Below are 57,671 nucleotides of genomic sequence, written 5' to 3'. Positions count from 1 at the left end.
ATCAAACGTTTCAACTTGCTGCTACTTTTTAAAATGATATGGAAGGGTGGCGACCACAATATCCCGCTTCCATAACAGACGGAATCTTAATAAAAAGGCAGATTGGTTATGCAAGATCGTGTGCCATCTTTTTTTCGGGATAAATTGAGGTACGAGCACCATCACTTTATATTGATGCGCATTTGCTTTTGCCTCAACCGTTTCAAGAAATTTATCAAGCGGATGAATAAGACTTCGATAAGACGAATGCAGCATCACAAGCCGCACACCACTGTTCAGTTTTTCCCAATCTGCTTCAATTTTCTTATCTTTTTCTTTATCAAAGGATACATGAACTGCTATGACTTGCTCTGATAAGGATTTTGCATATTGAACAGATTGCTCAACGACACGTGTTACACCGGCAATTGGCACAATGACCACATTCCCTTTAATCTCAACAGGCTCTGCTTCATTCATTAAACGCAGTTGTTCTCCGACAGACAGGTAATGCTTTTTAATGGAATGAAAGATGAATAGCACAATTGGCATGAAAACAAATACTGGCCATACAAGATGAAACTTGGTCAAAATGAGAATCATGAGAACCGTGAAGGAAATCAGTGCTCCGACTATATTAATAGGCATTTTCGTTTTCCAGCCCTGCGGTTTTTCACGAATCCATTTCACACACATACCTGTCTGTGACAAGGTAAATGGAATAAATACACCGACAGCATATAGCGGTATAAGGTGTTCCGTTTTCCCATCAAACAACCAAATGAGCAGCATGGAAGCTACACCTAAGAAGATAATGCCATTAGAGTAACCGAGACGATCCCCTCTTACTGTAAACATGCGCGGCATATATTTATCCTTTGCTAAGTTGACCGCCAATAAAGGAAAGGCGGAAAAGCCGGTGTTTGCCGCTAATATCAAAATTAAAGCTGTAACAGCCTGAATGACATAATAGAAAAATGTACGTCCAAATGTATCTGATGCAATTTGTGATACAACCGTTTCTTCTGGCTTTGGTGAGATGCCAAAACCAAACGCAAGTAATGTCACGCCAACAAATAATACAGCTAGTAATCCACCCATCATCAATAATGTTCTCGCTGCATTTTGTGCAGCTGGTTTTTTAAAGGATGGAATGGTATTTGAAATGGCTTCTACCCCAGTCAGTGCAGAACAGCCAGACGAAAATGCTTTTAATAAAAGAAATAATGTAATGCCAGGTACGTGTGTACCTATTGCAGTATGCTCAGGTGCTGGAGGAACGCCTCCTGTTAATAATTTAAAGCCGCCGACTCCAATTAATATAAGGAGTGATATGACAAACAAGTATACGGGATAAGCCAAAATAGATGCTGATTCTGTCAATCCACGAAGGTTGAGCACCATAATCAAGATGACCAATACAATTGAAATCAGCACATGATATGGATATAGTGCCGGAAAAGCTGATGTGATAGCATCGGTACCCGCTGATATGCTCACTGCTACCGTCAAAATATAATCTACAAGCAATGATCCCCCAGCGATCAGTCCTGGCTTTTCACCTAAGTTTCGACTAGAGACGACATAGGCCCCCCCGCCTTCTGGATAAGCATAAATAATCTGGCGGTAAGATAGAATTAACGCCATTAACAGAATTAATACACAACCTGCAATCGGGAGTGAGTACCAAAATGCTGCTGCACTAACGACTGAAAGAACAATCAAGATTTGTTCTGTACCGTATGCAACGGATGACAATGCGTCTGATGACAATAATGCCAACGCTTTGATTTTTGATAGTTTTTGTTCTCCTGCTGCCTGTGATTTTAATGGTTTCCCAATTAAAATACGCTTCATCAAACTGTACATGTGATGCCCGCTCCTTTAGTGTCAAACGATTTAAGTTACAAAAGATGGATCGCCAAAAAGACACAGAGGCAATAGAATGCCCCTGCGTCTATTGTTTAGATCACAGGTTGGTCTTTGCTCTCTTTAACGCTTACGAGGTTAGCTGACGGATTCGGGCGCATGAGACTTTGCCCTACCTAAAAAGGATTCACCCCACGTGGTGTCCTGCACCACTAATGGTTCCCCCGCTCATCGAAATGATTCAGCGATTGGTCTTTTATAAAAGAGATCATACTCCCGTTTGACACCAAAGTAAAGACATTTTTTCAAGGTCTTTTGATCGTTTATCTATCAGTCTTTTTGCGGTTTTTTCGTACGAAATAAATAATCATTCCGACCACAAAAATAATCAGCACAGCGATACATGCAAAATAAATCCAAGAATCACCGACGCCTTGCTTTTCACCTTTTTTGAGATCATTTGTTGTGCTGCTGACCGTTTGATGATTAGAGAACATGTCTTTGTTTTTGCTCTCGATGGCAACCGTTGCCGTTTCCGTATTTGTTTGCAGGAAATGAAGCACTTCATGTGAAAGATCAGCGTCAGATGCATTCATTCCTGAAAAGACGGTCATTGTTTGCTCTTTGTTCCATACAGATGGCTGCGTCCATACAATACGAGCAGTCGTTTCGTTGATCATGCCAAAGGAGGATACATCATACTGATCCTTTGTCACAGGAACGATGAGATCGTCTGCCTTTTCTTTTAAAAGAGAGAACGTTTGAATGCCACCGATGAAAATAAGAGAGTGATTTTTCAATTGATCATTTGTCACATTTGATGCTTTGATCAATTGATATTGAGCAGCTTCCGGCTGACTAAATGATTCTGTCAGCATCGCCATTTGATTGATCGTTTCTTGCTTGATTTGATTTGGCATGATGATCAATGTTTTTCCTTGCTGCGTTTTTGATGTGAAAGGAAGCGGCCATGCAGCTAAATCCGGTGTATCACTAGCTGTCCCTTCTGGTATTTGAAGAGAGCTATTCTTATCAATGTAAATCCAGCTTTCTTCATCCGTATGTCTGCAGGACTCCATGTTTTTAAAGCCTGTAGTGACAAATTGCAAATCAATATATTCATTCTTTTGGAGCACTTGTGAATCTACTGGAATTGACACATGATAGAATCCATTCTCATCTTTGTTTCCTAGTTTTGTTAACGGTACATCGTGTGGTTCATTATTAACCATGACTGTTAAGCGTTCCGCTTTGTTCGCTGTATCAGTTTTTTTAAATGATAGATTTAACTTTGCAGCAGATTTTTGATTAGCGATCAATGCTTTCGGATAATAGTAATGATCCGATGCCGTCTTTTTGGTTCCAACCGTTACATCATCACCACCAAAATCTTTTAAACGAATTTGATGAGATGGTTTTGATGCTTTAGCAGTAACCTTTTGAAGCAGCAAATCTGTCCCAGTGAGCTGATCGGTCAGTTCTGGTTGAGTCAGGACATTGATTTTTTCCGCAATTGTCTTTGGCTGTTCAGCAGTGACAAATAAAATGGGCTGTTCTTTTTTCTTCCCAGTCAGTGTTCTCACTGCTAACGTGAGCTGGTTGCTTGCTGTTTTCATTTTCGCAGCTTGCTCGATCGATTTCACTCGTCCCTCCCAGTTTCCTTTCGCTCCAACAGCAATCGTTGGATGCGCGATTTGCTTGAGGTCCTTTTCTTGGACGATTTTGAGGTCTGCTTGGCGGTCTTTGTTTTTCAACGTACGGTATACTTTCATAGCCGCTTCTAATTCAGCTGCTTCTGGTGAATTTGGAATCACAATATCTGTTTGTTCTTTCTGATCACCTGTTTGAATGAAAGGTGAAGGGAAGCTGTCTAACGTCACGTCTGTCGTTTGAGTTCCTTTGAAATCCAGCTCACTTTCAGGATATACTTTCAGCCAGTTGGCAGGTGTCTCTTGGTTGATACACACACCTTCTTTTAACACGCCATAAAATGCGAGCTGAATCCGATGAGAACCTTTTTTCAATTGCGATTTGTTCAATTTGATTTGAATCGATTTCTTTTGGTTTTTTCCTGTTACGGGAATGGTCTTTTCAATCTCTCCATCAATCATGACTGTGAACGATGATGGCGAAATGAGTAATGGTGATGCCTCTATATTCAATGTAAGGGTGCTAGACTCTACTTTTTCTTTCTCTATTTGATAGGAAAATTCAGTGCGGTCTTCTTGTCCATACAAGGTCACTACATCTTCTGATAATGCTTGCGTTTCTGTTTGACTTCCTTTTGATGAGCGAATCCAGTCATCTTTCACTTGTACTCGATTTGATTGCGCCAGTGCTTGCCCCGCCATGAAAAAAGGCTGAATGGCAAGGGATATCACCAATATAAAAATCATCCATTTTACCGATTTCAATTTGTCACCCGCTTTTCTTTTGTTGTTGATCGTAACGCTCGGTTTTGTACCATTTTACTTCTTGTTTGAATAAACGGCTCTTTGTCTCTACAAATAAAGAGTACACGACTAGCGCAATCCATACTTGAGAATAAGTGAAGTACATGAGCGCCACAATGAGTATATTTTGTTTGGTGAGCTCTGTTTTCTCAATGCTTAATGTAATCATCACTTCTGTTAGAAAGAGGAAGAAGGCCAATCCCCACAGGATCAGTGCAACAGCTCCTACAGATAAGTGAAGGTCAACAAATAGGTTCACGATAAAGATCCCATTTGAGAGCAGAACACCGAAGAAAAATAAGAAATACGTAAAGAAGAAATAAAACAAATCGAAAATCATTCGTTTTCGTTTCAGCTTCATAAACTGCTTTAAAAATTTGAGTACAACATATTGATTGCCTCGTGCCCAGCGTGTTCTTTGCCGCCACCAGACTTTCCACGTCTCAGGCTCTTGTTCCCATGTGATCGCTGCCGGGAAAAATCGAATGACATAGCCAAGGTTATAGACACGAATCGTCAATTCGGTGTCCTCAGCCAGCGCATGAACATCCCAGCCGCCAAGTTCTTCTAAAATATGCCGGCGGATGGCGAAGTTGGTGCCTGGTATTGTCGCAATGCTAAACCACTTCCATCTTCCGCCCTGCGCCATCCATTGGAAGCAGATGGTCTCAATATTAATAAATTTGGTCAGGAGATTTTTGGCTGCATTGATGACCCTGAATTTCCCGACAACAGCGCCTGCCTTTGGGTCGTTCAATAAACCAAGAACCAAGTGATAGACGGCCTTTTGTTCAGGCATGTTATCTGCATCGTATACGCAGATGACTTCTCCTGTTGAAGCCTTTAAGCCTTCATTTAGTGCAGTGGATTTTCCCTTTCCTGTAAATGGCGGCTTTGTTTCAATCATATGGACATGATCATATTGCTCACTGAATGACCGCACGATGTCCCCTGTGCCATCGGAGGAATTGTCATTAATCACAATGATTTCAAGGAGATGTTTAGGGTAGGACAGCTGGACCATTGCTTTTAGCGTTTGCCGGATGACAACTTCTTCATTATGAGCAGGAATCAGAATGCTGACAGTCGGCAGCTCCTTCCCTTGTTTCGTCCATTCAGGCAGCACTTTTTCGTAGGTTAGGTAGTGCTGAAAGCCGCCCTGCATGAGAAACATGTGGTATAGGAGCATGATCCAAATCAATATTAATGAAAGATAAAATAAGACATCAGCCACCTAATTTTCTCTCCTTAAAAATTCGTTTTTTCATTGTCAGTCTTAAATACAATGTGTAAAAAGCAAATGCCGCAATAAACAGCATCACCACGACTGTGAGAATTCGCAGCATATTTTCCATGCCGCTTCGTTTGACTGTTTTGGTTTCTGCTCTATTGGATTGTTCTACTTGAATATGTCCATTCCCTGATGTTTTGATCTGCACATGTGATGTTTGGACCGTCTGTTTTGTTTTCTTTAAATCCAGCCATTCACTAGAAGGAATTGCATCCATCTGCGTCATCAGATTTTGCAGTCCATCTATTCCTGATTCCACATCATAGGACAGCCCGATTGCGGCTGATTGGAGATGCTGGATGGATTGAATCTTTTGCTCTGTTAAAATATTTGAACCTTCTTGGTCAGATGCTGGTTCTACTGATTGCTGAGGATATAAGGTCATGCCGTGAAGCATGGCGGGTTTCGTCACCAGCGGCGGAGCACCGGCTGTTTTCCACGTATGATCCGACAGCTGTACCTGTCCAAACAGACTGGACATATGCCTTGATATCACTTCGTAGCCTTGTTGGGATACGGCATCATGCGGCACCTCGAATGCCAGTGGATATAGACCTTGCTGCGCAAGAAGCTCAATGCCCTTTGTGATTTTTTCTTCTGTATAGATGATTTCTTGCTGCTGATTCGATCTCGTGTAAGCATCGAAGTCCTTTTCATTCGAAAAATGGCTTTCACTTTGCTTCTTCTCAGCTTTTTTTGGGTCATTTGATGTAATGGACTGATCATTCTTTGCATCCCAGAACTCAAAGTCCTGACCAGAATCCTCCGTTCGGTACGTACGGCTAAATCCATGAAGAATGATGCTGGCTCCATTGCTTTGCAATTGTTTTAACACTTTTATGAGCTGCGGGCGGTCACTCAGTGTCACTTCATCACCTGTTGTTCGATCCACCCATACAGGGGTTACCGCTATCAGAAACGGAATATGCCGAGTGGATACGTATTGTCCAAGCTCAAGCAGCTTCTTCTCGTCAGAGACAGGACTGATGTTCCCAAACCTTAAGTACTTTGTGGTCAGCTGATGAGAAGAAGACAGGCGTTTTTCCAGCACTTCTGCAAGCAGCTCGTTCTGCTGCACGACATTTAAGATACCAATATAGTCGGCCCCTTCCTTTGTTTGAATCACAAATGGAAGGTCAGCTTCATGCTTCTTCAATAAAAATTCACTTTGCAAGTCTGCCCCTTGAACCGTTAACGCACTGATACTTTTCTCTAGCTGACGGTAAGTTTGATCATCTGTATATTTGATTTGACTTGTATGATCTTGTTTGTGGAAAGTAAGCTTGGAGAATGGGCGAAGCTGTTCCGCATTGTATCCAATGGCTATTACCTTCTGTGCTTCATTCATCATACGAATGGTCTGTTTCGGTAAGGTTCTCTTTATTTCTCCTAGGTAGATGACTTGCTGAAATTCACTGATCTTCTTTTCAGCCAAATGCTCATCAGATACAATCGTCGTCTTTGTTGAAAAATGTCCGGCGAGTAGATCCAGCATATGCACTGCTGGAGTCGCTTCCCCCGATTCTGTCGAATAAACGATCAGGGTATCTGACTTGGCAAGTGCGTCGGCTGAAGCCATGTATTTAAAAGAAAGAATCAAAAAAAGAGCAAGCAGCAAACAGCATTTCATCAAAGAATTAAAGTTCATTCATCATCATCTCTTTTTCTAGTTCTTCTAAAAATTGCTCTGGCGTACGATAATCCGAACTGCTTGTTAAATGACAGACATGAAAAGTCAGGGTGACTTCACGACCGTTTAACAGCACATGCTTTTGCAATTTATCTTTTAGCTTCTCAAGGACGACAGAGACATTCTCTTCTGGTGTGTGAGTAAGCAGCAAGCCTATTCGTTCTTCGGATAATCGAAATTTCTTATCCGTTTCTCTGACACTTTCGCGAATCTTAATACTTAATTGCTGAAATAGGTGCTGCATTTCTTTTTCTCCATATAACGATTTGAATTCCGCTGCATAATGGATATGAAGAAGGATAAAAACGAATGGCTGTTTGTAACGTTCTGCCCGTTTCATTTCCTCGGATAATTCCAGCTTCATCCGATCTGCATTGTCAAATCCAGTTGTCGAGTCAATCGCCACAAATTGTTTCATCGCCTGCTTTTGTTGTTCAATGGTGTGACGCATCGTCTTGATCCGCTCATGCAAGCTTCCTGCTGAAATCGCGAAAAAGAGAAGGGCTACGCCCCAAACCACCACATCCTGCAATGTTCGATTGGAAAAGAAAGGATTTGTGTGACCAAGCTCTGTAAAGAACATAGCACTTCCTATAAAGAACAACATCAGCAAGGTAAAAATTAATGCTGGTAAGATGCCAAATAAAATCCCGCATCCTAACACGACAAAAGTCAGTGTGATCATCAAAAAGCTCTCTGCATCATGCAAGCCAAGGTAGCCCATAAACAAAATAAGACCTGCAAACGTGAGGAGCAGAGAATAATATAAACGATACGTATTACTGAATAACCGATTCATTAAAAAGCTCCCTTTCTGCAATGAGAGGCAATAAGTTGTCAAATGAGTGTGTGTCTTTTTCGTTCATGTATCCTCCATAATAATCCTTGAGAGGATCTTGAATTTGTAATTCTTTCATGCGGTCATAAACCTCTTTTGCGAATTCCGGTTCGTTTCGTTTAAGAGCATACAAGATGACCAGTGCATATACAGAAGGCGATTCATACGTCACTGATGGCTGCAATGTGCTCAGTTTATATCTACCGTACAGTTTTCCTTCTTTTTTAAAAGTCGTTTTCAGCCATTTCATGATCGCGGACGTACTCACCTTTGCACGATCGGCATGTAGAGCCGTATAGAGTTGATCAATCATATTGATTTCTCGATCAAATGAATAGGCTTTTTTCTTTATATCATAGGATTTAGGAAAGAATCCTTTTTTTCTCGGTGCTTGTTTTAGAATGGTCAATTGGTTACTCGTCATTTGTTTCGTGAATATTTTGAGGGATTCCAATTCTTTGATTGCTTTTGGGTCTAAATATGAGAGTGTGATTGTGTGTGAAGTTCGGTTTGTTGACGCATCATAATAATCGGACAAGATGCCTCTATACATATTCTTGTCTTTTAACGCTTGTGCGATTTCTTTTGCTGTGGTTTGATACGCTGCATTCTTCCATAAACGATCTGCCTTTTGAAGTGCCGCCACTACCCGTAAGTCATCAACTAGAGCATTGGCTTTACTTTTTTGATCAGATTCGATTTGCCAGCTGAGAAGGTGATCATCTAGTAAAAATTCATCTTGCAGGACACCAAATTGTTGGTCAAAAGAATTTTGATCTTTTTTTCGAACAAGATAATCCATCCAAAGTCCAAGCGACTCAGATAAGTAGATGTGCTGCTCTGCTAATGAAGTGCGAATCATGCCTTGATCTGTCATGAGGTGATGAGTGATAAAATATTCTCCAGGCAATACAGGCTGTGGAGATACTGGATCAGCTGATTCCTTCTGCTGTTCCCAGGTACATCCGCCTAATAAAAAAACAATGAGTAAAACAATAGCCGTGCGATGTATGGCTGTAACCATTCGTGTCCCCTTTCAACTCCCGTTCTCTTAGCATCCAACGATTTATTATAGAGTGTTTTTGTTAAAATTTAAATAAATATTTTATACCAAATTACGAGTCTTTTTGCATACATATTCCCATTTTCAGAAAAACCATATGCCGATATACTTGATTGCACAGAAAAACCCATGCATTTCAGCATGGGTTTATATACTACTATTGATCTAATTTTAATTTCTTTAATTGCTCAGCCAGTGCGTTATTGATTGGTTCTTCCACTTTCTTTTGTTTCTTCATATATTTAGACACATCGTGCTTACTTGCTTTCTTTTGATTGGATTGTGATTTGCGTTTTTCGAAAACAGACAGTTTTTCTCTATGGCCGCACACACAAGCAAAGATTTTGCCATCACCTTCTCCGCGCAGCTCGAGCTTTTTATGACAGTTCGGGCAGCGTGCGTTTGTTTTCTTCGCTACATTTTTACGGTGGCCGCATTCTCGGTCTTGGCACACGAGCATTGTGCCATGTTTTCCGTTCACTTTCAGCATAAGTTTTCCGCAGTCAGGACAATGGGTGCCAGTGACATTGTCATGCTTAAAGGTTTGGTTCGTTTGTTTGATTTCAGATACGGCTTGTTTTGCATAGGACTTCATTTCACTCATGAATTGAGAAGCCTTCAGCTGTCCTTTTGCGATTTTAGAAAGCTTTTGTTCCCATTCCGCTGTTAACGCAGGTGACTTTAAGTCTTCAGGCACTAAGGAAAGCAGCTGTTTCCCTTTAGATGTGATGAAAATGTCTTTGCCCTTTTTCTCGATTAAGAAGCTGTTGAACAGTTTTTCAATGATATCGGCTCTTGTGGCCACTGTTCCTAGTCCGCCTGTTTCACCGAGGGTTTTCACTAAGTCCTTTTCCTGATTCTGCATAAATGCCGCTGGGTTCTCCATAGCAGATAGCAGAGTTGCTTCATTAAAACGGGCAGGAGGTTTCGTTTCTCCATTTGTTTCTTTCAGCTGGCGTACTTCAAGTGACTGCCCTTCTGAAAGCAGCGGCAGATGCTGATCTGCTTCGGCTGATTCCTCGTCTTCATAGGAATCATCATACACGGCTTTCCAGCCGGCTGATTGTACGGTTTTTCCTTTTGCCGTGAACGTTTCACTGCCTATCTTGGCAATCACCGTTGTTTCCTCGTATTCAAAAGGATTCATCAGTACAGCAAGGAATCGTTTGGCAATAAGATCATATAATTTACGCTCTTTATCACTTAGTGCACCAGGATACAGCTCTTCCTCGGTTGGAATGATCGCATGGTGATCTGACACTTTTGCATCGTTGACGAAGCCTTTGTGCGCTTTCACGCCTGATTGTAAAATGCGGTTCACATGCTGTGCGTACGGTCTGACGTTCATTCCTTTTAAACGATCTTTTAATGTAGGAACGATATCCGCTGAAATAAATCTTGAATCTGTACGCGGATATGTCACAAGCTTATGCTGCTCATACAATCGCTGAAGCGTAGACAAGGTTTCTTTTGCTGAGAAGCCGTAGCGTTTATGTGCATCACGCTGCAATTCAGTCAGGTCATACAGCCCTGGAGCAAAAGCTTTTTTCGCTGTTTTTTTCAATGCATCGATCACTGCTGGTTTTCCTTTGCAGCCTGCCAAACGCTCTTTTATGACATTCTCTTGGAATGTGCGGTTTTGCTTTGTTTTGGCATCCTGCCATGTCAACGTAAGCCCATCTACTTGTGCAGTCATTCCATAGAACGGCTTCGGCTGAAATTGCTGAATGTCTTCTTCTCGTTTGGCGATCATGGCAATCGTTGGTGTTTGTACCCGTCCGCAGGAAAGCTGTGCATTGAACTTGGTCGTCAGCGCTCTTGTTGCGTTGATCCCTACAATCCAGTCTGCCTCTGCACGTGCAACAGCCGAGCGATACAGATTATCATATTCTCTGCCATCTTTTAATCGTTTGAAGCCTTCTTGGATGGCTTTGTCCGTAACAGATGAGATCCATAGTCGTTTCAGTGGCTTTTTCACATGCGCTTTTTCAAGAATCCATCTTGCGACTAGCTCCCCTTCACGTCCAGCATCTGTTGCGATGACAATGTCTTTTACATCTTTTCTTGCAAGCTGCGCTTTCACTGCTTGAAATTGTTTGCCTGTCTTTTTCATGACGACAAGCTTGAGCGGCTCTGGAATGATCGGCAAATCCTCTAAACGCCAGGATTGAAATTCTTTTCCGTAGCCTTCTGGATCAGCCAGTGTGACCAAATGGCCAAGAGCCCACGTCACAATGTATTGATCTCCTTCTAAAAAACCATTTCCTTTTTTATGACACTTCAGTACACGTGCTAAGTCACGTCCTACTGAAGGTTTCTCTGCTAATACAACTGTTTTTGACACTAGATTTCACATCTCTTTCTTCTATCCATCCTTTTATTATAGCAGACGTGGAGATGCGGTTCTAATGACGGATTATTTCTTCAAGCGCTTGATGATTTCGTTGGTGATTTCTTGTGTTTGATAGGCTCCGCCGATGTCTGCTGTTAAAAAGCCGTCTGCTGTGACTGACTCGATGATTTCGAGGAGGTGTGTGCCCAGTTCTTCTTCTCCGAAATGATCAAGCATGAGTTTAGCCGTCCAAATTTGACCGATTGGGTTGGCAATCCCTTTTCCTGCAATGTCTGGGGCTGATCCGTGTACAGGCTCAAACATAGACGGATATTTGCCATTCACATTGATGTTGGCGGCAGGCGCCACGCCAATACTTCCCATAATGGCAGCTCCAAGATCAGTTAAAATATCACCAAATAAATTACTGGCGACAATCACATCAAATTTCTCAGGTCTTGTCACAAAGAAGGCTGAGAGTGCATCAATGTGCTGTGAGTCTGCTGTCACCTCTGGATAATCCTTTGCTACGTCTTGAAACACTTCATCCCAAAATGGCATTGTATGAACGATTCCATTCGATTTGGTTGCACTTGTCACATGCTTTCTTCTCTTTTTTGCTAATTGAAAGGCAAAACGCATGGCTCGCTCTGTCCCTTTTCTGGAGAAAACAGCATTTTGAATGGCAAGCTGATCTTCTCCTTGATAGATACGGCCCCCAATTTCACTATATTCACCTTCACCGTTTTCTCTTACAACAAGAAGATCGAAATCCTTTGGCTGAGCAAGCGGTGAGCGAATTCCGCTCAGCTGTTTTGCAGGTCTAACGTTGATCACCTGCTCAAATTCACGTCTAATTTTAATGAGCAATCCCCAAAGTGATACATGATCCGGCACTAAATTGGCATCTCCGACGGCCCCTAAGAAAATGCTGTCAAAGGCTTTTAGTTGTTCCAATCCATCCTTTGGCATCATTTCGCCATGCTCTAAATAATATTCACAGCTCCACGGAAAATCCTGAAAGGTGAAAGATAGACCGCCATGCACCTCTGATATCGCTTTCAAAACTCGGATTGCTTCAGGCACAACTTCCTTTCCAACTCCGTCTCCTGGTATCGCTGCAATTGAAACATGCTTCATTGATTTTTCCCCCTTTGTCATCGGTCGACCGTCGACCGTTTAATTTGAGTTTACTAAAGAGTGCCTGTTCTTACAATGGACAAAAGACGCTTTTTGATCAAAGCGCCTTTTTATCCTGCACCAGTATCGGGGACTTCTGTTTCTTTCTTCCCGCACCTTTTTTATCTGAAAGCAGCAAACCTCCTAAGGTCAGTACCGTTCCTAGTGCCGACATGAAGGTCAGACTCTCGTGAAGAACGATCATTGAAATGATCATCGTGATAATGGGCACTCCATAAATATACACACTTGATTTCACCACACCGATCGTCTTCACGGAAAAGCTCCATGTCAGAAAACAAATAGCTGATGCAAAGACGCCTAAAAACAGCAAGTGGAAGGCAAACGATGGATTCGTGAACCGCTCCCAGTCTAAACGAATCTTAAAATGCCAGATCAGCGGAATCATCCATAGCAGCCCGTAAAAGAAGACACGTCTTGTCACCTGAATAATATGGTAGCCATATTGATTGATCATTTTCGATAAAATGGAATAAAATGCCCAGACGATGGTAGCCATAAATGCTAAAGCATCACCGAGCGGATTCAATTGGAACGTCGTCATCCCATTAAAGCTAATCAGTACAATTCCTATCATCGCGATGAAAAAGCCTATAAAAAAGCGGCTGTGCAGCGGCTCATCTTTTAATAAAAAATAAGACAATAGAAAAGAGAAAAATGGGACAACGGAGCTGATGACACCTGCATTCGAAGCGAACGTATAGGTAAGTGCAACATTTTCCAAAAAATAGTATAAGACCACACCGCATAACCCTGCGAGCGCAAACATCCCTTCATGCTTTCTACGCTGTACCTTCATGGTGACTGGATAAATGATCATCAGGGTAAGGTACCCAAGGAAAAAACGAAAAAATAAAATCTCTGTTGGAGAAAAAGCCGTTAATAATATTTTGGTTGATATAAAGGTAGATCCCCATAAAAAAATGGTGAACATGGCTGCTAGATGACCAAGAAGCTGTTTATTTTTCATTTTGCTGTTACCTGCTTTTCAAAAATTTGCTGATACTGCCCTGGCGTAAGCCCAATAAATTCCGAAAAGAAATGAGTCAAATGACTTTGATCAGAAAATCCAGCGGCAGCAGCTACATCTATTGGCTTCATTCCTTGGGCGAGAAGCTCCTTCGCATAGTTCACCCTGATTGTCTGTAAATAACGATACGGCGTAATTCCTCTGAACTTTGTAAAAGCACGCAGCAATGAATATTTGTTCATGGACACGAGCTCACCTAAGTCATCTAACGATATATTTTCCGTGAGATGTGTTTCAATATATTGCTGTACGTCTTGGACTTTTTGTTCATTGGCATTGGCATTGGCTGCTGATGCTTTTTCCTCTGGTATATCAGAATAGGTTTCGATCAACTGCTTCATCAAAAAGTAAAAGGCTTCCTGTTTATTCAAAGCAGGAGCTTCTTCTGTGATCATTTGATGAAGATCATATAATTGCTTTGCTAGTTCACTTTGTGAAACCACAGGGGCTTTAAAATGCGGCTTGTGCTGAAAGATCTTCTCCAGCAACTCTGGTTCAATATTTAAGCTGCGATAATCTAGCGGCTTGTGATCAAATTGTTCACATCCGTGATTATCGTACGGATTGAAAAGAAGGATATCTCCTTTTCCAATGATGTATTCTTGATTTTGGCAGAACATACGTCTTTGACCGCCTTCAATAAATCCAATCACATAGTATGTATGAAAATGTTTTGGGAACTTTTTGATGATGGCATGAAAGCGATACGCCTCTATTTGCAAGTCCTGGTCAAAATGGACTGTTCGTTCCTCTAATGTTCTCATGTCGATCCCCTCTTTTCACTGAACTCATCATTAGTGTAGCACACCCTTTTTCTCTTGGATTGTACGATATTGACTTTTCGATGCAGGCTTGCCTAGAGGGAAAAACTTGGATAACATGAGACAAAAGATGATGTACAAAAGAGGGAATGATGGGATGAATTCATTCGAGATGGAAAGACCAACACCGTATCACATGCAATTTTATGAACAGCTGAAGCAAATGATTTTTGATGGCCAGTTTCAGCCAGGAGAGCGCATCAATGAAACACAGCTTGCCAAGCAATTTGGCGTAAGCCGTTCACCTGTAAGAGAGGCGATGAGGCTGTTAGAAAAAGACGAGCTTTTAATCGCGGATCATCGATCAGGCTATTCAGTCTATACGTTAACAGAAAAAGATGTCGAGGAGCTCTATCAAATTCGGGTGGCCTTAGAAACACTTGCTGTTGAGCTTGCCTGTAAGGAAGCCACGCAAAGAGAAATGGATGAAATTGAGCAGGTTCTCACGGAGGCGGACGAAGCGATCAAGCAGGAGCTGCCATCTAAAGAGATCGTCCAGTTACATGAATCCTTTCATCAAAAAATCATTTTGGCGAGTCACAATGACCGTTTATCCAAACAATTGAATCACGTGAATGCACTCATTCACTATTGCCGCATTTTCCATTTTAGCGGCGGGGCTCGTGCTGAAACCATTCAAAGAGAGCATGCAGCGATCTATTCTGAAATAAAAAAGCGCCGCTCCACAGAAGCGGTTCAAGCAATGACTGAGCATTTATTACATGATGTGATGCACTTAAAGCAAGTACTCTCTGAAACAAACAAACAGTAAAGGACTTTTCCCATTTTTTAAGCAATCCATGAACATATTTTGAATTTTTCGTAGATTTCAGCATGTCCAGACGATCTTTCGTTTATATTAGAAGATGAGAAACTAGCTTTTATACAGGAGGATTTGTATATGCATACAAGTATTAGCCGTCTGCGACAGGCGGGTTTTATTGAGGGTATGTCTCTTTTAACCCTTCTTTTAATTGCCATGCCTCTAAAATATTTTGCGGATATTCCGATGGCAGTCACCATTGTAGGCTCTCTTCACGGCGCATTGTTTGTCATCTATATGCTCATTTTGGCATATGTGACATTTAAAGTTCGCTGGCATTTGAAATGGTCCATCGCCGGTTTTTTTGCGGCATTCATTCCTTTCGGCAATTTCGCCTACGATAAGGTGCTCCGCCAATATGATACAAAAGCTTAATAGAAAAAGCGTTCCTAAAAGGAACGCTTCAGATTGTTGACAAAGGGCTAAAATGATTTTGATTTTAGCCCTTTGTCTTCTTTTCAGCGTGATAGAAAACCTTTGCAGTCTAGGAAGGACGGCTACCTTTGCGGAGCAAATTTGACATTCGTGAGCACCGAAGCGCAGACCTGACAACGAATGCGAGGGTTTGTCTACACGCTGAAGCGTTCCTAAAAGGAACGCTTTTTTATATTGATGCATATTTCACAATGGCTGCTTGACGCGTCATATCGTGATATGCCACCCATAATTCATCACCAGGCAAGACACTGGTGATTGGATCGATTGGCTGTTTCACTTCATACATCATGCCATTTCTCTCAACTTGAATGATTGCTAACGGCAGATTGCCGATGACGCCAGCAAATTCGACATTGGTCACTTTTGCACTTCCTTGTTTCTCTTGCATAAGGCTCATTTCTCTATCCAGCTCTTCTTTCTTTGTCTGGATCGTGATTTGAGTGCCCACTGCGACCTGCATATGATCAGGGATAAACTGGCTGACCGTTTTGGTAATGGACTGATCTCCGTTTGACACTGTCACATCCAGCTGAATAGGCTTTTGTTCATGGATGGCAATTGGATATTGCTTCACACGTTGGATGGTTCCAGTTAACGTTATATCTTTCCCCGATCGATTCCGAACTTCATAGCCATAGGCAGCCATTTTCAGCTGGCCATTGATGTCGACGAGATCGGCTTTTTCTCCTGTTCTAAATTCAAAACCAGCGGCTTGAATCATCGGAATGATATACGTTTTCTGATCTAATTCAAATGTGAGTGATAAGACGGTGCCCCGTCCTACGGTTCCATATGATTCTATATTTCTTAAAACAGCGCCTTTGATGAACTTTGGCTCACTTGGCTGCGAGACGTCACCCTCTTTTAAAAGCATTGCCTTTTGCTTCTTCGGATCATAGTGAATGGCAATAGGCTGGCCTGGCTGTGGTATCTGGGTGTAGGATACAACCGTTTTAACCGTCTTTTCTATACTTTGCCCCTCATATTCAAATTGAAGCCGCATGCTGACAACTGGCTGTTCGTTGATATAGGTGCCCGTTTCTTTCACGGACACAATATAGGCTTGTAATGTGACACTGTCCTTTATCTTGTTTCTTCTCACCAGTCTCAAAATCGGCGGCAGGAAGATCGCTAGCACAAATAATAACAGTGGGATCAAGATCCATATCGCCCAGTTGAGAATGAGCGGTCCGCCCTTCATTACATATTGCATAAAGGTATCAACAGACGTTTGGTGGGCTGGACTGGCGTTTTCAATTGAGATGACCTTTTGCAAAGGAAATTCCTTTAGCTCTTTGCTTTTCGTCTCAAATGCACCCGTTAATTGATTGTCAAATGAATAATAGAGCCAATCGCTCTTCACATTTTTATTGAAAGAGAGCCCTTCTCTTTGTAAAGATTCATATGAAAGCGACTGCAAAAGCTTGCTGGCAGACGTCGCCTTATTCGTGCGATGGTTATAAATATAACCAGTCAGTTTGCCTTTTGCTTCGTCCTTTGCTGTAGAGCCTGCAATCAACACTTCTTCCTCATTAAGCTGGTACACATACGTTTGGTAAATTGGTTTTGGTGTTGGAACGACTTCTCCAAGTCTTCCTTCTGCATTCACTTTCCTTGCCCTTTTTGGATATTCCGATTCCACGGCGACAGCAAAGTTTTGTGATGATCCGATCGTTTTTTGCAGCCTCTGCTCAACTGTATCTTCCACAAGGCTGAACGGTTCAGCGTTTTTGGAGACATAAACCCCAAGCTGATGCTTCTCGTTTGAGATTCCGCTGACATACGCCTTCTGGTCATTTTTCAAAGTTACTTCAAATATAGGAATTGGCGTCTGTCCTCTAAAGGAATTCATGACAACATCCATGGAGACGGGTCTTGCTGGCAGCTTTAGCTCGTTCAGATTATGCATATGAAACTGACCGTTCTTTAGCTCACCGATGACTGCAGCGGCACCGTCCATTTCTCCTGTAAATACAAGTCGTCCATTCCATTGGTATGTATTCGTTTTTAAAAATGAGGGAATCTGCAGGTTATTTTGAACGAGCTCTTTCTTTTCTCCGCTTGGTGTTAATTTCTCAATCAACAGCTGCCCGTCTTTATTCTTTAAAGCAAGCAAGAGATTGTTTCCTTGAATGGATGGCAGCATTTCATTAAACGAATCACTTTCTGTGGTCCATTCACTCATTCTTTTCCCTGATTGAGGATCAACCATTGCAAAATGGAGCTGCTGGTCTTTTGATACAGCACTCACCACTCGTTTGCCTTCATCAAATGTGAACATTCCTTTGACGTTATTCTCTGTTACTTTCCCATCTGACAAATCATCTTGATAATGATTCCACACCAAGACACTGAGAATGATTGCTGGAATAAAGAAGACAATATATCTGAGGAAGAAGACTGGTATTCTTTTCACTTGATCGCTTCCTTTCATGAGGTTCCTTTAACTTATACGTCAGTACAGCGAAAATGTTTCACGCTAGAAGAATACCATCAAAGCCTTTGAAATCCATATTTTACAAACTTTGTTGTTTACGATAAAATCCAATCAGATTCAAAAAAGGAGTTCTCTCATTGGATAAGCTATCATCAATCATTCTAGCGGCGTGGCTGCGTGTCCCTCGCTGGCTCAAGCAATGGGTACTCGTATCCATTTCCATTTTCTTTTTTTATATGTGTTTTGTAAAGGGGCTGACTAGCTGGCACACCTTGCCGCCTAGCACTTTGCTCTCATGTGTGATTGGTTCTTTCATCATTTGGCTGATGTGGCTTAAGGGTCAAAAAAATAAGTGAAAAGAGGAAAAAGATGAAAAAATTAATTCTATATTTTGCGATCTCTTTTGTTCTGCAATTCGTTTGGTTTGGTCTTGTGCACCCAAATAGAGGCGTGACACTGCTGGATATGTTCATGTTTTCTATTTTGTTTGCAGTGATGTTCTTTTTTATTGAACGGATTTGGCGGTATCAGAAGAAAGGACAAAGGAAATGATCATGAAGCCCGCTTTATTCACTCTGATCATCTGTGCATTCATTGGTCTGCTACTAGGGTCGAACCCTTTTGGAGCGGACGCGATGCGATTGGTTTCTATCTCCATCTTCCCTTTTCTTGGGCTCATTGGTTTTGGGGTCCTCTTGTTTAACCAAATGAAAAAGGCTGCCAAATAGATGGCAGCCTGTTACTTACTCTTTTCATGCAAATAAATAATCAATGTTTAATCTCCGTTACGGAGTGTATGAATTAAGATTCGATCATATCAGTGTGTCATATGTGTTCCGAGTGAACCTACGTTTGAAAGTAAACGCCATGGAAGTTCTGGATAACAAGACAACGAAAGCCCTACCTCTCATTCGTCCTTACGGCTCCGAAGCCGTGCCAGTGTGAATTGTAAATCAAAACGTCTTTTTTCCATTCTTCCGCTTATATAGGGGGGCGGGTGCAGAAGGAAAAGAATAAGTTTGTTCGCTTTGACAGCGTCTCGTTCTTATCAAGTAGAAGCTCTATTGCTTCTCATTGTGTCATAGAAAAAAGAAAGTTTACTTTCTTTATTTATTTGCTTATTTCAACACTTAATATCAAACTATAACACATTCCCCCTGATTACGCAAGTGTTAAAGTGATAATTCTGCTGGTGTACGGCTTCCTTCATTCATATAACGAATGGAGGTTGGATCAATTTTCAGAATCACTAGATTCGGGTCATCTTTTCCTTTAAACCATTTCTCCATCTCATCAGACCAAAGGCGGTCGATCAGTTCCGGATCATCGGTTAATGTTGCGGTACCTGCAATTTCTGCATAAGTATCACCAAATCCTTCGCCTGAATATCCAATGAGAATATGAACATTTGGATTTTTTTCAATTTCATCTGCTTTATGTGTTTCTTTACTCGTTGGTGTATATAACGTCAGATCTTCATGGAAAAACGTCATGTAGCGAGTATGCGGCTTATCCTGTTCAACAGTCGCCAATGTTCCGACCTTTTGTTCATCTAATAGGTTTAATACCTTCTGTTTTAATTCTTCTTGAGACATATCATTTCACTCCTTCAAAATTTCATCCGTATTCTTAGGTTTCCACGACGGCCCATTCATTAAACAAAGAAATGTGTTTTTCATAAAAAGAGACCTTCTGGCTGATGCTATAGAAAACAGGTTCAATGAAGGGAGAAGTTGAACATGCATCATGAAACGATGTTCCATTTGAGTTCACTTGTCATTGCGGCAGTTGTTGTGGGCATTATCGTATGGTCTGTCACATCTGTGCAGAAGAATCGCAAGAAATACTAAAAACACCGCCCAATCAAAGCTGGGCGGTGCCGCGTAGATCATGTATTCATAAAGGAACCGCCATTGACGTGAAGTGTCTGTCCTGTCATATAAGACGATTCGTCAGAAGCCAGCAGCACAAAGCAGCCGACATGCTCTACAGGCTGTCCTGGTCTTCCCATCGGGGTTTCTGCCCCGAAGCTTTCCACACTGTCTTCATCAAATGTAGATGGAATGAGCGGTGTCCAAATTGGACCTGGCGCTACACCGTTTACCCGAATCCCATCTTTCACAAGTGATTGTGCCATAGAACGCGTAAAGCCGTTAATGGCTCCTTTTGTCGCCGTATAATCAATCAGCACTGGGTTACCTCGATATGGGTTAATTGATGTTGTGTTAATAATGGAGCTTCCCGGTTTTAAATAATCCAGTGCCTTTTTCGTAAAATAGAAATAGGAATAGAAGTTTGTTCTAAAGGTTTGGTGAAGCTGTTCACTTGAAATATCTTGAATACGTTCTTGCGGATGCTGTTCAGCCGCATTATTTACTAAAATATCTAATTGTCCAAAGGCTTCAACTGTTTTTTCTACTGCTTTCTCGCAAAAGGCTTCGTCACCGACATCTCCTGCAATCGTTAAGCATTTGACGCCTTCCTGTTCTACACGTTTTTGCGTATCTTCTGCATCCTCATGTTCATTTAAATACACAATGGCGACATGTGCTCCTTCTTTTGCATAGGCAACAGATACTGCCCGTCCGATTCCACTATCTCCGCCTGTAATCAGTGCCACTTTTCCTTTTAGCTTGCCAGAACCTTGATATGATTCATCCTCAAAGATCGGCGCTGGATTCATTTCTCTTTCACTGCCTGGCTGCTGATCCTGCGTTTGGCGCGGAATGCCATTTGTTAAATATTCACGTAAATCCATGTGTAAGCTCCTCCTTGATTTGTTGATGTATCCTTTCATTACCACCTCATTTTTCCACTCAAACATCATGAAGCTGTACAGATGTGTTCCCGAAAATCAACATGTTTGAATAGGAGAAAAATCGGTTACATGATCATCAAAAAGGAGCGTTCTCACATGCTGTCTACCATTTCAAAAACTTTTAGCAGACCAAAAGGCTGGCTCGGAAGCATCGCTGGATTCATTATGGCAAATGAAAATAAATCATTGAATCAGTGGGCCATCCGCCACTTAGATCTGACAGATGGTGAAAACATTTTGGAGATTGGCTATGGACCCGGTTACAGCATCAAACATATGCTCAAGCATTATCAAGATCTTCACATTGATGGGCTGGATGCTTCTTCAACCATGCAGGAGCAAGCACAGTCCCGCGTCAGCAAACGAGCAAAAGACAAACAGGTCCGATTGTATGTCGGAAAAATCGAGAAAACACGCCTTCCCGGAGAGCAGTATGACAAAGTGCTGTCTGTTAACAATTTTACAATTTGGGATGATCCAAAGACGGGCTTACTCAATCTTTACCACACCTTGAAACCAGGCGGAACACTCGTTATTGTCATGCAGCCAAGAGAAAAAGGAGCTGACGCCAACCGGACAAAAGAGATGGGTGAAAGCATATTAAATGACATGCAGTTTGCAGGGTTTGACCCATTTTCTATTGAGTATGAAGAAATTCGTCCTACCCTTGCTGTCTGTGTCACAGCAAAAAAGCCGAGAAGCGACTAAGCTCTCGGCCTTTTTCTTACCACTTTGCCTCTTTGACAAATTGATAGAAAAGCTGATGTAATTTCTGTTCAATGTGTTCCTTTGTCCCTTGTCCATAAAGCGCCATGCTTTCTTCACTTTCAATGATGGATGAACTGATCAGACTAAACATTTCTGACCCTTCCTTGCCAAGCTCTTGCGGCGCCAGCATTATGAGCATTCGTGACATCTGTTGCTGCCCGCCATCCATGCTTTTAACCTCGTATGCTTGATCAAGATCATAAATATGAAAGATTGGTTCCTTGATGAATGCATGCTTTAAATGATAAAGAGCAAATTCAGTACCAGGTATGCCTAAGCCGCCTTGCTGTTCACGTTCCAAAAGGCCGCTCGCCACATCATCTGCATGTATGATAAGCCCTTCCTCTTCAAGCTGACGAAGCAGCTGACTGATGGTTTCATCATGCTTCGGCATCGTCTTTCTTTTTTCAATGGTAAAACGGGACAGGATGCTGCGAATCACAAACATATAATTCGTCACCTGCTCTGCAACCGTCATCATATTAACGGTTTCTTGCACTAATTCTTTGGGAGATTCTTTTGTTCTTTTTTTCTCGATGATATAAGGAATCTTCCGTTTAATATGAGCCTTCACACGCATGGCATCATCCTCGTTTAGGAGGGGGCTGACCATAATGTAATCGATATGCTCATATGGTATCGGAACGGTCGAAACAATCATGTCATAGCTCGATGCATCGATTTCCTTTAGCTCCATCAAAGAGGATAGATCGAATTTGGCGATCTCCGGCAATTCTTTTTTCAACCGGGAGGCGAGCATTTTTGAGGAACCGATTCCGCTTGAGCAAACAACCAGCGCATGAATTTTTATTTCTTCTTTTTTGATTTCAAGCACTGAACCAAAGTGAAGCACAAGAAAGGCGATTTCATCCTCTGGAAATTCAATCTCAGGAAAGAAGCGATCGACTCCTTCTTCAATCGCCATAAACAGCAAAAAGTAGTCTTTTTTAATTTGTTGTGTGAGCGGATTATAGATTCTCATCTTTTCCTTTAGACGGTTCATGGCAGGTTCGAGATGAGATACGAGTCCCTCATACAATGAATCATTTTCATTGAGATGATAGCCGGTTTTATTTGAAATAAAATCAATGAGCTTTTTCGTTCTCAGCGCGATATCCAGCTCGATTTCATCAATACGGTATTCTGCCCCAAAGCTGCGATTTGCACTGCGAAGGTGGATGGTCATATATCCGACCTCCGCTTCAGGGATCTCCACATTAAACATGCGTTCAAGCGCTCTTGCCATTCGGAGTGATGATTCAAACTCCTTCGTCCGCTTTAATTCCAGCAGCTCTTCCTCTTCCATTCGAATGGTTTCCCCAAGCTGAATACGTTCGATGGCATAGGTCAAGTGAACAACAAGTGCAATATAGGCACTATCAGATAAGGAGAGTGACAGCCGATCCTTCAAATGAAAGAGCAGTCTTTCTACCTTAAGCAGCTGTCCTCTGCTGACAACGCCAAACACCTTTTCCGTCGCTTTCGTTCGATGTTTGATATTCATTTCAATCGTTTCTAAAAACAATTGAATGTCGAGCCGGTCGACAATGAGATTGCCGACAATTTTCCGTTTTGCTTCCTCCGGCCCTTTTAATTCAATGCCGTACCCGCGCTTGCGGATAAGCTGCAAACCGTATGGAGCAATCCACTCCGTCAGTTCATCTAAATCATAGCTAATCGTCGCATTTGTTACCTGCAAGTCAGCTGCGAGGGTGTATAATTTCACCGGTTCCTTCGCTTCAAGCAGCGCACATAGGATTAAGAGCTTTCGTTCGTCCGAGCTGTATTCAATTTGATCCTCACTTGACATATGAGCAAGAAGCCGCTGTTTATCCTCCTGTTCGCCAACTGCCTTTAAGCCTTTTCCCGGCTGTTTATCTAATGAAAGATGATAATCTTTCAAAATTGGTTTAATAGATTTTAGTTCTCTATGGATCGTTCTTGTACTCACCTGAACAGAATCGGCTATCTCACGAATGGTGACATAACGATTTTGCTGAATGATGTATTTAATGACTTTCTGTTCTCGTGCCGTTATGTACATGAAATGCCTCCTTCTGTATAAATAGGTCTATTATCACACCTTAATATAAAACGCTTTCAACGAGCGATGCAATCTTAAGTTGATCTGAATTTGGCACAGCGGCTGTGACAAAATATAAACAAGGGATCATTAGACACTCCTCCAAAATGACGGTCCATAATCCTTTTGATGAAATTGAACCTTTTGTTCATGGAAAGGCAGTGAACCCCCAGCTTTTAAAGAATAAGTCGGATTGTACACTGGAGAGCCAAAGCAATAATCGATTGTGCCTTCTTCCGGACGGAACATGACGGTTCGCATCGTTCCAAACAGCTCTTCATAATTGTGCACAGTTAGACCATCAGGATATTCTGTCTGAAACAGCTTCACAAGAGAATCATTTGATCGTTGTTCTTTTAAAGCCTCCATTAACATATCGTATCTGACAATAGAATGATGTTTGGTCATCCCTTTTGCTGTTTGATCAGCTACCGGATGATTCGTTGCGGCAATATAACCTGTCTCCGGTCTTCTCACCCTTTTTTGACCATCGATGATTTCAATCACAGCCGCCTCTCCTTTTCGATCCGCAAGCATGATATGAACATTTGAGGCAACGGGCATTTCCTGGATTGAGCGAATGGCTTCCTCGACCGTTTGACAGGATTCCAGAACAGAGCGAATCACATGATACACCTGCAAACCGGCGACTGCTGGAGGCTTTAAACCGGGTTCATTGCCAACCGGCGGACCGCAAGCGGAGAAAGTCACAGCAAGACCATGCTCATTCATTCCATCAGATCTGCCAAACAACAGCAGCGACGAACCTGTATGACATGCCGATTCTTTTACATGTGTCGTCACAAGACGCATATCATCAAAAATCGGGGAGAAATCATAGTTACGAAGCATGACCGTTTGTTGACCGGCTGCCATATTCCCCTGCCTCACACAATGGGAACAGCCTGGCTGAAGATGCGATGAATAGAAAAAGGGCAAATAACGCTCATCTAATTGCATTTCATCACAAAACCCAGCAATCTCTTCATCTAATTGAGGAAGAAAAGGACGGATCAGCTGCTTCGTTTCCTTCACAGCCTGTTGTGTTACCGGTTCTGTTCGAATATATTGTGTCTGCAGCAGCGGGTTCTCCTTCAGCCAGAGAGCCTGCTGTTTTCCTACTTCATAAGCCGTTCCTGTCATCTTTTGAAAAAACGCATTGATCTCCTCCATGCCTGCACACCTCTTTCGCCTTCGTTTCTTTTATCATATCGAAACCGTCATTTATTGAAAAGGATGAAAAAAACTGCAATCCCACCGGATTACAGCTGTTTACAATATTGTTGATACAATGCTTCTGCCATTGCATCATACCCCTTAGGATTCGGGTGAAATTGATCAATCGATAAGTAAGCTCTTTCATGTCCTTCAAACGCGCGATACACATCCACAACTTCTACATGCGGATTCGCAGCAAGCAAACGAAGTTGTTGATTATATTGCTGAAGCCACCGCCCGGCTATTGGTATTTGTGGAAAAGGATTATATAAATTCATGAGATATACGTAATAGGGCTCATGCTGCCCTCTTTTGATCTGAGCAATTTCTTGAATCATCTTGCTGAAATTCGCCTGGCAATGCATGACCGCTTGCAGCAATTTCTTTTCATCTTCACCTTCTTCATACTGCTGAACAGCTTGAACAAGGTCATTCCCACAGCCTGTGATGGTGATGATGTCAGCAGCTGCAATGGCACGTCTCACCTCAGACCGTTTGAAGAGCTGTAAAATCTGATCGGTCGTTAACCCTGACTTTGCAAATACAGACAGCTCGACCGGTGCATGCGTCTTTTTTTCAAGCAGCCATCGAAACCGCTGAGTAAATCCTCCGCCAAATAAACGTGCCCCCACCCCAACTGTTAAGGAATCTCCAATCGCAACATAGGATCGTCCCACTCTTATCCCTCACTCTCTCCTGCCTTCTCTTATATATACGAATTTGGAGAACAGATGCTTGTAGCAGATGACTTAGGGGCATCCATCTTTTTTTGAGCTGGAGCGCCTTTACAAACTCTTTACTTGCGGTATTGAACGATTTTTTGTTCAATAAGAGTAGGTTTTTTGCGCTGAAATCTGCGTGTTTATGCGTTCCAGAAAAATTTACAAACTTTTTATCTTGATTTCGAGACTTTATATCTTGACTTCAAACTACAATGTGATTACAATGAAAATATCAGTTTTTATGTAACTGTGCTTGTTACATCTTTTTCATAGCATTCCAATATGATTAAAGATGCCACATATTCAGCGTACCTTTGGGATACGCTAAAAAAATAACCGAAACAGAAAGGATTGAATGAACATGGCAAAAGTTTTATACATCACTGCACATCCGCATGATGAAACAGTTTCTTACAGTATGGCTACTGCTAAGGCATTTATCGAATCTTATAAGGAAGCAAACCCAAGTGACGAGGTTGTACATATCGATTTGTACAAAGAAAACATTCCTCACATTGATGCAGATGTATTTGCTGGCTGGGGCAAACTTCAATCTGGTGCTGGCTTCGATACACTTTCAGCTGAAGAGCAAGCAAAAGTTGCTCGCCTAAACGAATTAAGTGATCAATTCGTTTCTGCTGACAAATATGTATTTGTTTCACCACTTTGGAACTTCTCATTCCCACCAGTTCTTAAAGCATACATCGACTCTGTTGCTGTAGCTGGTAAAACATTCAAATACACTGAGCAAGGTCCTGTTGGTTTATTAACAGACAAAAAAGCTCTTCACATCCAAGCACGTGGTGGATACTACACTGAAGGTCCTGCTGCTGAACTTGAAGCAGGTCACCGTTACCTTGGTACAATTGCGAACTTCTTCGGAATTCCTTCTTTCGAAGGTCTTATCGTTGAAGGTCACAATGCTGAGCCTGCGAAAGCAGAGCAAATTAAAGCAGATGCAATCGAACGTGCAAAAGCTTTAGGAAAAACTTTCTAATAACTGCACGCAAAAAAGCCAATGATCTTGACGGTCATTGGCTTTTTATTTGTTCGGACGAAAAGCCTAATTCTCTCGAAATATCACTGGCGGCTTTTTTCACCTGTTGAATTAAGTAAGGCAGGCGTTCTTTTTGATAGCCCGCTTCAAATCCTGCAATGCTAATACCTGCTGCCACTTCCCCCAGATGATTGAAAATAGGAGCTCCAATCGCTGCTGTATAGTTTTCAAGCTCAGAATAGCTTAGCGTATATCCCCGCACATTTGATTCTTCGAGCATGTTTCTTAGAACCTCTTTATCTGTAATAGTCCCAATTCCGATCTTCCCCAGCTCAATTGAGTCAATATAGGCAAGTCTTTCACTCTCTGGCAAAAAGGAAAGAATACTTCTCGCACAGGCACCCGCATATAGGGGGGAACGTCTACCGACGGCGGTGTAGAGACGAACAGGCTGCGTACCTTCTATCTTTTCCACGTAAATGGCTTCGTCACCCTCGCGAACAATGAGCTGTACAGCTTCTCCCACTTCATCCCGTAAGCTTTCCATAAATGGTCTCGCAATCCTCCGAATATCAAGGCGGTCCGCCACAAGCTGACCGTATTCAAGGAACATTAAGCCTAATCGATAAGCACCTGTTTCTTGCTTTTCTAACAGTCCCATATCGGCTAATGAGCTCGCCATGCGATGGACAGATGTTTTCGGCATACCAGATAGCTCGATCATTTCATTTAATGTTAATTGATCGTGAGCGATAAACAGCCGCAAAATCTCCATTGATTTCACAACCGTTTTATTTGTGTTTTGCATCTTCTTCACCTTTTCTAAACGAGAATGCTTCCAGCTTGATTCTTGCGGTAAGCTCCCTCAGTTCTGCTTCTTGTTTAAATAACGCCTGCTCTGCATCCCGATGATCTATTTGTTCAAAATACAGCTTTGCTCCAGGCATCGCCTGTGCAATAAGCGGCAAATCTACAGTCGCTACTTCTCCAATACGCGGGTATCCGCCTGTCGTTTGCCGATCTGCCAGCAGAATAATCGGCTGGCCATCGGGTGGGATTTGAATAGATCCAAAGGCGACCGCTTCTGAGATCAATTCCAGCTTTTCTTTTAAATGAACCGGCTCCCCCTTCAGCCGGCAGCCCATACGATCTGATTGAGGTGTGACCTGATAAGGCTGCTCAAAAAATGCGGTTTGAGATGTTTCTTGAAAATGAGAAAAATGCCTCCCTGCCAGCACACGAATCACTGGCGATTTCCGCAGCGGCAAAAAATAATCGTGACTCACTGTCCAATCTGGTGCGCCGTATCCCGCCTGATTCACTTTATTTTTTAGCCTATCAAACAAACGATCCGCTACGATAGACGGCTCTCCAATGGGCAGAACGTCGCCTTTTTCAAGAGGACGCCCATTCAGTCCACCGATCCCTGCTCTTACATAGGTGCTTTTGCTCTGCATAACTGGCTCTACATCAAATCCACCTGCCACAGCAAGATAAACGCGGCAGCCTCTCTTACAAAGACCAAAGGTGATCGTGCTTCCTGATCGGACAAAGAGCGGCTTCCATAAAGGTGCCCGCTCTCCGTCAATATCAATCTCTACATCAGCACCAGTGACTGCAATGAGCTGATCCTTCTCACATGTGAGCACAGGACCCGGCCCCATCAACGTGACTTCCAGTACGGCTTCGTTTTCTTGGTTGCCAGTGAGAATGTTGGCGATTCTAAGTGAAAGCGGGTCCATGCCGCCGCTCGTTAAGACGCCATACTTTTGATAGCCTTGCCGCCCTTTATCTTGAATGGTTGTGTACATCCCTGGCTTGATGACATGAATACTCAACGTTCTGCCTCCTTCATGCTGAAAAATTCCTTTTCAGACATTTGGACAAATCTGACCTCGTCCCCTGCTTTCAATAGACTCGGAATTTCCTCGTCTGGGCGAAAAAGCGGCAGCGGGGTTTGTCCAATGAGCTGCCAGCCCCCGGGTGTGGAAATTGGATAAACGCCTGTCTGCTTTCCTGCAATACCAACAGAGCCTTTTGGAATGGACATCCTTGGTGTTTCTCTGCGTGGTGCCGCGATCTTTTCAGACAGCCCGCCTAAAAACGGAAACCCGGGGGCAAATCCAATCATATAGACAAGATACGTCCCGGCAGTGTGAATACGTACGACTTCCTCTGGCGTTAAACCATTGATACGAGCAACCTCTTCTAAATCAGGGCCCAGCGCTCCTCCGTAACAGACTGGAATGTCCACAATGCGGCGCTTTACCTGAACTCCCTCCTGCCATTTGTCTTCAAGAAGTTGTTCAATATAGCCTTTGACCCATTCGTACGGAGACAGATCTTGTGTTTGAAGCTGGGCCGATTGATGAACGGTATAAGGCTCGTAAAAAACAGTCACGTTTGTAAAGGCTTGAACCGCTTCTACATAACCTTCAAATGGGTGCTGTTCAATACATGTAAACAGCTGCTCAACACGTGCATGAATCTCTTCATGTATGTCAGCTCCAGCTTGGATGACGATCGCTGCATCTCCCAGCGGGTGGTAGGTGATGGAATCTTTTATTGTTGAAAAAGCCACTTGAGGACACCTCTCTTTCTACAGTACACCGAGCTTTTGATCTCTTCGATCTGTGATGAACATATGCCCAGGTGCATGAGTGATCGCAATGTCGGGTTTTGTATGCATGACAATGGCTTGCGGCGTCACACCACATGCCCAAAACACCGGGTCTTCTCCTTCTTTGATCACAGATGGTTCTCCAAAGTCAGGCTGGTTCACATCGGAAATACCAATCACCGCTGGGTCCCCTATATGGATCGGGCCGCCATGGACTGATGGAAATCGAGATGTCACTTGAACACTTCTTGTGACCTGATGCGCCGGAATGGGTCTCATGCTGACCACCATTGGGCCATGAAAGACTCCTGCTTTTTCACAAGCTATATTCGTTTGATACATGGGTACGTTATGACCGTCTTCAATATGGCGGACAGGGATGTCATTCAGCATAAGCGCGTGCTCAAACGTAAAACTGCATCCAATGAGAAAGGCAACCATATCATCCTCCCAATAAGCAGAGATATCTGTAACCTCTTCTTCAAGAATCCCTTTTCGGTAAATACGGTACTTAGGAAAGTCCGTACGAATATCCGCTTGAGGCGCCGACCGTCTTGGCACTGGATCACCCGGGTCCAGTACATCAAGCAAGGGACATGCAGCCGGATTCCGCTGACAAAATAAAAGAAAATCAAAGGCAAGTTCCTTTTTGACAATCATTAAATTGGCTTGAGCAAACCCCTCAGCAAAGCCAGCCGTTGGTCCTGTGATCTTTTTTTCGCGAATCAATTCTCTAATTTGTGAAGGTTCATATGTTTGGTAAGTATTCATCTGAATCAGCTCCATAGTTTCGGGATTTCATTGATGATGGTATAACCGCCCATTATCGCCATGATGACCACAACAAATGCACCTGACACCGTCAAAAAGAAAGGATGGCGATAATTTCCGACAATGTCTTTCTTATAAGCCGCAACAAGTAATGTGCCAAGAGCGAGCGGCAAAATCAATGCATTGATCGCTCCAACTAATATCAAGATGTTCACAGGTCTTCCGATCGTGATAAAACAAAGGGTTGAAAGAGCAATAAAACCAATGATAATGCCACGCTGGTTTTGCTCAATTTTTGGCGAGAAGGTTTTGAAGAAAGAAACAGATGTGTATGCTGCTCCAATGACGGATGTAATCGCCGCAGCCCACATAATAATCCCGAACATTTTATATCCGATATTTCCTGAAGCTAATTGAAAAACAGAGGCAGGCGGGTTGGATGGATCTATCTGCAAGCCTTTTGAAACAACTCCTAATGTGGCAAGAAAGAGTGCTACACGCATGACAGAAGTAATTAAGACACCGAAAATAGAGCTTTTCGTCACTTGCGGCAGTGCTTCCTTCCCCTTAATACCTGCATCCAGCAAGCGATGCCCACCAGCAAAGACGATATAGCCGCCTACTGTTCCGCCCACAAGTGTCACAATGGATAAAATATCAATCTTCTCTGGGACAAATGTTCTCACCGCCGCTTCTCCAATTGGCGGCGCTGTTGAAATCGCCACATACAGCATCAGGCCAATCATCACAAAGCCTGCTGCCTGTGTGAAACGGTCCATCGCTTTCCCAGCCTCTTTAATTACAAAGATGAGAATGGCAATCACAGCACTGATCCCTGCGCCAATTCGCGGATCGACACCGAAGATCACTTGAAAACCAAGACCAGCCCCAGCGATATTTCCGATGTTAAAGGCAAGTCCCCCAATGACAATCAAAAAGGCGAGCACATACCCGAGACCCGGGAGCACCATATTTGCAATATCCTGACCTCGTTTTTCTGACACGGCAATGATGCGCCATACATTTGTTTGTGCAAAAATATCTAATAAAATTGAGATCAAAATGACAAATCCAAAGCTAGCCGCAAGTTGCTGTGTGAAGACGGTCGTTTGTGTTAAAAATCCCGGTCCAATCGCGGACGTCGCCATTAAAAAGGCAGCGCCCATCAGCATAGACCGATTCCCCTTTGGTGCCTTCACGTGTTTGACTTTCTCTGTTTTCATGCTGTTTCCCCCTTTGATGACGATTTTTATTGAAAGGCCTTGAGATGAATGCCGGCTTCTTTTAGCTTCGCTGTAATGGTTTTTGCAAATTGAAGCGCATGGCTGCCGTCTCCGTGAATGCAGACCGTATCTGCTTTGAGCTCGATATCTTCCCCTTGAACTGTACGAACCTTGCCTTCTCGCACCATACGAACAACCTGCTGGACGGCACGTTCATCCTCTTCAATGAGTGCATGTGGTTCGCGGCGCGATGTCAGCGTCCCGTCTGTTTGATACGTCCGATCAGAAAAAACTTCATGAGCCACTTGCAGACCTATCCGTTCACCTGCTAACGCAAGTTCACTCCCTGACAGACCAAATAACACAAGGTTTGGATCCACATCATACACAGCCTTCGCAATTGATTCAGATAATTCAGTATTTTTAGCCGCCATGTTGTAGAGGGCGCCGTGTGGTTTGACATGCTGCATTGTGCCGCCCTCGGCCTTGAGAAAGGCTGATAGAGCACCAATTTGATAGATGACAAGATCATAAGCTTCCTCTGCGGAGATAGCCATTGGACGTCTGCCAAAGCCGGCCAAATCTTGCAAACCAGGATGTGCACCAATTTTGACCCCTTTACCCAGTGCCATTCTGACTGTCTTTCTCATAACCGTTGGATCTCCTGCATGAAAACCGCAAGCAATGTTGGCTGAGGTGACATATTCTAAGATTTGTTCGTCTGCACCGATTGTGTATTGACCAAAGCTTTCTCCCAAATCACAGTTGATATCCACTTGATACATAGAATCCCTCCCTATTGTTCCGAAATACGGAATATAAAGTCCGAATATTCGAATTTATACTGATTATACCAACTTTGCATAGACTGCACATGAAATTGGCAGAAAACATAACAATAGAACTAGAGAAAACAAAAAAAAGCGAGAGGCAAAGTCCTCTCACTTTTTCTTGTATGAAATGCATTCTATTTAGACAGCACCCAATGTTGGATAGCTTTTGCAACGCCATGTTCTGTATTAGGAGCTGTAATCCAATCAGCGGCCTCTTTCACCACTTCCTGCGCATTTCCCATGGCAATGCCTAATCCGGCCTCTTGAATCATCGCCATATCATTGAGACTGTCGCCAAGTGACATGACGTTGTCCATCGTACAGCCAATGCGTTCTGCTACTTTTGCAAGAGCTGCCGCTTTGTTAATGCCGGCTGCATTGACTTCGATATTCGTTGGACTTGAGTTTGTGATTTCTAGATGCTTATTTGTTTTCAATGTATTGAGGACTTCCTCACGAACGTCATCATCATGAATATCAAAGCCAAATTTGAGCCATTCATGGTCATGAATTCGTTCTGGGAATTCACCTCTCCACACCTTATCCACAGTCGAAGCCCAGTAATCGGTTTCGTACCTATTTTTTAAATCCCACATCATTTGGACGTGATCAGGATGCAGCAGATCTCGTTCGATCAGCTGGAAGTTTGAATCCCAGATCTCACTTCCGTTTGCTGTCACAAGGTAAGAAGATAACTTGAGCGGCTCAACCAGCTCTCGGCATGTCATCAATGTCCGCCCTGTGCTAATGACCACATGGACCCCTTTTGCTTCAGCTTCTTTAATCGCTTGTTTATTTTCCTCTGGAATGATGTGCTCACTGTTTAACAGCGTGCCATCCATATCAATGGCAATCAATCGGATGTCTTTCTTTTGAGCTTGTGTTGACAAATTGAGTACCCCACTTTGTATCGATTTTTGAAACTATCTTTATTTTAATATAAAGATGAAGCTGGCACAAAGGGACGAGTTTGATCCCATAGAAAAAAGACCTTGTGACAGGTCTTTTCACAGGTGCTTAGCGTTCACACGCAATGCCGTCTTTATCGCGGTCAAGCCGCATATTTTTTTGATAAAGTGCTTTTGATACATAAGGCTTGTACTTTGTTTTTCCGCCTTTGTTTTTCGTGTTTTTGCTTTTTGCTACGCCGCCTTTATATACTTTGTTCAGCGCTTTGCAGTTTTTGTAAGACTTGACCGTTTTTGCATCTGCTGTGTGGGTGTCGACTTGTGTAAAGCTAAGTAAAAGACCTAAAGACAAGACAGCTACCATGATTTTTTTCAACATGTAAAATCCCCCTATTTTTTCTAATTTTACATTTTTATCATATGTCACCACTTTTTGTTTTTCAAGACTATTGAGCTAATTATTTTGATTTTTTTGGTATGAAATACACCTTATATCCTATATGGTACAATGAGTGGGAAACCTTTCCGTTTTTGACACGTATATGAAGAGAGGAGTTTTTCACATGAAAATGAAATATACCATTCTATATGTAAACGATGTTGAGGCAAGTATTCATTTCTATCAACATGTTCTTGGTTTCCCAATAAAATTGAGGGTTGAATCTTATGTTGAGTTTGACACTGGAGACGTGACGTTATCGATTAATTCACGCCAGGATGTCAAAGAGGCACTCGGATTGCCTGTCCCAGAAGCAAATCAAGCGTCTCAAACGTTTGAGATTGGCTTTGTTGTGGATGATGTGGATCAAACAATTGCTTCAATGAAAGATAAAGGGGTTCCGATCATCAAGGAACCTGCAAAAAAACCATGGGGTCAAACAGTCGCTTATGTGTCTGATCCTGATGGTCATTTCATTGAAATATGTGATGCGATCTCCTAATTGTTTTTGAAGGGAGTGAACCAAAATGAGAAAAAAACATGTTTTTTTCGTCGGTGTTTGCTCAATGATTGTGATTTGCAGCGCCGCTATCCTGTTGCAGCACCTTGAATGGATTGGGTTTATCAGTGGCGGAATCTCTATTATTGGGGTCGTGATGTCTGGGGTGCTAATGGGTGCTTGGACAAGTGGAGAAGAGACACGAGCAGCCTATCATTCTGAAACAAAAGAACACCGCTTGTGGCGCCTTGATACGGCTTTTCTTTTGATCATTTTTGCACTTCCGCACATGGCTGCGTCGGTCTTTTATGTTTTGATGTAAACACTTGTTAAAAGGAGTTAGTCGTATGGCTGTTTTTATTTTATTCATTGTATTTGGCTTCCCCATTATCTCTGTGCTGATTGGTATTTTCGGTACGCTCCTTTTGAAGAATGTTTGGATGCCTACTTTGATTGTGCTGTTAGCGAGCATGATCTTCATGTTCACCTATATTGGCGGGAATGAATCTTTTCTCATTTGGGTTATTGTCTATACCGTCTTTACATTCTTTGCTGGATGGATTACAAAGCGGCTCAAGTAAAAAAGAACAGCATCGCTGTTCTTTTTTTAAATCATATATCCGCACACCATAGTTCAATTTCAATTTTTAGCTCAGGCCATCCTAAAGCTGATACATACGCAACCGTCATTGATGGGTAAGCTGTTTTGAAAATCGTATCCCACTGAGGATATAGATGATCCCAGTCTATTTCTTCTGTTGCCCATATATTGACCTTGATCACATGTTCTTCATTCAATCCCTCTGATTCAAGGATTTTTTTGATATTTTCAAACGTATTCGTTACTTGGTCGTTTAAGCTTGATGGGATCTGCCCATCTATATCTGTCCCTACCTGACCCGATGTAACAAATAATCCCGCACCCTTTGGCACCCTTGTAATATGACTGTAGTTACCAACAGGTTTCGGCATACTTTCTGGGTTTTTTCTCGTTATTTTTTCCATGTTATGTCCCTCACTCACGTTTATTTTTCTGCTAGTTTCTTCGTTTTGTAGACAGACTTCACCAATTTCTATCTACCTTCAAAGAAAACAGCAGTGGAGTATCCATAGCCACAAGGTAAGAACATCAATATCTTCTTTTTCATGACTGAAACACTCCTTTTGTTTGCGTGAGCAAGGTTTTGATTAACTTCATAGTACCACATAGTCAAAATGAATTATAGACGATAACGCGCAATGTCCTGATTCAATCGCATGCTAAGTTCATTGAGTCTTTCTGCTGCTTTTGCCACATTAGAGATGGCTGTCACTTGTTCGTCTGTGGATGCAGTGATTTCTTCGATCGCCGCTGCATTTTCTTGAGAAACATGTGCTGCGCCGTGCATGGCTTTTGTGATAAGGTCGTTTTGCTCCAGCAGTGTATTCAGCTCTTTTGCCATCGCGTTTGTTTCAACGATGGTTTGTGAAATCAATGTAGAGATGGCATTGAATTCGTGTTCTGTTGCATGCACCGCTTCATCCAGCTCGGCAAAACGATCCATTGTGTTAGACATGATACCAGCTGTTGTTGTCGTTTCTTCTTTAATGCCTTGGATCATTTGCTGAATTTGAACAGCTGATTGTTTTGTCTGCTCAGCTAAATTCCGCACTTCACTCGCCACAACTGAGAAGCCTTTGCCGTGCTCTCCTGCACGTGCTGCTTCAATGCTGGCATTCAGTGCCAGTAAATTGGTCTCATTTGAAATGCTTTCAATCGTATCTGTGATTTGAGAAATATCCTGTACTTTTGTACTTAACTGCTCGATTCCTGCTCTAATGCCTTGAGACGCCTGAATCGATTGTTCATTCGATTGTTTTAATTGCTGTACGATTTGCTGACCCTGCTGTGATGATTGACTTGATTGGTCAGAAATCCGTTTAATTTGATCACTCTGTTCTTTCACATTCTCAATAGATTGATTAAACTGGGTCATTTGTTGATTGGCTACTTCAAGATCGGATGCTTGATGAAGTGTTCCAGTCGAAATGTCTCCGATGGCTCGTCCAATTTCTTCACTGCTGGCTGAGGTTTCTTCAGATATCGCCGATAAATCTGTCGCTGATTCAACAAGCTGACTGCTCGTTTCCTGTAAACCGCTCACCAGTGTTCTGAGCTCTCCTGACATATGGTTAAAGCCTTTTGCCAGCTGTCCGATTTCATCCGTTGTTTCCTTTAAGCTCGTGCGTTCAATATTCCCCGCCGCAATTTCCTTTGAAGCAGCAGTGACTTGCTTGAGCAGTCTGACTTTTCCTCGGGCAGCTAAATAAAAGACGCCTAAACTCAGAAGGGCGACACCCGCTGTAATGAGAATAATATAGAGCTTCATCTGCTCTAATTCTTTATAAAATTCGTCCTGGAAGACAGCGATGCCTACACTCCAATTCCACGGTGTAAACTGGCTCATATAGGCAAGCTTTTCCTTTTCTTCGCCGGTTGCATCGTCCTTATCCATATAGGTCACATAGTGTGCATCCTCATCTTTTGCATTGGCGCCGGCGACCATTTTTTGACGATTGGTCGTGTTATCTGGAATGACGCCGATGTCGTTGACCGGATGGACCTGGGTTGAGTAGTCAGTGCCATATGCGATCAGATAGCCTTTATTTTTATAGATAAAATCTGATTTTTGAGATTGGTATCCCTTCCCGTTGTCATTTTTGGGTCCGCTCAAGTAAAGGCGGGCCTGTTCTTGCGCCTGCTCAAGCGTCAGTTCTTTTTTCTCCACACGGTCATTCAACTGTTCAAGTGTGGCCATCGCTCCGCTGACGATGTGCTTTAAATCTGCTTTCCCTGCATCAATTAATACATGTTTCGCTAACAAATATCCCGTAGTTCCAACAAGTCCGCCCGTTAAAATCGTGATCACGATAATGGCAGACATTAATTGAAAAAAGACACTTCTTGACGCAAACGCTTTCTTTTTCATAAACAAATTCCCCCTTACTTTATATATCGTCAAGCAGGGGAAAGTATTAAAAAAAGTCATAGAAGAAAATCCCTTTCGCACGTTGGAAAGGGATGTTCAATTATCGAGTTGCTTCTTTAAGAATGGCTTGATAAAGATCGTCTGTTGGCGAGAGTCCACATACCTCTTCCAGCACACCTTCAATGCCTTTTTCTTTTCGTAATGCCTGCAGACGAACAGCTTCTTCATCATTAGTAAAGTCGTAAGCCAAAGCTGCCACGATGCCTTTAATTAAATAATGTGGCTGTTTGATCTTTTTCGCTGGACCGATTAAACGGTCATCTGCTCCGAGCTTTCTAAGTGGAGAGCGTGCGACACGCGTGACTTCATCAGAGATAAAGGCATTTTCAAATCGTTTAATGATTTTTTGAATATACACATCATGTTCTTCTTTTTGAAAGCCATATGTGTCGATTAAATAACTGCCTGTTTCGTGAAGTGCACCTTCGACCACTTGACGAATCTCTTGTGTATCGACAGCTTCTTTAATCGTTTGCACACCTTTCTCGTACCCGACATAAGCAGCTAGTGCATGTCCTGTGTTGACAGTAAAGAGCTTACGCTCAATAAATGGCGTCAAATCTTGTACAAAGGTCGCTCCGTCAATTTGAGGAACGTCTCCAATAAAGCCTGTCTCATCAATCACCCACTCGAAAAATGGCTCGACTGATACTTTCAATATGTCCTCATGGTGCTGAATTGGGACAATGCGATCAACCGCAGCGTTTGGAAAACCAACTGTGTGTGACAGCGCTTCTTGTTCATCAGCTGTTAAATGAGAGAAAACGGCTTTCTTTAAATGAGAGCTGCCGCCAATCATATTTTCACATGCCACAATGTTGATGATATGATCAGGCTTTTTCTGTTTTAAACCTTCAGCAATCGACGAAGCAATGATGTTCAAAATGGCTGGTCCAACAGCTGTTGTAACGAGATCAGCTGTTGCAATCGCCTCTATTAAAGCAGCTGGATCTTTTGCGGAATTGATGGCTGACACAGGACCGACTACTTCTTGCTGCTGCCCTGGTGCTGCGAGTTCAACCGTGTATTCTCCTTTTTCATTCAGCTCGTTGATGACCGCTTCATTTACATCGGTAAAAACGAGCTCAAATCCTGATGCTTTTAACAAAGATCCGATAAACCCTCTGCCAATATTTCCTGCTCCAAAATGAAGTGCCTTCATGTTAGTTCACCTCGTTAAAGATGGCGATCAGTTCATCCTGATCCTTTGCATGAAGGATACGCTCTACGTTTTCTTCTTCTGAACAGACAATCGCAATTTGAGAAAGAATATCGAGATGCTCATTGTTTTTACCAGCGATGCCAAATACAACTTTAGCAATATTCCCCTCGCCGTATTCAACGCCGTCTGGAATTTGGATAATGGAAATCCCTGAATGAAGGACAGCCGCTTTCGCATCCTCTGTTCCATGAGGAATGGCAATTCCGTTGCCCATAAATGTAGAAGAAATATGTTCTCTTTCAAACATTTTGTCCACATAATCACTTGTGACATAACCGTTTGCCACTAAGACTTCGCCTGCTTTTTTAATGGCTTCTTCTTTAGAGCCCGCTTGTTCGTTTAGAAAAATATTGTCTTTTGAAAGTACTTGTTTCATGAGAGATCACACACCTTTTTTAGAATAGAAAATCAGAAAACAACCAAAACGGGGAGTTCAATTAGGAAAAATTGGACTCAACCCGTTTCGTCATGTTATTTTTTCAATTTCTCAATCAGCTCATCGTATTTCGGACTGTTTAAGAAATTATCAACTGAAATATGCACAGCTCCTGGCAGTTTTGCCTTCGCTCTATCTGTTAAATCTTTATGAGTAAAGACTACATCGGCATCATCTGGAATGTTGCTGATGGATGTATTTGTCACATCAATATCAAGTTCTGCCTTTTTGACTTTATTCTTTAAAACGGATGCGCCCATCGCACTTGAGCCCATTCCTGCATCACAGGCAAAGATGATTTTGTTCACGTCATCTGGATTGATCTCATCTGGAGATGCTGCTTGCTCGCTTGCTTCAGCACCTTCTTTTTGTGCTGTAAGAGCAGCTGCTGCTGCACTTTTCTTGCCTTTCATGTCTTGCATTTTTTCTGTTGCTGCTGTTAAATCTTCATCCACTGCTTTAGACGCTTTCAAAATGACAGAAGCGACAAGGAATGATACGACCGCTGCCACGACAACACCTGCTAGAACGGCAAGATGGCCGCCTTTTGGTGACATGAGCATAAGAGCGATGATACTTCCTGGTGACGGTACAGCCTTTAGGCCCGCATTTAACAGTGTAAAAGTTAAAACGCCGCTTGCTCCCCCAGCAATTACCGCTAAAATGAGCTTTGGCTTCATTAAGATGTATGGGAAGTAAATCTCATGGATTCCCCCTAAGAATTGAATGACAATCGCACCCGGTGCAGACTGCTTTGCTGTCCCTCTTCCAAAGAACATGTAGGCCAGAAGAACACCGAGACCTGGTCCTGGGTTTGTTTCAAGCAAGAACAGAACGGATTGCCCTGTCTTCGCCGCTTGCTCCACCCCTAATGGACCTAAAATCCCTTGGTTAATCGCATTGTTTAAGAACAATACTTTTGCTGGTTCAATGAAGATACTTGCCAGCGGAAGTAAATGTGCATTGACAATGATATCTACACCTGCCGCAAGGGCTTTATTCAGACCTAGTACCACTGGGCCGATGGCGTAGAAAGCAATGGCGACTAAAATGGCACCTAGAATACCTGCACTAAAATTATTAATCAGCATTTCAAAACCTGATCTGATTCGGTCTTTAAACAGCTGGTCGATTTTCTTAATGAGATACCCGCCAAGCGGTCCCATGATCATCGCACCTAAAAACATTGGGATGTCCGAACCGACAATAACCCCGATCGTAGCGGTTGCACCGAGTACCCCGCCTCGATGGTCATATACGAGCTTCCCGCCTGTGTAACCGATTAAGAGCGGCAGCAAGTAGTTGATCATTGGACCAACAAGTGTATTTAATTGTTCATTTGGAAAATAACCACTTGGAATGAACAATGCAGTGATGAGTCCCCAAGCGATAAACGCTCCAATATTCGGCATGATCATACCGCTTAAATAGCTTCCAAAGCGCTGTACTTTTACGCGAAATCCGCTTTTTTCCTGCATCTATGAAAACTCCTTTCTTCTCTCCCTTTATTTAGGGCTTTATAGGTCAAAAGATATAAGAACAAGATTCAGTGAAGCCCTTATGCCTATCGTAAAACGCTTTCACTTTCTCTTCAATTGAAACTAAATGTCACTTTGTCACATCGTATGTGACAAAATTGAAAAATGATGTGAATCCTCTGTCAGATCTCAACATATAATGGGTGGAAAGCTTGATCTGCCGTTGTTTTCACGCAAAATTCATGGGAATTTCACAACTTTCAAATGGTCACTTCTTGTTTCCTCTTCTTAAATCGAATAGGCTTATAATTGATCAAACCTATTCAATTAAGAAATGTCTGCGCAGACATGACACAGAAAAAGTGAACCATCTTGCTATTTGTTTCGTTTACCTTTTAGAGAGGGCGGTACAATAGAAGGAGCGGTTTTTTCTGTGACTCACAGTTTACTGCCGCTTTCTTTCTGATACATGAGACATTTTCATAGGTAGAAAGGCGGTTATTCACTTTGTTTAAAAATAGTCAGTGGCTTCTGCTTCTTATGGTCATGTTCGCTTTTTTCATTCCAAAGGAAGCATTTGCTCACGCATACGTCGTGAGCTCGAACCCAGCGGCAAATGAAGAGCTGGATCAGCAGCCTCCTTCAGTCTCGATCACATTTAGTGAAGGAATTGAAAGCGGGTTTCATGCCATTAAGGTGCTAAATGCAAAAGGTGATCGTGTGGATAAAGGAGATACGGTCATTAAAGATCAAAAGATCATGGAAGCGGCTTTAAAAAAGAATTTACCTAAAGGGATTTACACCATTCAGTGGAATGCGGTATCAGCGGACGGACACTCTGTCTCTGGCATGATTCCGTTTAGTATTGGAAAAGCGGCTGGCGGTTTTGACCAATTAGAGCAAGGTCAGACGGATGAATCCATTGATGTGGCTTCAACTATTGATAAAGCCTTTCTTTATACGTCATTCAGCTTATTCCTTGGCACCATTTTGTTTGGACTGCTTTGGTTCAGGGCAGCGATTTCACCTGTATTGGCGAAACGAATGAAGCGGCTTTTGACATTGTCATTGATCATGATGGGTGGAGCACTTGTGTTCCAGCTGCCGATTCAGACAAAATCAGCGGCAGACGTGTCCTTTTTTGGGGCATTTCAGCCTTCGCTTTTACAAGAAACGATTGCGTCCACTTCTGGCGGTAGTCTGTGGATGATGCTTATGGCGTCATTTGTACTTCTCACCATCTGGACAATTGTGGCGATGAGAAAAGGGGACTTCTCTTCTTTTCGTGTTTGGCTGTTTCCACTGCTTCTCTTCACAGTGCTGCTTTGGCTGAAAGCACAAATCGGACATCCAGCCGCAACAGACAATAAAATACTCACAACATCACTTGATTTCATCCATCTCGTCTCTGCTTCGATTTGGGTCGGTGGTTTAACAGCCATTGTCCTTCTTTTGATGAAGAAACTGCCAAATGAAGATGAGCCGCTCATACGGAATACGCTCGCAGCATTTCATCCTTGGGCACTGCTCTCTGTTGGACTTATTGTGTTTTCAGGATTTGTGAATGCCATCTTTATTTTGCAATCGTTTGACGCTCTTTTCCAATCAGCATACGGACGCACCTTTTTAATCAAGCTTGGTTTATTTATCATCATGGGCCTGCTTGGACTTATGCATTACTTGATGCTGAGATGGGAAAAAAAGCAGAAACGCAGCTTTTCCTTACGAGCTGAATGGATGATCGGGATCGCCATTTTGTTATTAACGGCTGTCTTTACTAATATTCCGAGCCCTCCTCCGCCTGCACCTGAGCCTTTCTTTGGCGCAAATCAGGTCGAGCATCGTGACATTGTGTCCTTGAGCATTACCCCGAATGCCCCGGGGAAAAACTCATTCGAAGTGGCATTTACAAAGAAGAATGGTGAAACGATGACTGATATTCAATCTGTGACAGCCAAGATTCATAAGGTGGCTTTATTCGGTGATGAGACACCAAGTGAATTTCAGCTGAAACGATTAAAAAACGGTCATTTCTCTGCTGAAAATCTCTTATTAAATGAAAAAGGCACATGGAAAATTGAAATCCATGCGTTAACTGGTTCTTTTGAGAATATCGATACCACCTTTATTAGAAGAAACTAAAAGGAGTTCATCACATATGAAAAAATACGTTAAAGCTTTATTACCAATGCTTCTCGCTTCATTTTTATTGGCGATTCCTGTGAGTGCGCACGTAACAGTCAAGCCTGATACGTCTGCGACAAATGCTTGGGAGACCTATACATTAAAGGTTCCTTCTGAAAGTGACAGTCCAACGACTAAGGTTGTCGTGACAATTCCTAAAGGCGTAGAATTCCAGCAATATGAGCCTGTACCTGGCTGGAAAACGTCAACTGAAGAGAAAGATGGCAAGGTGACAAGAGTGACTTGGGAGGCAACTGGTAAAGGTGTGCTTGCTGGACAATTTCAGCAATTCGTTTTTGTAGCGAAAAACCCTGAAAAAGCTGGTGAAGCTGCATGGGATGCGTATCAATATTATAAGGATGGAACAGTCGTTGAATGGACTGGCGATAAAGATGCTGATAAACCTCATTCCATCACAAACATTGTGGCATCTAATACCGTAACGGATTCACATGGTCAAGAAAAACCAAAAGAAGAGAAGGCCTCTGAAACAGCCTCTGCTTCTTCCTCACCACTTGTCCTTGGTCTGTCCATTGCTGCTCTAGTCGTGGCACTGATTGCACTGGGACTTGCTTTTAGAAAAAAATAAAAGCTGTATGAGCGATCGTTTTCTTAGAAACGATCGCTTTTTCTTCCTTTACACATTTAAAAATCAATTATTTTCCATTTTCCCAACTTGTTATTACCAATATAGGATTGAATAGGATAAATCCACATGCCATAATGAGACAGATGACCACATAGGAGGCTATGAGATGAACCATGTAATCATTTTTGCTCATCCCCAGCAAAGCTTAAATCAAACCTTATTAGATCTTGTTGTGAGCACTCTATTGAACAATGGTCATAAAGTGACTGTTCGTGATGTCTATGCGCTAGGTTTTCCGCCAGAGCTCACCATTGCAGAAAAGGCTGCGATCAAATGCGGTGATGTCCCGATCGACATTCAAAGAGAGCAGAAGCTGATTCAGCAAGCGGATGTGCTGACGTTTATTTTTCCAATATGGTGGACAGGCTTGCCAGCTATGCTAAAGGGCTATGTAGAGCGCGTCTTTTCTGAGGGCTTTGCTTATCAGAAGAATGAGCATGGAGTGATTGAAAATTTACTTCGGCACAAAAAAGGGGTCATTATCAACACGCACGATGCCCCGAGGAATTTTCTTGATTCCAATATGAGCTTTTCCTCCTCTCATCACATGACAACGGATACAGAAGTCTTTAATCTTATTGGGGTTCAGCCTGTCGAACGGCTTTTGTTCAGCAGTATGGAACAGGCATCTGCAGATTACATACATGAAATTCTGAAAGAAACGAAAGAAACGGTGGACCAGCTTTTCCCGCCGGCTGTATAACATAAAAAAGACTGCTGAGATTCCTCAGACAGTCTTTTTCACGTTTATTCGTCTAAACCAATAGATACATATTTTGTTTCTAAATATGGTTCGATTCCTTCGATTCCGCCTTCTCGCCCTATCCCGCTCTCTTTCATACCGCCGAACGGTGCTTGGACAGCTGATGGACCGCCATCATTCCAGCCAATAATTCCATAATCGAGATGTTCGGAAATGTAGAGCCCGTTCCGATAATTTTCTGTAAAGAAATAAGCTGCAAGGCCAAAAGGTGTATCGTTGGCTAATTCAATTGCCTCGTCTAACGTTTTGAATGTTGTAATCGGCGCCACTGGACCAAAGGTCTCTTCATGCATAATGTTCATTGAAGTGTCCACATGTGTAAGAACCGTTGGCTGGACAAAATAATATGATTTGTCATCGTCGAAATGCGTATCGCCGCCAACAAGAACTTTCGCCCCTTTATCCACTGCATCTTGAATTTGGCCGACAATTTTATCAAAGCCGCGCTTGTTGATAATTGGACCGATAGATGTGCCTTCTTCAAAGCCATTTCCCACTTTCAGCTTTTCTACTTCTTTGCTGAACCTTTGCGCAAATGCTTCATGAATGTCTTCATGCACAATTAAGCGGTTGGCACAGACGCAGGTTTGTCCTGCATTACGGAACTTAGACGCTACTGCTTGTTTGACAGCTAACTCAAGATTTGCGTCCTTGTCTACGATAAGCGGGGCATGGCCGCCAAGCTCCATTGATACATGCTTCACTGTACTCGCACTGTTTTTGATCAAATGCTTTCCGACGGGCGTTGAGCCTGTAAACGTGATTTTTCGAATCAATGGACTATCTGTGAAGATTTCACCCACTTCTTTGCCATCTCCGACAACCCATTGCAATGCATCCTCTGGAATACCAGCTTCATGACCTAATTTTACTAGTTCAATAGCTGTCAGCGGTGTGTCTTCAGCAGGTTTTACAATAAACGTACAGCCTGCTGCAAGCGCTGGGGCTGCCTTTCTCGTAATCATCGCCGCAGGGAAATTCCACGGAGTAATGGCAGCAACAGGACCAACTGGCTGTTTTGTGACGAAAAGGCGTTTACTTGTCGTATGTGATGGGATGGTTCTGCCGTAGATTCGCTTTGCTTCCTCCGCGTACCATTCAATATAACCAGCCGCATAGACGATTTCCCCTAATGCTTCTTGATACGGCTTCCCGTTTTCTTCTGTAATGATTTTCGCAAGCCTTTCTTTATGTTCAATCATCAGATCAAACCACTTGCGAATGATATTGGCACGCTCATGCGCTGACGTTTTGGCCCATGCTTTGAATGCTTTATGTGAGCGGGAAATTGCGTCTTCGATCTGTTCTTTTGTATGCTGAGCAACTGAAGCAATTTCTTCTCCTGTTGCAGGATTATACACTTTGAGTTCGTTTGTCATGCTCTACCGTCTCCTTCGTTCTTGGATTCATTACATATAGTATATACCCAATGAGTACCCAACCTAAAAGCAAAATCCATTCAGCTGGCCATGATAAGGAGGCCGGCATTCCTGGAAAGTAAAATGAAAGAAAAAGAAGACTCAGTCCAATGGCTAGAACGCCTGTCATTCGCCAATATTTAATGCGGTATGGACGCTCAAGCTCGGGTTCTATTTTGCGAAGTCTCATAAAGGCGATGGATACAATTAAGTATCCAACGATGATTCCGACACCGCCCGCATTCACAATCCACACGAGGGCAGGACGGCCTAATAATGGAGCAAAAAAGGCCAATGCCCCAAGAAACAAAATCGCATTTGTCGGTGTTTTATACTTTGGATGAATATACGCAAACCATTTGGAAATCATGCCTCTTTCCGCCATGGCATATAGGATACGGCTTGCCCCGATGATAAAAGCGTTCCAGCTTGTCACAATCCCTGCTACACCGCCAATAACCAACACTGTTCCAAATGCTTGATGACCGAGAAGCTGAACCATGGCATCTGCTGTCGCTAATGAAGAGGCTTCAAGCTGTCCTTTTGACATTCCAGCAGCTACCCCAAAGACAATAAGCAGATAAAAAACGACCGCGCTTACGATAGAAATAATCAAGATTCTCCCAATGATTTTCTTTGGTGCATGAATTTCCGCTGCTACTTGTGGAATGACATCAAACCCAACGAATAAAAAGGGAATCATGACTAATACCGCCATGAGACCGCCAACCCCGCCTTGAAACATCGGCTCAAGGTTTGCAAAATCTCCATTAAATGTTGCGCCGCCTAAAAGGAGAAAACCTGTCAGAATAATTGCCACAGTGAACACGGACTGGAAAATGGCGGCAGGCTTCGCCCCAATGTAATTCAGTGCTGTTAAAAACAATGCACCGCCAGATCCAATCAATACCCACGTGAAATACACGTCCCAGCCCCCTATATTCCATAGAAAGCCAGCATGCTGTGTTGGAATCACATAATCAATGACGGTCGGCAAGGCGACAGCTTCAAACGTAATCACAGACACATAACCAAATAATACGCCCCATGCTGAAACGAACGCTGCTTTCATCCCAAATGCCCGTTGGACAAAGACGAGCCCTCCGCCTGTCTCTGGAATCGCAGACGAAAGCTCAGCATACGTAAGTCCAATAAAGATCACGAGAATGCCTCCTATCACAAAGGCAATCACACTGCCTAAAAAGCCCGCTGTTAAAATCCAATCTCCCGAAAGTACAACCCAGCCCCAGCCAAGCATTGCACCAATGGACAAAAACAGCACGTCTGACTGCGACATCGTTTTTGCCATTTGTTGTTTTTGCATACAACCATCCCCCTTTGTTGTTTAGCGTGCTTTGAAGGCTTCCTCGATGATCCCTAGTCCCTCGTGAAGCAGCTCATCTGTGATGACAAGTGGTGTTAAAAAGCGAATAATATTCCCATTAATCCCTGCCGTTAATAGAAGCAGCCCGTGATCGTTTGCATATGCTGCAATCGCTGCGGCTGTTTTCTTATCCGGTGTACGTGTTGTTTGATCTTCCACAATTTCAATCGCCGCCATTGCCCCTAATCGGCGTACTTCCCCAATGAATGGATACGCTGTTCTCCATTCATTGGCTTTGTCCTCAATGACTTGTCCAATGTGTTCAGATCGTTGATTCAATTGTTCAGTTTCAATGATATCAAGAACAGCCAGTGCTGCTACACAGCCTAACGGACTTCCTGCATATGTTCCCCCGAGCTCCCCTGGATCTGCCGCATCAAGCATTTCTTTTCTGCCAACGACACCACTCAGCGGTAAGCCAGCTGCAAGAGATTTTGACACAGTAATTAAGTCCGGCACCACATCAAAGTGCTCAATCGCAAAGTATTTCCCTGTTCTCGCAAAACCGGTTTGGATTTCATCTGCAACAAAGACAATCCCGTGCTGCTGACAGAATGATGCAACATGCTGAACGAAACGCTTCGATGGCACAATGAATCCGCCCTCCCCTTGGACTGGTTCCATGACCACACAAGCAACGGTTTCTGGTGCAACGGCTGCGACGAAGAATTGATTGAATTGATCAATGATGTACTCATCGTAAGCGGCATCACTTAATCCTTCAGGCTTTTGATAGTAATAAGGGTACGGTGCTTGGTACACCTCAGATGCGAATGGTCCGAAGCCAAATTTATATGGCTTGACCTTGCTCGTCATGCTCATTGTCATATTCGTTCTGCCGTGAAAACCTCTTGTAAACGACACAACGGCCTGTCTTTTCGTATATTTACGGGCAATTTTCACGGCATTTTCAACAGCTTCTGCACCTGAATTAAGGAAAATGGCTTTCTTATCATGGTCTCCTGGTGTGAGGCGGCAAAGCTTCTCTGCCAATTCGATATACGATACATACATCATCACGTTAAAACCTGGATGAATCAGGCTCTCTGCCTGTGCTTTGACCGCTTCCACCACCTTTGGATGTGAATGTCCTACGTTTAATGTGCCAATGGCGCCTGCAAAATCGATAAATCGCTTCCCATCAATATCGAACAGCTCGGCTCCTTTCCCCTTCGCTGCAAGATGACGGTTGCCATTACTCACGCCTCTTGCGACGTATTGATCTCTTTTCCCCTGCCATTCTTCAGTTGAAAAACGGTTTGTTGTCGTTTGACTCATTGTCATCCATCCCCTTTATATCCTTTTTTATTATTCTGAATATTTTTTGGTATGATAGAAAGTACCAATATCATTTTTTTCATGGTATCAGAGAGGATGGAATGGTGAGATGCTGACAATTCAACTAGATCAAACAGGGCAAAACGGATATATTTATCATCAAATTTATATGAAAATCAAAGAAGAAATCTTAAATCGCAACCTGCAGCCACACGATCAATTACCGTCCAAACGAGAGTTAGCCGATACATTAAACGTCAGCGTTAATTCAGTGAATGGCGCCTATCAGCAGCTGCTTGCCGAGGGGTATTTATATTCGGTTGAACGCAAAGGTTTTTTCGTGGAGTCACTAGAAACGTTTCATGAATCTGGTCAGCTAAAACCCTCTTCTCTTCCTGTAGATTTAAAGGAAGAACCGATTGCACGAGACGACTGGTATTCTTTTTCACATATCTCCGTCGATACAGCGAACTTTCCATTTAAAAGCTGGCTGAAAAGCGAACAAAAGGCGATCCATCTCCACCAAGATGCCTTCGGTGAGCTTCCGCATCCACAAGGTGTGTATGAGCTCAGGGAAACGATTGCCCGGCTGATCGGACTTGCGCGAGGAGTCAAATGCTATCCAGAACAGCTCATTTTAAGTGCAGGCACACAGTCACTGATTCATTCGTTATCAAGCATCCTTCCAGCCGATCAAGTATACGGGCTAGAAAACCCTGGCTACCGCCGGCTCTATCAAATGCTGAAAAACAATCATCATCAAATTGAAACGATTGGCATTGATCAAAAAGGTGTGCGGATGAGCGACATTCATAAGAAACAGCCAAATGTGTTGATCATCACCCCTTCACATCAATTTCCAACAGGGGTGATTATGCCGATTTCCCGGCGCATTCAGCTGTTAAACTGGGCAGCTGATCAGCCAGACCGTTACATCATTGAGGATGATTATGACAGTGAATTTAAATATGGCACAGACAGCATTCCAGCGCTGCAAAGTCTCGATCGATATGACAAAGTCATTTATATGGGCACCTTTTCAAAATCATTGCTGCCGGGCTTGCGGCTAAGCTATATGGTGTTGCCTCAGCATTTATTGAGACGCTATAAGGAAGAACAGCATTTTTTCATTCAAACTGCTAATCTTTTTACACAATACACCCTTCTCCATTTTATAAAAGATGGGGCGTATCAACGGCATATTAAACGAATGAATGGTTTATATGAGGAAAAACGGAAGCAGCTCATTGAAGAGCTCAATATGGTTTTTGCTGACAATGTACGGATTATTGGAGAAAATGCTGGGCTTCATTTTATCGCAGAGTTCCGTTCAAACCGGACGCAGCATGAGATTTTACAGCGAGCGAAAGAAAGGAAGCTGAAAATGTACGGAATGGATCGGTTTACCCTTGATGAGCAATTGCCGGGGCATCAGCCAGGCTTTATCCCGCTCGTCCTCGGCTTCTCGCATATGAGGCGAGAGGATATTCAGCCGGCTGTGAAACGGCTGTATGACGCCATTTTCGGGAAATAAAACAGCCAGCTGCTCTTTATAGACAGCTGGCTTACCACCGCTTTTTATCTACAGCTAGAATCGATGACATGAGTCCAGGAAAAGCGGTCTCGATGTCTTCTTTTCTTAAAGAATAGTAACGGTGTTTCCCGTCAATTCTCACTTTCACGACGCCTGCCTCCCTCAGCACTTTGAAGTGATGGGAAAGCGTGGATTTGGCAATATTCATCTCATACGTGCCGCATGTCCTCTCCCCCGCTTCTGCCAAGCAGCGGACAATTTCTAACCGGATTGGATCAGCCAATGCGTGCAGCACAGAAATCAGTCTCATATCTTCTTTGTTTGGATGGTTTGGATTCATCATACGATAAATGTATCGTATTTTGTGCCAACATACAATCTCATTCACCTAAAACTCATGAACTGACTAGGCATGTAACGATTTAACTTCATTCACGTCCATTACTTAAGAAACGCTGTATTGAAGGGAAGGAACCTTTTTTGATACGTAACATATGGTTTAGTTTATTGCTCTTGCTGCTCACGTTTTCCTTATGCGCCTGCCAGTCAGTCCAATATCATTCCCAGTCAAAACCACCTAGTGCGGAAGAGTTATTAGCTATGGATCAGCAGGCAGATTTATTTCAATGGGAAGGAACCGTGTATGAAACAAATGTAGATTGGACGACATCCTTACACGTCACAAAACATCAGCAAGTAGGTGTCATTCAGAAAACAGCCGCCAAAAATTTTGAACATGGTACAGCTTCTAGGCTGCAAAAAGGGACCGCTATTTACTCTGTGAAGGAGAGAGAAGACCTTTTGATCGTTGAACTTCACGGCAAAACAAAAATATATGTCGCACATGCGGAAGGATAAAGTACCTGTCATACAGACGGGTATTTTTTAAGTTCATTTTCTTGTCTTAAGACATTGGTTTTGTTATGATAGCCAAAGTGACCACTCGGTTTCCATTGTGACCATATGGTTTTGCCGATTCGGAAAGGACTTAAGAAGATGAACGAAAAGCAAGAAGAGATTTTGCGGGTTTCGAAGAAATTGTTTTCTCAAAAAGGCTATATGAGTGTCTCCATGCAGTCAATTGCCGATGCCTGTAAAATATCCAAAGCGTCTATTTATAAACTGTTTGATTCAAAGGAAGCTCTTCTATTAGAACTGATTAAATACAATCAGCGCAAAATGAGAGAGATTTCCCGCATCATTCATTCAGAAACGACGCTGTCCAAAAAGGAAAAATTCACAAAGAAGATTAAGCTTGAGCTTGAAGAGTTTAAAGAGAATCATAAATTTTTGAACATGCTGTCCTTTGAAGCTTTTTCTCAGCATTCGCCCATTGTCATTAAGCATTTACGTGAAACACGCTCCATTATCATGCAGCGGCACAGAGACATTATTTTAAGTACGTATGGTGAATCTGTCGCTCCATATGTCTGGGATTTAGTGATTGTTCTCAATGGATTAATGAGAGAATTCATCTTAATGCTGGCGATTGAGCAAAAAAACATCCAATTAGAAATTGCTGCCGAAATGATCATCGGTGTAATGGATCGTGTATCGAAAAAGCCTTGTTCCATTGAACCTGTGTTAACAGACGAGCTGATGAACTCTTATTTGCTTTCCTCACAGGACGAATATGACGAAGAAAAACTTGTCAATTCGTACTTAACAAAGATCAAACAAGAGCTTCACTCATGGCCAAACGGAGAAGAAAAAGATGATCTCCTCTCTGCGTATGAGCTGCTCAATCAGGAATTATCAAAGGACCAACCGAGAACCTTTTTAATCAGCTCACTGCTCGATTATTTAGGCAAAAACAGCGTTTTATCACAAAACGTGTCACAGCTGAAAAGCATCATTTTATAGATAAAGAAGGGATAACATGAACCAATCAACAACATCTTACAATCGATCTGTGATTGTTGGGATTTTTCTCGTTGGGGCATTCGTCGCGATATTAAACCAAACGCTTCTTATTCCAGCGATCCCACATATCATGGAGGACTTCAATATTGAGGTCAGCAAAGGACAGTGGCTTACAACAGCCTTTATGCTGACAAACGGGATTCTCATCCCGATAACGGCTTTCTTAATTGAGAAATTTTCGAGCCGTTCTTTAGTTTTAACGGCACTTAGCATCTTTACAGCCGGTACAATTCTTGCTTCATTTGCAACGAATTTCCCGGTGTTACTTGCAGCGCGTATCGTACAGGCAGCCGGCGCAGGGATTTTAATGCCGCTGATGCAAACGATCTTTTTAACCATTTTCCCGAAAGAAAAACGCGGACAGGCAATGGGCATGGTCGGACTTGTCATTTCGTTCGCACCAGCGCTTGGACCAACACTTGGCGGCTGGATTGTCGATTCCTTCAGCTGGAAGGCTCTGTTTTATATTGTTCTGCCAATCGGTATCATTGATCTCATTCTTGCTTTCTTCTTAATGAAAAATGTGACGCAGCAAAGAGAGACACGTATTGATGTGTTATCTGTCATCTTGTCGTCCTTCGGTTTCGGCGGGCTGCTTTACGGATTTTCTAGTGTCGGCACATATGGATGGACGAGTGCAACTGTTCTCATTTCGCTGATTGTCGGCGCCGTGAGCTTGTTCTTCTTTATCCTGCGCCAGTCGAACTTAACAAGACCGATGCTTGAGTTTGGCGTATTTAAATTTGCGATCTTTAGCTTAACAACTTTCCTCGGGATGCTTGTCTTTGCTTTATTGATTGGTACAGAGACGATTCTGCCGCTTTATACGCAGAATGTCAGAGGGCTGTCTGCACTTGATACAGGGCTGATCTTATTGCCGGGTGCTCTCTTCATGGGACTCCTGTCACCGATTATTGGACGGATTTTTGATAAAGTCGGCGGAAGAGGGCTGGCATTAGGCGGATTTACGATCCTCACCGTTACCACCCTGCCATTTATGCTGCTCACCCTTGATTCATCGATCGCTCTCATTACGGTCGCCTATACGCTTCGCTTAATCGGGGTTGGGATGATCATGATGCCGCTGACAACGGCAGGTATTAACGCATTACCGCCTCATTTGATCCCGCATGGGACAGCGATGAATAACACGATGAGACAAGTAGGCGGTTCCATTGGAACGGCTGTGCTTGTTTCCATCATGAGCAGCTCTGCTGCAAATGCAGAATTGGCCAATCCATTAAAATCAGCCGTTCATGGAATGAATACGTCATTTTTCATTTCTGGTCTGATTGCAGTCATTGGACTCATCCTCTCCTTTTTCTTAAAGGCAAAACGTGATAACAAAGTGATGAAGCAGGAGATATCTTCCTCCTCCTCTTCTTCATAAGAAAAAGAGCTCGGCTTATGGCCGGCTCTTTTTTCATATCATCATACAGCACCGTCCTCTCTGTAAATACATTTGTATTTCTAGAAAAGAAAAACCTTGATAATTTAAAGAAAAGAGTTGATAATAGGAACTATTCAATTTGTGAGAAAATTTTTACTATAGGAGATGTATGCATTGAAGGTCGTGAAATTTGGTGGCAGTTCACTTGCATCTGGCAAGCAGCTGCAAAAGGTATTTGACATTGTAACAGCAGATCCAGCTCGAAAAGCAGTCGTTGTTTCCGCACCAGGAAAACGGCATTCAACGGATACGAAGGTCACCGATCTATTAATTAGCTGTGGTGAACAATATTTACGTTTAGGCGAAGCACATGATTTAAAGGAAGCCGTCATCGAGAGATATGCCTCAATAGCGGATGAACTCGGATTAGGTCAAGACATTATCGATACCATCAGGCAAGATCTCGACACATTATTACAGGCTGATTCATCCCGCCCTGAGTGCTATCTTGATGCCATTAAAGCAAGCGGTGAAGACAATAACGCTAAGCTCATTGCTGCCTATTTCCGCCACCAGGGTGTTGAAGCTCATTATGTGAATCCAAAGGAAGCTGGTTTGTTTGTGAGCGATGAGCCTGGCCAAGCGCAAGTCCTGCCGGAGTCATATGATCATTTGTACAAATTAAGAGAGCGCTCTGGCATTATTATATTCCCTGGCTTTTTTGGCTTTAGCCTAACAGGAGACATCGTCACCTTTTCGCGAAGTGGCTCCGATATTACCGGCTCCATTTTGGCAAACGGTCTAAAGGCAGATGTGTATGAAAACTTTACAGATGTGGATGCTGTCTATGCTGTCAATCCAACGATCGTTCATGAACCGAAAGAGATTACAGAGCTGACATACCGGGAAATGCGCGAGCTGTCTTATGCTGGTTTTTCTGTGTTCCATGATGAAGCACTTATTCCGGCCTTCCGTGCAGGCATTCCAGTTCAGATTAAAAACACCAATAACCCGTCGGCAAAGGGTACAAAAATCGTGAATCAGCGGGACCATACAAATGGACCTGTTGTTGGAATCGCTTCAGACAATGGATTTTGCAGTATTTACATTAGTAAATATTTGATGAACAGAGAAGTCGGTTTTGGACGTAAGGTGCTGCAAACACTAGAGGAATATGGGCTTACGTATGAGCATGTTCCTTCTGGCATTGACGATATGACCATTATTTTACGGCAGGATCAGCTGGAGGAGCAGCATATTGAAGAAGAGCTGCTAGACCGCTTAAAGCTCGTGCTTGATGCAGATGAGGTCGTTTTAGAGCGGAATCTCTCGCTGATTATGGTTGTAGGAGAAGCGATGCGTCATAATGTTGGCACAACAGCAAGAGCGGCAAAAGCGCTGTCAAAAGCGAAGGTCAATATTGAAATGATCAATCAAGGTTCTTCAGAGGTCAGCATGATGTTTGGCGTCAAAGCGGCTCAAGAAAAAGAAGCTGTTCAAGCCTTATATGAGGAATTTTTCTCTATGTCTACTGTCCCTGTCTCCCTTTAATCAGCAGGCTGCCAGATCTTAAGATCCGGCAGTCTTTTTTCCTCTCACCGATTCGAGTTCTCTGCGCATTAAAGTGTATCTATTTCTCGTTTGATTTTGTATGATAGATACAAATCAACTATCCGTTCCGACCTATGATCGGAGCTACAAGGAGTCCTAAAACAATGCCTCGTCAACAACTATTAAAACAGTTTCGCAATTTTCATGATGCTTCTACTAGTATTTTAAACATGATGAGTCAATTCATTGGTGTGAATACACTGTTTATCGCTAAAAATGATCAAAACACCAATCAAATTGTAAAAGTGTTAAATCATGACGAGCAGCTTCTTGAAGAAGGGGAAGAACTTCCTTATGAAAAGACATTTTGCAAGCTGGCGGTCGACCATCAGGCTACACTTGTGATCCCTGACATTTCGAAAGATGACCGTTTTAAATACTTAGAGGTCACGAAAAATCTTCAAGGCGGCTCGTTCATTGGGGTTCCCATTGATTTCACAGATGGGACGAACTACGGAACGATTTGCGGACTTGATGTGAGACCAAATCATTTCACAGAAGAGCATGTGTATATGTTTGAAACGATGGCTTCTTTATTAAGCTACGTTCTCGAGCTAGACCGTGCCAACAGGCAGATTCAGCAATTGTCTGTACCGATCGTACCAGTTGTTGACGGTGTCGCCGTGCTTCCTCTGCTTGGTGATATTGAAGAGACACGTGCTCAGCATATTTTGGAAACCATTTTACAGGAAAGCTACAGGCTGTCGCTCTCTCATTTGGTTATTGATGTATCGGGAACAAAAAGCCTGAATGAACAGAGCATTCAATATTTGGTCAGCTACGCACAAACGCTGAGACTTTTAGGAATTTCGGCAGTTTTAACAGGCATTAAACAAGACCTTGCTTTAAGTGCGATTCAATCCAATATATCGTTTAAAGACATCACCATCCGAAAAGATTTACCGCAGGCACTTGCTCATATTGGGTTAACGTTTACCAAAAATGAATAAGTGGTGATTCACCAAAAAGGGCTAAAATGAACTTCATTTTAGCCCTTTTCTTCTGGAAACGGCAGTCGAATGGTAAATGTCGTTCCATTGTTTTTTTCACTTTTCATATCAATATGCCCTTCATGTAAGTCCACAAGCTGCTTCACGATGGACAAGCCCAATCCATATTCTCCATACGGTGTATTCGTTCTTGAGATATCCGCTTTATAAAAACGTTCCCATATGTGTTTGACTTCATCTGGCGCAATGCCAATGCCTGTGTCTTCCACTTCAATGATCGTCTCTTGATTTCCTTGTTTTCCTCTTAAGTAAATACGACCACCTTCTGTGAATTGAATCGCGTTCTTTGTGATATTGACAAGCATTTGAATGAGCCTGTCATAATCCGCATAAACCTTTAGCTTGGGATCAACATCCACGATCAGCTGATTGTTTTTCTCTTCGGCGATTCGGCCCAGCTGTTCTTTCATCACTTCAAATGTGTCAATGAGTGGATAGTGAAATTTCTGAAGGGTAATTTGATTCGATCTAATTTTCTCATAATCCATATTTTCATTGACGAGGCGCAGCATACGTTTTGTCTCGTCAGTAATTAAGGAATAGCATTTCTCTTTCTCTTCTGCTGACACATCCGCTGTGTTCAGCCATTCCACCAGTCCTCGAATGGTGGTCAGCGGTGTTTTCAATTCGTGAGACACATCTGCGATGAATTGGCGTCTGCGCTTTTCGAGCCGGTCAATTTCCTCTCTTGATTGCTGAAGACGCTTGGCCATCATATTAAAATCCTCACCAAGTGTGCCAATTTCATCAAGGTGTTTGTTTTCAAGCTTGATGTTGTAATCACCTTGCGCAATCTTTTCAGTCGCCTCTCTCAACTTTTTGATGCGGTTCACATGAAATTTAGACAAGAACAGGCTGAGAATAAAGGTGATCGTCAGTGCCACAAATACGATGATATACAGATAACGATTCATTTGGGCGATGAGCTGTTCAGCGCCTTGAATCGGGGCAATAAGGACGACTCCACCCTTTAGCTTTCCATCCTCCATGACAGGGAGTGCCACAAGTGATGCCTCTTGATCAAGGCGGCGTGAATCACTTCGCTTGTCAATGATTTGCTCTCCTTTTGAGAGTTTGGCCCATAAATCCTTTGTCAATAATACTTCATGCGGCGGCATCTCTTGCTGCTGAGAGAGAATATCTCCTTTTTCATCAAACACGAAAAAACGAATTTGCCTCGTCGAAAGAATATCTTCAAATGGACGCAGACGAAAGGTCATCTCGCTTTTAGGGAGTCGTTTATAATCTTGCAAGATTTCATTCCCATAGGAGCTCATTTCATTCACTCTGTTTTGATAGGCAATATCTTTCACAAAATGAGATAAAAGGGTGCTGATAATGACAATGGCGATGAGCAATAACCCAAGATGACTGATCAGCAGCTGATAAAAATATTTAATCTTCATCGAACTTATACCCTACGCCCCATACTGTATACAAAAAGGGTTTAGGCCCGTCCCCAATTTTTTGGCGCAGCCGTTTAATATGGACATCTACCGTTCGTTCATCTCCATAAAATTGATATCCCCAAATTTGCTCAAGCAATTGTTCTCGTGAAAATACTTGCCGAGGATGCTGAATAAAAAAGCACAACAGATCGTATTCCTTCGGTGTGAGGTTCTCTATTCGCTCTCCATCCAGGAAAACTTCCCTCGTTTTCTTATCCAACTGAAAATGTACTGTCTCCAGCCGTTCACCCTCATTCACCTTTTCTTGAGTCGTTGTATGAGCAAAGCGTCGTTTCACCGCTCTAATTCTTGCCATCAAGGTTAGTGGGCTAAAGGGCTTGGTCACATAATCATCTGCCCCAAGATCAAAACCAAGTACCTGATCAGATTCGGTTTCCTTTGCTGTCAGCATGATAATCGGAACATCACTGATCTGGCGCACCTTTTGACAAATGGTCAGACCATCCATCGAAGGAAGCATGACATCTAAGATGAGCAGATCCCAATCCTCCTCTTGCTGAAAACGATTCAGTCCTTCTAATCCATCATGAACGAATTCAGCTTGAAATCCCTCTCGTTGAAAAAACATATCCGTCATTGTACAAACACTCTGATTATCTTCAATCATTAATATTTTCATCATCAGCCTCCGCTGCTGCCATTGTTTTTCTTTATGTAGCTTTATTTTACATCTTCCCTCTCAAATCTCAATTGGATTCCACTGTTTTCATGAACTTATCATCGTTTGGTC

The 57,671-nt window shown here is 42.7% G+C and carries 53 protein-coding genes and 1 riboswitch; of the genes, 18 read left to right on the top strand and 35 right to left on the bottom strand.

Features of this window, described 5'->3' with window-relative positions; all coding sequences use genetic code 11:
* Nucleotides 1–21 precede the first annotated feature (21 nt).
* The 10 genes from AC20OE_RS16300 to AC20OE_RS16255 form a co-directional block, all read right to left on the bottom strand.
* Nucleotides 22–1,848 carry an APC family permease gene (locus tag AC20OE_RS16300; RefSeq protein WP_039176669.1) on the bottom strand — a complete coding sequence of 609 codons (1,827 nt, stop codon included), beginning with the start codon at nt 1,846–1,848 and terminating at the stop codon, nt 22–24.
* Nucleotides 1,849–1,960: 112 nt separating this feature from the next.
* A riboswitch (cyclic di-AMP (ydaO/yuaA leader) is annotated at nt 1,961–2,105 on the bottom strand.
* Between the two features lie 66 nt (nt 2,106–2,171).
* A complete protein-coding gene (locus tag AC20OE_RS16295; RefSeq protein WP_487269015.1) occupies nt 2,172–4,262 on the bottom strand; it encodes a cellulose biosynthesis cyclic di-GMP-binding regulatory protein BcsB in 2,091 nt (696 codons plus the stop codon).
* 4 nt (nt 4,263–4,266) lie between these two features.
* A complete protein-coding gene (locus AC20OE_RS16290) occupies nt 4,267–5,490 on the bottom strand; it encodes a glycosyltransferase family 2 protein (protein WP_487269036.1) in 1,224 nt (407 codons plus the stop codon).
* Between the two features lie 37 nt (nt 5,491–5,527).
* Complete coding sequence (locus tag AC20OE_RS16285; protein WP_487269014.1) at nt 5,528–7,240, bottom strand: DUF2334 domain-containing protein; 1,713 nt, start codon at nt 7,238–7,240, stop codon at nt 5,528–5,530.
* Nucleotides 7,230–8,081, bottom strand: a complete 852-nt coding sequence (locus tag AC20OE_RS16280; protein WP_075610909.1) for a GGDEF domain-containing protein — start codon at nt 8,079–8,081, stop codon at nt 7,230–7,232. Before AC20OE_RS16280 ends, AC20OE_RS16285 begins: the two co-directional genes overlap by 11 nt.
* On the bottom strand, nt 8,062–9,144 hold the full coding sequence (locus AC20OE_RS16275) for a glycosyl hydrolase family 8 (protein WP_058837358.1): 1,083 nt from the start codon (nt 9,142–9,144) through the stop codon (nt 8,062–8,064). Before AC20OE_RS16275 ends, AC20OE_RS16280 begins: the two co-directional genes overlap by 20 nt.
* Nucleotides 9,145–9,340: 196 nt before the next feature.
* A complete protein-coding gene (locus AC20OE_RS16270; protein WP_039176652.1) occupies nt 9,341–11,527 on the bottom strand; it encodes a DNA topoisomerase III in 2,187 nt (728 codons plus the stop codon).
* 72 nt (nt 11,528–11,599) lie between these two features.
* Nucleotides 11,600–12,655 carry a tartrate dehydrogenase gene (locus tag AC20OE_RS16265; protein ID WP_041089156.1) on the bottom strand — a complete coding sequence of 352 codons (1,056 nt, stop codon included), beginning with the start codon at nt 12,653–12,655 and terminating at the stop codon, nt 11,600–11,602.
* A gap of 97 nt (nt 12,656–12,752) precedes the next feature.
* The gene (locus AC20OE_RS16260) at nt 12,753–13,685 is read right to left on the bottom strand and encodes a DMT family transporter (protein ID WP_058837356.1); all 933 of its coding nucleotides are present in this window, start codon (nt 13,683–13,685) and stop codon (nt 12,753–12,755) included.
* On the bottom strand, nt 13,682–14,509 hold the full coding sequence (locus AC20OE_RS16255; RefSeq protein ID WP_058837355.1) for an AraC family ligand binding domain-containing protein: 828 nt from the start codon (nt 14,507–14,509) through the stop codon (nt 13,682–13,684). The genes AC20OE_RS16260 and AC20OE_RS16255 overlap by 4 nt, the downstream gene beginning before the upstream one ends.
* A 154-nt stretch (nt 14,510–14,663) precedes the next feature.
* On the opposite strand from AC20OE_RS16255, the gene AC20OE_RS16250 reads away from it, so the two are divergent.
* Both AC20OE_RS16250 and AC20OE_RS16245 read left to right on the top strand, forming a co-directional pair.
* Nucleotides 14,664–15,338 carry a GntR family transcriptional regulator gene (locus AC20OE_RS16250; RefSeq protein ID WP_039182989.1) on the top strand — a complete coding sequence of 225 codons (675 nt, stop codon included), beginning with the start codon at nt 14,664–14,666 and terminating at the stop codon, nt 15,336–15,338.
* A gap of 129 nt (nt 15,339–15,467) precedes the next feature.
* Nucleotides 15,468–15,764, top strand: a complete 297-nt coding sequence (locus AC20OE_RS16245; protein WP_008347156.1) for a DUF3817 domain-containing protein — start codon at nt 15,468–15,470, stop codon at nt 15,762–15,764.
* Between the two features lie 229 nt (nt 15,765–15,993).
* On the opposite strand, the gene AC20OE_RS16240 is transcribed toward AC20OE_RS16245, so the two are convergent.
* On the bottom strand, nt 15,994–18,243 hold the full coding sequence (locus AC20OE_RS16240) for a hypothetical protein (RefSeq protein WP_487269013.1): 2,250 nt from the start codon (nt 18,241–18,243) through the stop codon (nt 15,994–15,996).
* 158 nt (nt 18,244–18,401) lie between these two features.
* Between AC20OE_RS16240 and AC20OE_RS16235 the strand changes: the two genes are divergently transcribed.
* Entirely contained in the window at nt 18,402–18,620 is a 219-nt protein-coding gene (locus tag AC20OE_RS16235) for a hypothetical protein (RefSeq protein WP_058837353.1), read from the top strand.
* 13 nt (nt 18,621–18,633) lie between these two features.
* On the top strand, nt 18,634–18,816 hold the full coding sequence (locus AC20OE_RS16230; protein WP_041089145.1) for a hypothetical protein: 183 nt from the start codon (nt 18,634–18,636) through the stop codon (nt 18,814–18,816).
* Nucleotides 18,817–19,436: 620 nt separating this feature from the next.
* Here the strand turns inward: AC20OE_RS16230 and AC20OE_RS16225 are convergent.
* Together AC20OE_RS16225 and AC20OE_RS16220 are read right to left on the bottom strand one after the other, a co-directional pair.
* Nucleotides 19,437–19,859, bottom strand: coding sequence for a pyridoxamine 5'-phosphate oxidase family protein (locus tag AC20OE_RS16225; protein ID WP_039176603.1), 423 nt, complete (start codon nt 19,857–19,859; stop codon nt 19,437–19,439).
* A 293-nt stretch (nt 19,860–20,152) separates the two neighbouring features.
* Entirely contained in the window at nt 20,153–21,022 is an 870-nt protein-coding gene (locus AC20OE_RS16220) for an SDR family oxidoreductase (protein ID WP_024425561.1), read from the bottom strand.
* A 129-nt stretch (nt 21,023–21,151) separates the two neighbouring features.
* Between AC20OE_RS16220 and AC20OE_RS16215 the strand changes: the two genes are divergently transcribed.
* The gene (locus AC20OE_RS16215; protein WP_228280297.1) at nt 21,152–21,790 is read left to right on the top strand and encodes a class I SAM-dependent methyltransferase; all 639 of its coding nucleotides are present in this window, start codon (nt 21,152–21,154) and stop codon (nt 21,788–21,790) included.
* Nucleotides 21,791–21,806: 16 nt separating this feature from the next.
* Here the strand turns inward: AC20OE_RS16215 and AC20OE_RS16210 are convergent, their stop codons facing one another.
* The 3 genes from AC20OE_RS16210 to AC20OE_RS16200 all read right to left on the bottom strand — a co-directional run bounded on the left by AC20OE_RS16210 (nt 21,807) and on the right by AC20OE_RS16200 (nt 25,828).
* Nucleotides 21,807–23,894, bottom strand: a complete 2,088-nt coding sequence (locus AC20OE_RS16210; protein WP_064498690.1) for a BglG family transcription antiterminator — start codon at nt 23,892–23,894, stop codon at nt 21,807–21,809.
* 129 nt (nt 23,895–24,023) lie between these two features.
* Nucleotides 24,024–25,106, bottom strand: a complete 1,083-nt coding sequence (locus tag AC20OE_RS16205) for a C45 family autoproteolytic acyltransferase/hydrolase (RefSeq protein WP_064498689.1) — start codon at nt 25,104–25,106, stop codon at nt 24,024–24,026.
* A gap of 89 nt (nt 25,107–25,195) precedes the next feature.
* Complete coding sequence (locus AC20OE_RS16200; RefSeq protein WP_144491731.1) at nt 25,196–25,828, bottom strand: GDSL-type esterase/lipase family protein; 633 nt, start codon at nt 25,826–25,828, stop codon at nt 25,196–25,198.
* Between the two features lie 406 nt (nt 25,829–26,234).
* Here AC20OE_RS16200 and AC20OE_RS16195 point away from each other — a divergent pair, with 406 nt between their 5' ends.
* The gene (locus AC20OE_RS16195; protein ID WP_024720223.1) at nt 26,235–26,870 is read left to right on the top strand and encodes an FMN-dependent NADH-azoreductase; all 636 of its coding nucleotides are present in this window, start codon (nt 26,235–26,237) and stop codon (nt 26,868–26,870) included.
* A gap of 34 nt (nt 26,871–26,904) precedes the next feature.
* Here AC20OE_RS16195 and AC20OE_RS16190 read toward each other — a convergent pair whose 3' ends face one another.
* The 8 genes from AC20OE_RS16190 to AC20OE_RS16155 form a co-directional block, all read right to left on the bottom strand.
* Nucleotides 26,905–27,678 carry an IclR family transcriptional regulator gene (locus tag AC20OE_RS16190; RefSeq protein ID WP_487269012.1) on the bottom strand — a complete coding sequence of 258 codons (774 nt, stop codon included), beginning with the start codon at nt 27,676–27,678 and terminating at the stop codon, nt 26,905–26,907.
* Nucleotides 27,662–28,708, bottom strand: a complete 1,047-nt coding sequence (locus AC20OE_RS16185; protein WP_487269011.1) for a 5-oxoprolinase subunit C family protein — start codon at nt 28,706–28,708, stop codon at nt 27,662–27,664. The genes AC20OE_RS16190 and AC20OE_RS16185 overlap by 17 nt, the downstream gene beginning before the upstream one ends.
* Nucleotides 28,705–29,451 (bottom strand): 5-oxoprolinase subunit PxpB, encoded by a 747-nt coding sequence (pxpB, locus tag AC20OE_RS16180; protein ID WP_487269010.1) that lies wholly within the window; start codon nt 29,449–29,451, stop codon nt 28,705–28,707. Before pxpB ends, AC20OE_RS16185 begins: the two co-directional genes overlap by 4 nt.
* 18 nt (nt 29,452–29,469) lie before the next feature.
* Nucleotides 29,470–30,261 carry a putative hydro-lyase gene (locus AC20OE_RS16175; protein WP_487269009.1) on the bottom strand — a complete coding sequence of 264 codons (792 nt, stop codon included), beginning with the start codon at nt 30,259–30,261 and terminating at the stop codon, nt 29,470–29,472.
* Between the two features lie 5 nt (nt 30,262–30,266).
* On the bottom strand, nt 30,267–31,484 hold the full coding sequence (locus AC20OE_RS16170; protein WP_058837340.1) for an NRAMP family divalent metal transporter: 1,218 nt from the start codon (nt 31,482–31,484) through the stop codon (nt 30,267–30,269).
* 26 nt (nt 31,485–31,510) lie between these two features.
* Nucleotides 31,511–32,269 carry a LamB/YcsF family protein gene (locus AC20OE_RS16165; protein ID WP_041089118.1) on the bottom strand — a complete coding sequence of 253 codons (759 nt, stop codon included), beginning with the start codon at nt 32,267–32,269 and terminating at the stop codon, nt 31,511–31,513.
* Nucleotides 32,270–32,451: 182 nt separating this feature from the next.
* Nucleotides 32,452–33,207 (bottom strand): Cof-type HAD-IIB family hydrolase, encoded by a 756-nt coding sequence (locus tag AC20OE_RS16160; protein WP_163114302.1) that lies wholly within the window; start codon nt 33,205–33,207, stop codon nt 32,452–32,454.
* Nucleotides 33,208–33,334: 127 nt separating this feature from the next.
* On the bottom strand, nt 33,335–33,604 hold the full coding sequence (locus tag AC20OE_RS16155; protein WP_080769491.1) for an excalibur calcium-binding domain-containing protein: 270 nt from the start codon (nt 33,602–33,604) through the stop codon (nt 33,335–33,337).
* A 184-nt stretch (nt 33,605–33,788) separates the two neighbouring features.
* On the opposite strand from AC20OE_RS16155, the gene AC20OE_RS16150 reads away from it, so the two are divergent.
* From AC20OE_RS16150 to AC20OE_RS16140, 3 genes are read left to right on the top strand one after another with little or no spacing between them, the layout of a single operon-like run.
* Nucleotides 33,789–34,166: a VOC family protein gene (locus tag AC20OE_RS16150; protein ID WP_041089114.1), complete on the top strand. Its 378-nt coding sequence runs from the start codon at nt 33,789–33,791 to the stop codon at nt 34,164–34,166.
* 25 nt (nt 34,167–34,191) lie between these two features.
* The gene (locus AC20OE_RS16145) at nt 34,192–34,485 is read left to right on the top strand and encodes a DUF5316 family protein (protein WP_058837338.1); all 294 of its coding nucleotides are present in this window, start codon (nt 34,192–34,194) and stop codon (nt 34,483–34,485) included.
* A 25-nt stretch (nt 34,486–34,510) separates the two neighbouring features.
* Nucleotides 34,511–34,744 (top strand): DUF2651 family protein, encoded by a 234-nt coding sequence (locus tag AC20OE_RS16140; RefSeq protein WP_039176568.1) that lies wholly within the window; start codon nt 34,511–34,513, stop codon nt 34,742–34,744.
* Between the two features lie 31 nt (nt 34,745–34,775).
* Here the strand turns inward: AC20OE_RS16140 and AC20OE_RS16135 are convergent, their stop codons facing one another.
* The 5 genes from AC20OE_RS16135 to AC20OE_RS16115 form a co-directional block, all read right to left on the bottom strand.
* Complete coding sequence (locus tag AC20OE_RS16135) at nt 34,776–35,168, bottom strand: RidA family protein (RefSeq protein ID WP_039176565.1); 393 nt, start codon at nt 35,166–35,168, stop codon at nt 34,776–34,778.
* 215 nt (nt 35,169–35,383) lie between these two features.
* Nucleotides 35,384–37,132 (bottom strand): methyl-accepting chemotaxis protein, encoded by a 1,749-nt coding sequence (locus tag AC20OE_RS16130; protein WP_064498685.1) that lies wholly within the window; start codon nt 37,130–37,132, stop codon nt 35,384–35,386.
* A gap of 100 nt (nt 37,133–37,232) precedes the next feature.
* On the bottom strand, nt 37,233–38,354 hold the full coding sequence (locus tag AC20OE_RS16125; RefSeq protein WP_064498684.1) for a mannitol-1-phosphate 5-dehydrogenase: 1,122 nt from the start codon (nt 38,352–38,354) through the stop codon (nt 37,233–37,235).
* Between the two features lies 1 nt (nt 38,355).
* Nucleotides 38,356–38,790: a PTS mannitol transporter subunit IIA gene (locus AC20OE_RS16120; RefSeq protein WP_064498683.1), complete on the bottom strand. Its 435-nt coding sequence runs from the start codon at nt 38,788–38,790 to the stop codon at nt 38,356–38,358.
* 95 nt (nt 38,791–38,885) lie between these two features.
* Nucleotides 38,886–40,328 (bottom strand): PTS mannitol transporter subunit IIBC, encoded by a 1,443-nt coding sequence (locus tag AC20OE_RS16115; protein WP_039176553.1) that lies wholly within the window; start codon nt 40,326–40,328, stop codon nt 38,886–38,888.
* Nucleotides 40,329–40,835: 507 nt separating this feature from the next.
* Between AC20OE_RS16115 and AC20OE_RS16110 the strand changes: the two genes are divergently transcribed.
* The 3 genes from AC20OE_RS16110 (at nt 40,836) to AC20OE_RS16100 (ending at nt 43,864) form a co-directional block, all read left to right on the top strand.
* Entirely contained in the window at nt 40,836–42,470 is a 1,635-nt protein-coding gene (locus AC20OE_RS16110) for a copper resistance CopC/CopD family protein (protein WP_059375996.1), read from the top strand.
* A gap of 16 nt (nt 42,471–42,486) precedes the next feature.
* On the top strand, nt 42,487–43,101 hold the full coding sequence (locus tag AC20OE_RS16105; protein ID WP_041089100.1) for a YcnI family copper-binding membrane protein: 615 nt from the start codon (nt 42,487–42,489) through the stop codon (nt 43,099–43,101).
* A gap of 166 nt (nt 43,102–43,267) precedes the next feature.
* On the top strand, nt 43,268–43,864 hold the full coding sequence (locus AC20OE_RS16100; protein ID WP_058837334.1) for an NAD(P)H-dependent oxidoreductase: 597 nt from the start codon (nt 43,268–43,270) through the stop codon (nt 43,862–43,864).
* 44 nt (nt 43,865–43,908) lie between these two features.
* On the opposite strand, the gene AC20OE_RS16095 is transcribed toward AC20OE_RS16100, so the two are convergent.
* The 3 genes from AC20OE_RS16095 to gabT are packed head-to-tail and all read right to left on the bottom strand — an operon-like array spanning nt 43,909 to nt 48,004.
* Complete coding sequence (locus AC20OE_RS16095; RefSeq protein WP_059375994.1) at nt 43,909–45,303, bottom strand: NAD-dependent succinate-semialdehyde dehydrogenase; 1,395 nt, start codon at nt 45,301–45,303, stop codon at nt 43,909–43,911.
* Complete coding sequence (locus AC20OE_RS16090; protein ID WP_487269008.1) at nt 45,278–46,666, bottom strand: APC family permease; 1,389 nt, start codon at nt 46,664–46,666, stop codon at nt 45,278–45,280. The genes AC20OE_RS16095 and AC20OE_RS16090 overlap by 26 nt, the downstream gene beginning before the upstream one ends.
* A gap of 21 nt (nt 46,667–46,687) precedes the next feature.
* Nucleotides 46,688–48,004, bottom strand: a complete 1,317-nt coding sequence (gabT, locus tag AC20OE_RS16085) for a 4-aminobutyrate--2-oxoglutarate transaminase (protein ID WP_487269007.1) — start codon at nt 48,002–48,004, stop codon at nt 46,688–46,690.
* 109 nt (nt 48,005–48,113) lie between these two features.
* Here gabT and gabR point away from each other — a divergent pair, with 109 nt between their 5' ends.
* On the top strand, nt 48,114–49,538 hold the full coding sequence (gene gabR, locus AC20OE_RS16080; RefSeq protein WP_251181551.1) for a MocR-like transcriptional regulator GabR: 1,425 nt from the start codon (nt 48,114–48,116) through the stop codon (nt 49,536–49,538).
* Nucleotides 49,539–49,569: 31 nt separating this feature from the next.
* On the opposite strand, the gene AC20OE_RS16075 is transcribed toward gabR, so the two are convergent.
* The gene (locus tag AC20OE_RS16075) at nt 49,570–49,881 is read right to left on the bottom strand and encodes an ArsR/SmtB family transcription factor (RefSeq protein ID WP_487269035.1); all 312 of its coding nucleotides are present in this window, start codon (nt 49,879–49,881) and stop codon (nt 49,570–49,572) included.
* Between the two features lie 137 nt (nt 49,882–50,018).
* On the opposite strand from AC20OE_RS16075, the gene AC20OE_RS16070 reads away from it, so the two are divergent.
* The 5 genes from AC20OE_RS16070 to AC20OE_RS16050 all read left to right on the top strand — a co-directional run bounded on the left by AC20OE_RS16070 (nt 50,019) and on the right by AC20OE_RS16050 (nt 55,412).
* Entirely contained in the window at nt 50,019–50,396 is a 378-nt protein-coding gene (locus tag AC20OE_RS16070) for a hypothetical protein (RefSeq protein ID WP_224930251.1), read from the top strand.
* A 138-nt stretch (nt 50,397–50,534) separates the two neighbouring features.
* Nucleotides 50,535–51,401, top strand: a complete 867-nt coding sequence (locus tag AC20OE_RS16065) for a TetR/AcrR family transcriptional regulator (protein ID WP_228285979.1) — start codon at nt 50,535–50,537, stop codon at nt 51,399–51,401.
* A 16-nt stretch (nt 51,402–51,417) separates the two neighbouring features.
* Complete coding sequence (locus AC20OE_RS16060; RefSeq protein WP_059375987.1) at nt 51,418–52,851, top strand: MDR family MFS transporter; 1,434 nt, start codon at nt 51,418–51,420, stop codon at nt 52,849–52,851.
* Nucleotides 52,852–53,025: 174 nt separating this feature from the next.
* On the top strand, nt 53,026–54,402 hold the full coding sequence (locus tag AC20OE_RS16055; RefSeq protein ID WP_059375985.1) for an aspartate kinase: 1,377 nt from the start codon (nt 53,026–53,028) through the stop codon (nt 54,400–54,402).
* 164 nt (nt 54,403–54,566) lie between these two features.
* Nucleotides 54,567–55,412, top strand: coding sequence for a GAF domain-containing protein (locus AC20OE_RS16050; RefSeq protein WP_039176521.1), 846 nt, complete (start codon nt 54,567–54,569; stop codon nt 55,410–55,412).
* A 38-nt stretch (nt 55,413–55,450) separates the two neighbouring features.
* Here AC20OE_RS16050 and AC20OE_RS16045 read toward each other — a convergent pair whose 3' ends face one another.
* Entirely contained in the window at nt 55,451–56,878 is a 1,428-nt protein-coding gene (locus AC20OE_RS16045; RefSeq protein WP_047202694.1) for a sensor histidine kinase, read from the bottom strand.
* Nucleotides 56,868–57,560, bottom strand: coding sequence for a response regulator transcription factor (locus AC20OE_RS16040; protein WP_039176516.1), 693 nt, complete (start codon nt 57,558–57,560; stop codon nt 56,868–56,870). The genes AC20OE_RS16045 and AC20OE_RS16040 overlap by 11 nt, the downstream gene beginning before the upstream one ends.
* Nucleotides 57,561–57,671: the final 111 nt, after the last annotated feature.

Source organism: Bacillus sp. SRI_025, assembly GCF_057592095.1.
This window is presented reverse-complemented; position numbering and strand designations above follow the sequence as displayed.

Bases quoted from the DNA above. Each gene is read 5' to 3' on its own strand.
- gabT (WP_487269007.1), bottom strand. From the start codon at position 48,004: ATGAGTCAAACGACAACAAACCGTTTTTCAACTGAAGAATGGCAGGGG.
- AC20OE_RS16090 (WP_487269008.1), bottom strand. From the start codon at position 46,666: ATGCAAAAACAACAAATGGCAAAAACGATGTCGCAGTCAGACGTGCTG.
- AC20OE_RS16215 (WP_228280297.1), top strand. From the start codon at position 21,152: ATGATCATCAAAAAGGAGCGTTCTCACATGCTGTCTACCATTTCAAAA.
- AC20OE_RS16285 (WP_487269014.1), bottom strand. From the start codon at position 7,240: ATGAACTTTAATTCTTTGATGAAATGCTGTTTGCTGCTTGCTCTTTTT.
- AC20OE_RS16245 (WP_008347156.1), top strand. From the start codon at position 15,468: ATGCATACAAGTATTAGCCGTCTGCGACAGGCGGGTTTTATTGAGGGT.
- AC20OE_RS16145 (WP_058837338.1), top strand. From the start codon at position 34,192: ATGAGAAAAAAACATGTTTTTTTCGTCGGTGTTTGCTCAATGATTGTG.
- AC20OE_RS16300 (WP_039176669.1), bottom strand. From the start codon at position 1,848: ATGTACAGTTTGATGAAGCGTATTTTAATTGGGAAACCATTAAAATCA.
- AC20OE_RS16060 (WP_059375987.1), top strand. From the start codon at position 51,418: ATGAACCAATCAACAACATCTTACAATCGATCTGTGATTGTTGGGATT.
- AC20OE_RS16175 (WP_487269009.1), bottom strand. From the start codon at position 30,261: ATGAATACTTACCAAACATATGAACCTTCACAAATTAGAGAATTGATT.
- AC20OE_RS16265 (WP_041089156.1), bottom strand. From the start codon at position 12,655: ATGAAGCATGTTTCAATTGCAGCGATACCAGGAGACGGAGTTGGAAAG.
- AC20OE_RS16065 (WP_228285979.1), top strand. From the start codon at position 50,535: ATGAACGAAAAGCAAGAAGAGATTTTGCGGGTTTCGAAGAAATTGTTT.
- AC20OE_RS16150 (WP_041089114.1), top strand. From the start codon at position 33,789: ATGAAAATGAAATATACCATTCTATATGTAAACGATGTTGAGGCAAGT.
- AC20OE_RS16230 (WP_041089145.1), top strand. From the start codon at position 18,634: ATGAAAAAATTAATTCTATATTTTGCGATCTCTTTTGTTCTGCAATTC.
- AC20OE_RS16250 (WP_039182989.1), top strand. From the start codon at position 14,664: ATGAATTCATTCGAGATGGAAAGACCAACACCGTATCACATGCAATTT.
- AC20OE_RS16040 (WP_039176516.1), bottom strand. From the start codon at position 57,560: ATGAAAATATTAATGATTGAAGATAATCAGAGTGTTTGTACAATGACG.
- AC20OE_RS16125 (WP_064498684.1), bottom strand. From the start codon at position 38,354: ATGAAGGCACTTCATTTTGGAGCAGGAAATATTGGCAGAGGGTTTATC.
- AC20OE_RS16255 (WP_058837355.1), bottom strand. From the start codon at position 14,509: ATGAGAACATTAGAGGAACGAACAGTCCATTTTGACCAGGACTTGCAA.
- AC20OE_RS16045 (WP_047202694.1), bottom strand. From the start codon at position 56,878: ATGAAGATTAAATATTTTTATCAGCTGCTGATCAGTCATCTTGGGTTA.
- AC20OE_RS16205 (WP_064498689.1), bottom strand. From the start codon at position 25,106: ATGGAGGAGATCAATGCGTTTTTTCAAAAGATGACAGGAACGGCTTAT.
- AC20OE_RS16275 (WP_058837358.1), bottom strand. From the start codon at position 9,144: ATGGTTACAGCCATACATCGCACGGCTATTGTTTTACTCATTGTTTTT.
- AC20OE_RS16190 (WP_487269012.1), bottom strand. From the start codon at position 27,678: ATGCAAAACACAAATAAAACGGTTGTGAAATCAATGGAGATTTTGCGG.
- AC20OE_RS16225 (WP_039176603.1), bottom strand. From the start codon at position 19,859: ATGTCTCAAGAAGAATTAAAACAGAAGGTATTAAACCTATTAGATGAA.
- AC20OE_RS16220 (WP_024425561.1), bottom strand. From the start codon at position 21,022: ATGGATTTACGTGAATATTTAACAAATGGCATTCCGCGCCAAACGCAG.
- AC20OE_RS16120 (WP_064498683.1), bottom strand. From the start codon at position 38,790: ATGAAACAAGTACTTTCAAAAGACAATATTTTTCTAAACGAACAAGCG.
- AC20OE_RS16165 (WP_041089118.1), bottom strand. From the start codon at position 32,269: ATGTATCAAGTGGATATCAACTGTGATTTGGGAGAAAGCTTTGGTCAA.
- AC20OE_RS16050 (WP_039176521.1), top strand. From the start codon at position 54,567: ATGCCTCGTCAACAACTATTAAAACAGTTTCGCAATTTTCATGATGCT.
- AC20OE_RS16280 (WP_075610909.1), bottom strand. From the start codon at position 8,081: ATGAATCGGTTATTCAGTAATACGTATCGTTTATATTATTCTCTGCTC.
- gabR (WP_251181551.1), top strand. From the start codon at position 48,114: ATGCTGACAATTCAACTAGATCAAACAGGGCAAAACGGATATATTTAT.
- AC20OE_RS16290 (WP_487269036.1), bottom strand. From the start codon at position 5,490: ATGCTCCTATACCACATGTTTCTCATGCAGGGCGGCTTTCAGCACTAC.
- AC20OE_RS16100 (WP_058837334.1), top strand. From the start codon at position 43,268: ATGAACCATGTAATCATTTTTGCTCATCCCCAGCAAAGCTTAAATCAA.
- AC20OE_RS16195 (WP_024720223.1), top strand. From the start codon at position 26,235: ATGGCAAAAGTTTTATACATCACTGCACATCCGCATGATGAAACAGTT.
- AC20OE_RS16140 (WP_039176568.1), top strand. From the start codon at position 34,511: ATGGCTGTTTTTATTTTATTCATTGTATTTGGCTTCCCCATTATCTCT.
- AC20OE_RS16260 (WP_058837356.1), bottom strand. From the start codon at position 13,685: ATGAAAAATAAACAGCTTCTTGGTCATCTAGCAGCCATGTTCACCATT.
- AC20OE_RS16130 (WP_064498685.1), bottom strand. From the start codon at position 37,132: ATGAAAAAGAAAGCGTTTGCGTCAAGAAGTGTCTTTTTTCAATTAATG.
- AC20OE_RS16210 (WP_064498690.1), bottom strand. From the start codon at position 23,894: ATGTACATAACGGCACGAGAACAGAAAGTCATTAAATACATCATTCAG.
- AC20OE_RS16095 (WP_059375994.1), bottom strand. From the start codon at position 45,303: ATGACAAACGAACTCAAAGTGTATAATCCTGCAACAGGAGAAGAAATT.
- AC20OE_RS16170 (WP_058837340.1), bottom strand. From the start codon at position 31,484: ATGAAAACAGAGAAAGTCAAACACGTGAAGGCACCAAAGGGGAATCGG.
- AC20OE_RS16135 (WP_039176565.1), bottom strand. From the start codon at position 35,168: ATGGAAAAAATAACGAGAAAAAACCCAGAAAGTATGCCGAAACCTGTT.
- AC20OE_RS16155 (WP_080769491.1), bottom strand. From the start codon at position 33,604: ATGTTGAAAAAAATCATGGTAGCTGTCTTGTCTTTAGGTCTTTTACTT.
- AC20OE_RS16075 (WP_487269035.1), bottom strand. From the start codon at position 49,881: ATGATGAATCCAAACCATCCAAACAAAGAAGATATGAGACTGATTTCT.
- AC20OE_RS16105 (WP_041089100.1), top strand. From the start codon at position 42,487: ATGAAAAAATACGTTAAAGCTTTATTACCAATGCTTCTCGCTTCATTT.
- AC20OE_RS16115 (WP_039176553.1), bottom strand. From the start codon at position 40,328: ATGCAGGAAAAAAGCGGATTTCGCGTAAAAGTACAGCGCTTTGGAAGC.